Below are 48,220 nucleotides of genomic sequence, written 5' to 3'. Positions count from 1 at the left end.
GCCAAGCAGATCATCTGCGCCGCCATGCGCAGGCTGCTGCGCATCGTCTACGGCGTGCTCAAGTCAGGTCAGCCATTCGATCCTGCAAGAGCCGTTGCCAGGTAGGAGGCAAGACGGTATCTACGGAGGATGCGGGTCGGGCATCGCAACCTGCCGTTCCCTGTTCCCTGTTCCCGCTTCACCACTGCCGCTTCATCCCATCACGGCAATCCCGCCGTCGACTGCTTCTCCAGCTCGGCCAGCCAGGCGTCGTCGGAGCCCTCCTCCATGCCCTCGAACAGGAAGGTCGAGAGGTAGCGCTCGCCGGTGTCGGGCACGGTGGCCAGGATCACGGTGCCCGGGTCGGCCTCCTTCGCGATCTCCAGCGCGGCGGCGACGGTCGCGCCCGAGGAGATGCCGCAGAAGATGCCTTCCTTCTGCGCGAGCGCGCGCGCGGTGTCGCGGGCGACGACGTCGTCGATGGGTACGTTGCGGTCGAAGATGTCGCGGTCGAGCACGTCGGGCAGGAAGTCCGGCGTCCAGCCCTGGATCTTGTGCGGCTTCCACTCGTTGCCCGCGAGCAGGGCCGCGCCGGCGGGCTCGGTCACCGCGATCTTCAGCTCCGGCCGCGCCGCCTTCAGTACGCGGCCGGCGCCGGAGATGGTGCCGCCGGTGCCGTAGCCGGAGACGAACCAGTCCAGCCGGCGCCCGGCGAAGTCGCGCAGGATCTCCGGCCCGGTGGTCGAGGCGTGGTAGGCGGGATTCGCCGGATTGCCGAACTGGTTGGCCAGGAATGCACCGTGCTTCTCGGCGAACGCCCTGGCCGCCTTGACCATGCCGCTGCCGCGCTCGGCGGCGGGGGTCAGGATCACCCGCGCGCCCAGCGCCCGCATCAGCTTGCGGCGCTCTACGGAGAAGGTCTCGGTCATGAAGGCCACGAACGGGTAGCCGCGCGCGGCGGCGATGCCGGCCAGGGCGACGCCGGTGTTGCCGGAGGTCGCCTCGACGATGGTCTGCCCGGGCCTGAGCGCGCCGCGCTTCTCGGCGTCCAGGACGATCGCCAGCGCCAGGCGGTCCTTCACCGAGGACATCGGGTTGAAGTACTCGAGCTTGGCGTAGAGCTCGACGCCCTGCGGCGCGAGGCGGTTGATGCGGACGATCGGCGTGTTGCCGACCGTGCCGAGGATGGAATCGTGGATCATCGGCGGCTCCTTTCGATTCGGTGGGTCGACTCGACCGCGCGCCGCGGTGGCGCCGGGCGGGAGTCTGCGGCCGCGGCGGTAAGACGGCGTGCAGGTGAGCGGAGTCTGCCGCGCCGCCGCGCGGCGGCAACCGTCCGCCTGGAATGCTGTGGATCAGCCGGCGCGGACCGCCGGCGCCTGCGCCGCGGCGCGTTCGAGGCTGCGCCAGCGGTTGTGGATGGTGCAGAACAGCTCGGCGGTGCGTTCGGCGTCGTAGATCGCCGAATGCGCCTCGTCGCCGTTCCAGGGCAGGCCGGCCGCCTGCACCGCGCGGCTGAGCACCGTCTGCCCGTAGGCCAGGCCGGCGAGGCTCACCGTGTCGAACACGCTGAAGGGGTGGAACGGGCTGCGCCTGTGCCCGGTGCGGCGGATCGTCGCGTTGAGCACGGAGATGTCGAAGTGCGCGTTGTGGCCGACCAGGATCGCGCGCTGGCAGCCGTGGCGACGGACCTCGGCGCGGATCGGGGCGAACATCAGGTCGAGGGCGTCCTTCTCCGGCTTGGCGTCGCGGAATGGGTGGGTCGGATCGATGCCGGTGATCTCCAGCGACTTCGGATCCAGCTCGGCGCCGGGGAACGCCTCGACGTGGGTGTGGACGGTGCGACCGAGCACCAGCATGCCCTCGCCGTCGAGGTCGAGCGGGACCGCGGCGATCTCCAGCAGGGCGTGGCGTTCCGGATCGAAGCCCCCGGTCTCGACGTCCACGACCACAGGCAGGAAGCCGCGGAAACGGGCGGCCATGGAGGGTGACGCGGCGGGCTGGGGCATCCCGCGAGGATAGCACCGGGCCTGCCGCGGCCGGCCCGGGATGCGTGCTGCGCGCGCGATCAGCCGGATTCGCCGTCGCCTGGTCCGGCGAGCGTGGTCGAGGTGGCGTCGCGCTTGTCGCGCTCCTTCTGCGGCGTCTCGCCGTGCACCACGTACCAGATGTTCTCGGCGATGTTGGTGGCGTGGTCGCCGATGCGCTCGATGTTCTTGGCCACGAACAGCAGGTGGATCGCCGAGGAAATGGTGCGCGGGTCCTCGGCCATGTAGGTCAGCAGCTCGCGGAACAGCGCGGTATAGAGTGCGTCGAGCTCCGCATCGCGCGCGCGCACCGCGGCCGCGGCCTCGGCATCGCGGTTGCGGTAGGCCTCGAGCACCGCCTCGAGCATCTCGATGGCGATGTCGGCCAGCGCGCCGAGCCCACGCGCCGGCGTCGGCGGTGCGGTGAAGCCCAGCGCCAGCGCGCGCTTGGCGAGGTTGGCGGCGTAGTCGCCGACCCGCTCGATGTCGGAGGCGATGCGCAGCGCGGCCAGGATCTCGCGCAGGTCGCGCGCCATCGGCCCGTGCAGGGCGAGCTGCACGACCTCCTCGCTGACCTGCTGTTCGAGGGCGTCGATCTCGACGTCGCGCGAGATGACCTCGTCGGCGGTGGCGGTATTGCGCGAGGTCAGGGCGACCATCGCCTCGCGCAGCTGGTCCACCGCGATGTCGCCCATCCGCACGATCTCGGCGGTGAGGCGCGCGAGCTCGGCGTCGTGGCTGCTCAGGATGTGGGTGCCAGGCATGTGTCCTCCCGTCAGCCGAAGCGGCCGGTGATGTAGTCCTCGGTCTGCTGCTTGGCAGGCCGGCTGAACAGCTTGTCGGTCGGACCGTGCTCCACCAGCTCGCCGAGGTACATGAAGGCGGTGTAGTCGGAGCAGCGCGCGGCCTGTTGCATGTTGTGGGTCACGATCGCGATCGTGTAGTCGTGCTTGAGCTCGGCGAGCAACTGCTCGATCTTGCCGGTGGCGATGGGATCGAGCGCCGAGGTCGGCTCGTCGAACAGGATCACCTCGGGCTTCAGTGCCACCGCGCGGGCGATGCACAGGCGCTGCTGCTGGCCGCCGGACAGGCCCAGCGCGGAGCGCTTGAGCTTGTCCTTGACCTCGTCCCACAGCGCGGCCTGGGTCAGCGCCTCCTCGACCCGGGCGTCGAGCTCGCCGCGGCGCAGCTTCTCGTGGTGCTTCAGGCCGTAGGCGACGTTGTCGTAGATCGACATCGGGAACGGCACCGGCTTCTGGAACACCATGCCGATCTTGGAGCGCAGGCGGTTGAGCGGGTAGCGCGGGTCGAGGATGTTCTCGCCGTCGAGCAGGATCTCGCCGCGCGCGTGCTGGCCCGGGTAGATCGAGTAGATGCGGTTGAAGATCCGCAGCAGGGTCGACTTGCCGCAGCCCGACGGCCCGATCAGCGCGGTCACGCGCTTCTCCGGGATGGTCAGGTCGAGCGCCTTGAGCGCCTGGAAGTCGCCGTAGTGGAAGGTCAGGCCGCGGGCGACCAGCTTGTCGGCCGCCGCCGGGCGCTCGTCCGTGGAGGCGCCCGGCAGCGCGCCGGTCATGGAGAGTCGGGTGTCCAAGGAGGAGCTCCGTCGGGATTCGGATTCGGTGTGGGCCGGCATCGCGCGGTCAGTCGTTGTGCACGCGGTGGCGGGCCAGGATCAGGCGCGCGCCGAGGCTCAGCAGCAGCACGAACAGGGTGACGACGAAGGCGGCGGCCCAGGCGAGCGAGTTCCAGGTGTCGTAGGGACTCATCGCGTACTGGAAGATCACCATCGGCACGTTGGCCATCGGCGCGAGCAGGTCGCTCGACCAGAACTGGTTGTTGTAGGCGGTGAACAGCAGCGGCGCGGTCTCGCCGGAGATGCGCGCCAGCGCCAGCAGCACGCCGGTGACGATGCCGGAGATCGAGCCGCGGTAGAGCACCTGCACGATCACCTTCCACTGCGGCACGCCGAGCGACAGCGCCGCCTCGCGCATCTGCGCGGGCACCAGGCGCAGCATCTCGTCGGTGGTGCGCACGATCACCGGCAGGGCGATGAAGGCCAGCGCGATCGAGCCGGCCAGCGCCGAGAAGTGGCCCATCTGCACCACCACGATGGTGTAGACGAACAGGCCCAGCACGATCGACGGCGCCGACAGCAGGATGTCGTTGACGAAGCGGATGGTCGCCCCGAGCCTGCTGTGCCGCGCGTATTCGGCGAGGTAGGTGCCGGCGGCGATGCCGATGGGCGTGCCGATCAGGATCGCCAGCGCGCAGATGATCACGCTGCCGTAGAGCGCGTTGAGGATGCCGCCGTCCTCGTTCGGCGGCGGCGTCATCTGGGTGAACAGGGCGAGGTCGAGGTTGCCGATGCCCTTGGTCAGCGTGGTCCAGATGATCCACACCAGCCAGAACAGGCCGAAGATCGCCGCGGCGCCGGACAGCAGCATCGCGATCGCGTTCCTGATCCGGCGCCGCGCGTAGAGGCGCTCGGCGTAGCTGCGCGGGGCGCTCACTTCAGGCCCTCCCGGCGCTCCAGGCGCATCAGCATGAACTTGGCCGCGGCCAGCACCACGAAAGTCAGCGCGAACAGCACGAACCCCAACGCCAGCAGGCTGGAGCGGTGCAGCGGGTCGACCGCCTCGGCGAACTCGTTGGCGATGGTCGATGCGATGGAGGTGCCGGGCTCGAGCAGCGCCGCGGAGATGGTGTAGGCGTTGCCGATGACGAAGGTCACCGCCATGGTCTCGCCCAGGGCGCGGCCGAGGCCGAGGAAGATGCCGCCGATCACCGCCGACTTGGTGTAGGGCAGGACGATGTCCCAGACCACTTCCCAGGTGGTCGAGCCGAGTGCGTAGGAGGATTCCTTGAGCCGCGCCGGCACGGTCAGGAACACCTCGCGCATCACCGAGGCGATGAAGGGGATCACCATCACCGCCAGCACCAGGCCGGCGGTGAGCATGCCGATACCCAGCGGCGGGCCCTGGAACAGGATGCCGACCAGCGGGATCTCGCCGAGGACCTCGCTGACCCAGGGATAGACATGGTCGGCCAGCACCGGCGCCAGCACGAACAGGCCCCACATGCCGTAGATGATCGAGGGGATGCCGGCCAGCAGTTCGATCGCCACGCCCACCGGCGTGCGCATCCACGGCGGCGCGACCTCGGTCAGGAACACGGCGATGCCGAAGCTCACCGGCACCGCGATCAGCATCGCGATCGCCGCGGTCACCAGGGTGCCGAAGATCGGCACCAGCGCGCCGAACTCGCCCGCGCCGACGTCCCACTCCGTGCTGGTCAGGAAGTCGAGGCCGAATTCGGCCAGCGCGGTGCGCCCGCCCCAGCCCATCGACAGCGCCGCCGCGACCAGGGCGACGAGCACGAACACGCCCGCGGCCGCGAACACGAACCGGAACGCGCGGTCGGCGCGCTGGTCGCTGCGGTCGCGGCGTTGGCGCCGGAGAAGAAGGGCGTCTGCGGTGGCGGCCAAGTCTTGGTCCCCTGGGCTTGGGCGACGACGCGCACGCCGGGCGGTGCCGGCGTGCGCGTCGGGTGGTGCGAACGGATTACTTGATGTTCTGCGACCAGTAGGTCTCGATCTGCTCGACGAGGGCGTCGGGCAGCGGCACGTAGTCCAGCGCCTCGGCCTGGGCGTCGCCGTTGGCATAGACCCAGGTGAAGAAGTCCTGCGTCAGCTTGGCGGCCTCGGCGTCCTTGGGCTGCTTGTGCACCAGGATGAAGTTGGTCGCCGCGATCGGCCAGGCCCCGGCGCCGGGCGCATCGGTCATGACCAGGTAGAAGTCCTCGGCCTCGCCCCACTCGGCGCTCTCGGCGGCGGCCTTGAACGACTCGCTGTCGGGCTGCACCCACTGGCCGGCCCGGTTCTTCAGCGAGGCGTAGCTCATGTCGTTCTGCAGTGCGTAGGAGAGCTCGACGTAGCCGATGCCGCCCTTGACCCGCTGCACGTAGGCGGCGACGCCCTCGTTGCCCTTGCCGCCGATGCCGGTCGGCCAGCGGATGCTGGTGCCTTCGCCGGGACCGCTCTTCCAGGCCGGGCTGACCTTGGAGAGGTAGTTGACGAAGTTGAAGGTGGTGCCCGAACCGTCGGCGCGGTGCACGACGGTGATGCGGGTGCCCGGCAGCTCCAGGCCCGGGTTCAGCTGCGCGATCGCTTCGTCGTCCCAGCTCTTGATCTTGCCGAGGAAGATGTCGGCCAGCACCGGCCCGGTCAGGCGCAGCTTGCCCGCGTCGATCCCGGGGAGGTTCACGACCGGGACCACGCCGCCGATGACCGACGGGAACTGGCCGAGGCCGGACTCGGCGAGCTCCTCGGGCTTGAGCGGCGCATCCGACGAGCCGAAGTCGACCGTGCCGGCCTTGATCTGCGCGATGCCGCCGCCGGAGCCGATCGACTGGTAGTTGACGCGGTTTCTGGTCGCCGCCGCGTAATCCGCCGACCACTTCGACATGACCGGATAGATGAAGGAAGCGCCCGCGCCGGTGAGGTCGGCGGCCTGGGCGGCGCCGCCGAAGGCGAGGGCCACGGCGAGGCCGAGCGATGCGAAGCGGGAGGCGGAACGGGACATGGGCTCACTCCTTGACGGGTGTGCGGACGGAGCGGACGCAAGGCGCCGCGCATAGGTCCGGGTATGAGAAACGAGTTGGATGACGGTTCGATGACAGCCTGCTGCCCGCTGTCATGTTTCGTGGCGGCGCGGACTTGGCGCTCACCAGTGGAGCTGGAGGCGTGCCTCGACGACATCGGGATCGTCGTCGATGCCGGCGCGGCGGCTGTGCACGTCGACATAGTTCACCGCGAGCTTGAGGTGCTCGCTGAGGTAGCAGTTGACGCCGGCGGTCACGGTGTCCATCTCGCCGCCGTCGACCGCGCCGTCGTCGAGGTCGATCGCGTCGTAGCGCAGGCCGAGCTGCCACATGGCGTCCCAGGCCTCCGGGCGAGGCGTGCGCGGAACGGCGCCGCGATAGCCCCAGCTCTGGCCGGTCAGTGTCCACAGTGCGCTCAGGTAGCCGCTCGAGGAGCGGAAGTCGGGGAGACCGTCGCGGGCGACCTCCGCCAGCATCAGCTCGGACTGCAGCTTCAGCGCTCCGCGCACGTACATCGCTTCCAGGCCGAACACCCGCTGGTAGTCGGCTGCCACGAGTTCGCCGGTATCGACCAGCCGCGCCGCGGCGAGGTCGGCCTGCGGCCGCGCGCGGACGCGGATGCTGTCGCCGTCGGCGTTGAACTGGAGCAGCGAGGCGCCGACGTGCAGGAGGTGGCCCTCGGTCTGCAGCGGCGCCCAGGTCACGCGCAGGCTGCCGCCGTTGCCGGTCGCGCTGTCCTCGGTGAGTTCGCGGCCGAAGCCGCTGCCGGCGAAGGTCCAGGCACCGGCCGACCCCTGCCAGCCCACGCCCAGGCGACGGGCGATGCCGAAGGTCTCGGTCACGATCGCCTTGGCGATGAAGTCGTTCTCGCGCGTGCTGGAGAGCTCCTCCAGGCTGTTGTAGTGCTTGAACTGGCCGATCCGCAGTTCGCCCGGCCCCGCGTCCACGTCCACGCGCACGTCCAGGAACTGTGGCCGGTCGGGGTCGTAGCCGACGGTCCAGCCCCAGTGCTCGCTCTCGCCCTCGAGCACCAGCTCGGCACGGCGCAGGCGTGTCTCGCGGCTGTCATCTCCAGTGGTCAGAACCGCCACGTCCTCGTCGAACCAGTTGGCATCGCTCTGGATGAAGCCGTTGAACGACACCTCGTGGTCGCCGACGCGGCTGAGCAGGATGTCGGCGCGCGCGGCGAACGGGAAGGCGAGGACGAACAGCCACGGCAGGCACAGGCGGAGCATGGCGATGGCCCGGATGGAATGTCGCTACTGTCCGCCCGGGTCGTGACTGGAATATGACAGTGCGCGGCGATTGTGTCTGGTGGATGAACTAAAAATGACGGGTGCGGGCAGCTGCAATGGCGCCTGCCAGCTGCGATGTCATCGCCCTGCAATGCGGCGGGTCCAGCCTGCGGCTGGCCAGGAGCCAGCACGGGAGGAACGCGATGAAGCAGGACGTGGACGCGCCGGAGCGACCGGCGGAACTCGACGACGCGCTGCGTGGCTGGATCGTGCAGCAGGTGCAGGCGGGCGTCGCGCCGGGCGAGGTGGTCGCGCCGCTGGTGGCGCGCGGCTGGAGCGAGCAGGGCGCGATCGATACGGTCGAGGCGGTGGTGCGCGACTACCTTGCCGACCACGCGCAGGCGAACGCGCTGCCGCCGTCGGTGCGGGTGCCCGCGCCGGTGGAGTCCAACGGCAGCTCGATCATCGACGTCGACGGCCGCCCGGTGCGCGTGCACATGCACCTGCGGCATCCGCAGGTGGTCGTGTTCGGCAACGTCCTCGACGATGCGGAGTGCGATGCGCTGATCGCGCTGGCGCGCACGCGGGTCAGGCGCTGCGAGGTGGTGGATGCCGACACCGGTGCCGACGTGGTGCACGAGGCGCGCACCAGCGAGGGGCTGGCCTTCTCGCGCGGCCAGACAGCTCTGTGCGAGCGCATCGAGCGTCGGATCGCCGCGCTCCTGCAGTGGCCCTACGACCACGGCGAGGGGCTGCAGATCCTGCGCTACGGCCCCGGCGCGCAGTACCGCCCGCACCACGACTACTTCGACCCGGAGCGGCCGGGCAACGCCCACATCCTCAAGCGCGGCGGGCAGCGCGTCGCCTCACTGGTGATGTACCTCAACACGCCCACGCGCGGCGGCGCGACGAGCTTCCCGGAAGCCGGGCTCGAGGTTGCGGCGGTCAAGGGCCATGCGGTGTTCTTCAGCTACGACCGCCCGCATCCCATGACCCGCACCCTGCACGCCGGCGAGCCGGTCCACGAGGGCGAGAAGTGGATCGCGACCAAGTGGCTGCGGGAGGGGGTGCATCATTGAGGTGGAGCGGGAAACGGGAATCGGGAAGGGGGACCTGGGAGGTTGCGGACTTCCTGAAGCGCAGGCTCCGGGCCTTGTAGGAGCGGCTTCAGCCGCGACCGGCGCGTCCATGGTGGCGCTGCGGGGCTGGGGCTGAAGCTCCCCCCAACGGGTCGCGGCTGAAGCCGCTCCTACAGGGGGGCACATGTCCCGGGGGCCTGCGACCCCGAGGTCCCCATTCCCCATTCCCGACTCCCGCTTCACCCGACCCCACGCCCGGCTGCAGCCGCGCCTGCGGGGCGGCCAACGCCTCAGAACAGCCGGCCCTCGCGCACCAGGCTGGCGCCGGCGGGGCCGGGGGTGAACCCGGCGGCGATGAGGGCGGGCGTTTCGATGCCGCTGGTCATGCGCAGGATGGCGCGGCCGTCGGCTGCGACCTCGAGCCGCGCTTCCAGCGGCACGCCACCGTCGCCGGCGAGGACGAGATCGCCGCGTTCGCCGCTGCAGGCGGGCACGCCCTCGAGGCGCTGCGGCGGAAGCGTATCCCCGAGTGCGAGGTCGAGCGCGACCCGGCCGCCGGCGCGGCGGCAGCCGCCGTCGGCGAACACCAGCGCGACGTCCTCCAGGTGCAGCGTCGCGGCGCCGGTGCCGCCCGGCAGATCCAGCGGCAGCGCCCCGTCGGCGTGCTCCACGCCGCGCGCATCGCCGCCGAGCAGGCGCCAGCGCAGGTGGGCCGCGCGCAGGTCGAGGCGGATGCGGCCGAGCGCCAGCGGCAGCGCGGCGAGGTCGGCGTCGACGTCGCCCAGCTCGAAGCTGCCCAGCTGCACCTCCGCGAGCCGGCCGTTCCACAGCGAGCCCTCCGCCGCCACGTAGCGCAGCGACGCGGGAAGCGACGCGGCACGCAGCGCCACGCCCAGCGGCAGCAGCGCCGCGAGCGCCAGGAGGAAGACGCCCGCGAAGAGCAGGGCGAGGCGACGTGCGCTCATGGCGTGGCCACCGGGAAGCTCGCATCGACCACCAGGGCGCCTGCGTCCCGCCGCGCGGCGAGCTCGAGCGGCCCGGTGCCGTGCTCGCGCTGGAGCACGTCGAGCCAGGCGAGCACGGCCGGCGCCGCGGCCTGCTCGATCCGCACCGTGAGGACGCCGGCGTCGGCCTGTTCGCGCGCGATGGCGAGTCCGGCGTCGCGCGCCGCCGCCAGCACCTGCGCGGCGTCGGCGCCCGCACCGGTCGGCGCGGCGGCGACGACGGCGGCATCGGCCTGCGCCGCCCGCCATGTCGCCAGCGCACGCTCGTGGCGCGCGTCCGCGGCCTGCGCGAAGCCGCGCAGCGGCGCGACCAGGCCGTACCAGAGCACGAACAGCGCGACCAGCACCAGCATCGCGCCGACCATCCGCCGCTCGCGCGTGGCGAGGGCGTCCCACCAGGCGCGCAGGCGCTCGGGAACCAGGGTCATGACTGCGGCCTCAGGGTCAGGGTGGTGGTGCCGGCGTCGCCGGGTGCGGCTTCGACCGCCATCGCACCGCTCGCCAGCGCGGCGCGTACCGGCTCCGCCGCGTCCGGATCGGCATGCACCAGGACCGCGCTCAGGCTGCCGTCGGGGGCGTAGTCCAGGCGCTGGATCGCCACGCCGGGCACCGTCTCGAGCGCCGCGAACAGCGGCGCCGTCGCGCGCGCGAAGCCCCTGGCGGCGTCGCGTTCGGCACGTGCGGCGGCCAGATCCGCGACATCGGCCGCCGGCCCCAGCACCTCGGCGGCGAGGGCGTCGCTGCGGGCGGCGAGGCTGCGCGCGGCGGCCTCGTGCCGCACCGCATCGGCGAGCCACAACAGGGCCGGGGACAGCGCCAGCGCCGCGGCGAGCGCCAGGAGTCGTCGCCGTGGTGCCACGGCGTCGTGTTCGGTATGTCGGGCGAAGGCGCCCTGCAGCAGGTCGAGCGGCGGCGCGAGTGCGCCGCGCGCGAGCAGGGCATCACGCTCGGCGGGATCGCGCACAGGCGCAGCCGGGGCATCGCCGAGCACGGCGCGGGCGAGCTTCGCCTCGGCGCTGAAGGCGACCTCCTCGCCGCGGACCAGCCAGCTGCCGTCGAGTTCGACGACCTGCGGACAGGAGTCATCGAGCGGCGGCGGCAGCAGCAGGCAGTCGGGTACCACAAGGTCCGCCGCGACGCCGGCGGCCGCGGCGCGGTCGAGCCATGCCTGCAGGATGTCGCCCTCGACCGCGGCGACCAGGCGTCCGCCCGCGGCGCGGCCGTCGGTGCCCAGCGCCACGTGCAGCGCGCGCGGCCGCAGCGCCAGGCGCTCGGACGCCAGCAGCACCGCCGCGGCGCGCGCCTGCGCACTGCTGCGGGACGGCAGTTCGAGGCGGAGCAGGGCGATGGCGGCGGCCGGCACCGCCAGCACCGTGCGTTCGGCGGGCGCCGGCGCGGCATCGGCGAGGAGGCGCCCGGCGGCGTCGATGCGCAGCACGCGCGGCGGCGCGTCCGCGGCTTCGGGCAGGAGGACGAGGCGGATCGTGTTCATTCGTCGGGGGTCCAGCGGCGGGCGAGCAGGCGGATGGCGCCGCCCGCGTCCTGTTCGAGAAGGGCGCTCAGCACGACCTCGGCGTCGAGGTAGTCGACGTCGGCGCGCAGGTCGAAGTAGCGCGTGCGCAGAGCGACCTGGTTGTAGACGGCGTCGGGCAGGACGAGGCCGGCGAGTTCGGGCTGGGCGAAGAAGGCGTTGACGTCGCGCCAGCCGCTCTGCGGGCGCGCGGCGAGCAGGGCGCGCGCGGCGGCCGGCCGCAGCGCGCCGCCGGTGAGCATGACCAGCACCGGCGCGTCGTCCTCGCCCAAAGTGTTGAGGTTGACCGGCGCGGGTTCGGTCGTCGGCAGCGCGCACAGGTGCGGGCGCAGGCGGGCGTAGAGCGCGGGCGTCATGCCGTCGAGCGCGCGCAGTTCGCTGACTTCGGCCAGCAGGGTGCCGCCGGTGCGGTAGCCGCCGGCGGCGCGCGCGTAGGCGGCGTCCTCGGCACCGAGCGGCTCACGGCTGGCGTCGGTGTCGATCCAGTCGACCAGGCTGTCGGCCACGTGCGCGGCCTCGCGCTGCGGCACGTCGAGCGCGGCGAGCAGGGCGAGGAACTGTGCGACACCGGCCTCGCTGCGGCGGAAGAAGGCGCCGCCGCCCTCGACCGCGCTGTTGAGGTTGAAGCAGGCGGTGCCGTCGCGCAGCGTGGCCGCGATCGCGCCGCCCTCGATCGGGAACACGAACGGCCGTCCGTTCCAGCCGCCGGCGAGCGTGGTGCGGCCGGGATCGCGCTCGGCCATGCGTGCGAGCTGGGCGCGCGCCAGCGTCTCCGCGCCCAGCGCATACCACTGCGCCTGCGCCAGCGCGCGCGCGTTGGCGCTGCGGCGCAGGCCGAAGCGGACGTCGTCGAGGATGCCCATCGCGACCACGGTCATCACCGCGACCAGCAACAGCACGGTCAGCAGCGCGGCCCCGCGCTGGCGCGCGCTCACCACGCGCCCTCCGGCAGCAGGAACAGCTGGCGCACCACGCCGATGTCGGCCAGCTCCAGGTCCAGGCGCACGGCCTCGGGGAGGTCCTCCGGACTGCCCTGCCAGCCGTCCATCCACTGGCCCTGGAAGCGGAACGCCACCGTCGCCGCCTCCACGCCGTCGAGCAGCACCTGCGGCGGCTCGGCCTGGCCGCCGTCGAGCGCGCGGTGCACGCGCCGCTCCAGGCGATCGCCGTCGAGGCGGTACTCGACGTACTGCAGCGAAGCGCGCGCCTCGGCGTCGGGATTGCTCCAGCCGCGGCGGGTCAGGGCCAGCAGCGGTGCGCCCGCGCGGCCGCCGTCGAACACCGTGCGCGCCGGCGCGCCGTGCACGTCGCGCACGCGTCGCGGCGCGGCCTGCGAGAGATCGGCCTTGAGCAGGACCTGGCTGCGCTGCAGCGCGGCCAGGCGCTCCATGCGTCCGTGCAGCACGCCGCGGTTGTCGCTGGCCCAGGCCATGACGCCGACGCCCGCCGCGCAGACCAGCGCGAACACCACGAGCGCCACCAGGGTCTCGATCAGGGTGAAGCCGCGGGCGGTGGCGCGCCGCATCAGCCGCGCTCCCGGAACACGGTGCGCTCGGCGACGGCCTGCCCGTCCGGCGCGAGCACCACCACGTCCACGCGCAGGATGGCACCGTCGGCGGTGTCCTCGACCGTGCGCCGCCAGCGCCATGCGCGGTCGCCGAGGGTCTCGGTGCCGGCATCGGCGGCGCGGAGCGCGGCCTCGTCCTCGAGCACAACCTCGACCGCGCGGTTCTCGGCGACGATCCCGGCCAGCGTGCGCGTCTCCAGCGCCACCGCGGTGCGGGTGTTCTCGCCGGCCAGGTGCAGCAGGGCCACGACGGCGAAGCCGAACACCGCCAGCGCGACCAGCATCTCGACCAGGGTGAAGCCGGCGCGGACGCGGTCAGCGCGCATCGACGACGATCTCCCCGGCGCCATCGACGCGGATCTCCGCGCGCACGCCGTCGCGGACCAGGGTCACTGCGGCGGCGGTGGCCAGCCCGGTCGGGTCGAAGCCGAAGCGCGCGCGTTCGCGGCCGCGCGCGAACTCGGCGCGGGTGCCCTCGGCCAGCGGCACGGTGCGCAGCGGGCCGGCGGCGAGCGGCTGCCACTCGCCGCCGCGGCGGGTGCGGAAGGCGATGCCGCCGGCGTCGACCACCGCCTCGACCTCGCGATTGCCCAGCACCGCCTCGTCGCGCGCGCGCGCGAGCTGCAGGGCCAGGCGCTCGGCCTCGCCGCGCACGCCGCGGCCGCCGCCGGGCAGGGTGAGCAGCACCGTCGCCCCGGCCAGGCCGACGATCACCAGCACCACCATCGTCTCGACCAGGGTGAAGCCGGCCGCGCGGCTACTGGAAGGTGCCGATGTCGGCATCGTTGCCCTCGCCACCGGGCGCGCCGTCGGCGCCGAGCGAGACGATCTCGAACGCCGCGCCGCCGCGGCCCGGCTGCGCGTACTGGTAGGCGTTGCCCCACGGGTCGTCCGGCAGGCGACGGATGTAGCCGCCCTGGCGATAGCGTTCCGGCCGGGCGAGGCCCGCCGGCGGCTTCAGCAGGGCCTGCAGGCCGGCCTCGCGTGGCGGGAACACGAGGTTGTCGAGCCGGTAGCTCTCCACCGCCTGCTCGAGCGTGGCGATGTCGGCGCGCGCCTTCTCGACCATGGCGCGGTCCTGGCTCGGCAGCACGTTGATCGTCACCACGGTGGCCAGCAGGCCGATGATCACGATGACCACCATCAGCTCGACCAGGGTGAAGCCGCGCGGGGCGGCGGGGAATGGCGGGAGTCGTCGCATGGCGGACCTCAGTGCAGGGCCAGGGTGTTGAACTGGAGGATGGGCAGCAGGATGGAGAGCACGATCACCGCCACCACGCCGCCGAGCAGGACGATGATCGCCGGCTCCAGCAGGCTCAGGGCGGCGGCGGTGAAGGTGTTGAACTCGCGCTCGAGGTAGTCGGCGGCGCCGTCGAGCATGGGCGCCAGGCGGCCGCTGTTCTCGCCGCTGGAGGCCATGTAGAGCAGGGTCGGCGGGAACGTCCCGGCGCGACGCATGGCCGCGGACAGGCTGCCGCCCTCGCGGATCGCCACGACCATGGCCTCGGTCGCCTCGCGCAGGACGCGGTTGCCGACCGTGCGCGCGGTGATCGCCAGCCCTTCCACCACCGGCAGGCCGCTGGCCAGCATCACCGAGAGCGTGCGCGCCAGGCGCGCGGCATGGAGGTCGCGCAGCAGGCGGCCCAGCACCGGCAGGCGCAGGACCAGGGCGTCGACCCGGCGCCGGAACGTGGGCCGGCGCAGCGCCTGGGCGAAGCCGAGGCCACCTGCGACCAGCACGACCAGTGCCGGCAACGCGCCGTGGGCGAGCGCGTCGGAGAGTGCGATCACCACCCGGGTCAGGAACGGCAGCTCGCGGCCCATGGTCTCGAACTGCTCCACCACCCGCGGCACCACGAAGATCATCAGCGCGGCGATCACCGCCAGCGCGGTCAGGGCCAGCGCGGCCGGGTAGACCAGGGCGGTGACCAGCTTCCCGCGGACCTCCTGCTGGCGTTCGAGCAGGTCGGCGAGGCGCTCGAGGATGTGGGGCAGGGCGCCCGAGCCTTCGCCGGCGGCCACCATCGCCCGGTACAGCGGCGGGAAGGCGCGCGGCTGCGCAGCCATGGCGTCGGACAGGCGATGACCTTCGACCAGGCGCGCGTGGGTCGCCTGCAGCACTGCGCGGGTGGCGCGGCGCTCGGTCTGCGCGGCGATGGTGCGCAGCGCCTCCTCCAGCGGGGCGACCGCCACCAGCGAGGCGAGCTGGCGGGTGAGCAGGGCGAGGTCGCGGGTGCGCAGGCGCAGCCGTGCATCCGCCTCGCGGCCGGGGCGCGCCTGCGCCGGCGCCAGGCGCACCGGGAACAGGCGCTGTCCTTCCAGCGCGCTGCGCGCCTCCGGTTCGCCGTCGGCCTCGACCGTGCCGCGGCGCTCGCGGCCGCGGGGGTCGAGCGCGAGGTAGTCAAACGCCGCCATGGCCCGACTCCTGGCGAGTGACGCGCAGCGCCTCCTCGACCGTGGTCTCCCCGGCCAGCACGCTGGCGCGGGCGGCATCGGCGAGCGTCGGCCGGCGCGCGAACGCGGCGTCGGCGAGCACGTGTTCCTCGGCGCCTTCGCCGATCAGGCGGCGCAGGGCGTCGTCGACGCGCACCACCTCGTAGACGCCGAGGCGTCCGACGTAGCCGGTGTGCTGGCAGGCCGGGCAGCCGACCGCCCGGTGCGGCGTGCCGCCGGCGCCGGCGAGCAGCGGATGCGCGGCGCGCTCGGCGTCGGTGAGCGGTGCGCGGCAGTCCGGGCACAGCCGGCGCACCAGGCGCTGGGCCAGGATCAGGCGCACGGTCGAGGCGAGCAGGAATGGCTCCAGTCCCATGTCGCGCAGGCGGGTGATCGCGCCGATGGCGTCGTTGGTGTGCACGGTCGACAGCACCAGGTGCCCGGTCAGGCTGGCCTGCACCGCGATCTGCGCGGTCTCCGGGTCGCGCACCTCGCCGACCATGACCACGTCCGGGTCCTGGCGCAGGATCGAGCGCAGCCCGGCGGCGAAGGTCATGCCGACCTTGGCGTTGACCTGGGTCTGGCCGATGCCTTCGATCGCGTACTCGACCGGGTCCTCGACGGTGAGGATGGTGCGGCTGCCGTCGTTGAGCAGGCCCAGCGAGGCGTAGAGCGTGGTGGTCTTTCCCGAGCCGGTCGGCCCGGTGACCAGGATGATCCCGTTCGGCTGGGCGAGCGCCCAGTGCAGGGCGTCGAGCACCTCGCGGCGCATGCCGAGCTGGTCGAGCCCGAGCGCGGTCTGGTCCTTGTCGAGCAGGCGCATCACCACGCGCTCGCCGCCGCGCGAAGGCAGGGTCGACACGCGCACGTCCAGCGCCTTGGCGCCCATCGCCACGGCGATGCGGCCGTCCTGCGGGATGCGCTTTTCGGCGATGTCCAGCCGCGCCATCACCTTGATGCGCGAGACCAGCATCGGTGCGATCCGCGCCGGCAGGCGCAGCGCCTCGCGCATCACCCCGTCGACGCGGAACCGCACCACCAGCGCGGTCTCGAAGGATTCGATGTGGACGTCGGAGGCGCCGGTGCGCGCGGCCTCGGCGATGATGCCGTTGATGAGCCGGATCACCGGCGCATCGTCCTGGGCGTCGAGCAGGTCGGCGGCGGCGGGGATGTCCTCGGCCAGCGCATCGAGGCCGTCGTGGGCGCCGAGCGCGCCGGCGTCGGCGGCGCCGGCGAGGTCGCCGGCGTAGATCTCGGACAGGCGCCGGTCGAAAGCGGGGCGCGGCAGGACCTCGACCTCCAGCGCCCGCGCCAGCGCGCGCCGCACCTCGATCAGCGCCCTTGCGTCCGCGCCCTCGCGCAGGCCCACCCGCGCCGGCGTCGCGGCGTCGAGCAGGAGCACGCCGTGGCGTTTGGCGAAGCCGTAGTCGAGGGCGGCGGCGGTCATCGCGGGGCGTCCGGTACGGGCTGCGGCACGATCCGGTCCGCCGGCAGCGGCGCCGGCGGCACCGCGTTGAGGTACTGGCGCACGAGGACGTCGAGCTCGGCGTTGGGCTGGCTGCGCTGCATGTAGCCGTAGCGCTCGGCGCTGAGCGCGCGCGCGTCGCCGGCGTCGCGGACGATGCGCGGGCGGATGAACACCATCAGGTTGGTCTGCCCGCGCTCGCGCGCCCTGTTGCGGAACAGGGCGCCGATGCCGGGGATGTCGCCCAGGCCCGGCACCTTGTCCACGGTCATGCGCTCGTTCTGGTCGAGCAGGCCGCCGAGCACGACGATCTCGCCGTCGTCGACCAGGGCGGTGGTCTCGATCTCGCGCTTGTTGAGCACGAGCTCGTCGAAGTCCTCGCTGACCGGGCCGGCGACGGCCGACACCTCCTGGCGCAGGAACAGGGTGATCCCGCCGCCGGCGTTGATCTGCGGCTTGACCTCGAGCTGGATGCCGACGTCCTCGCGCTGGATGGTGCGGAAGGGGTTGCTGTTGTTGTTGCCGAGCACCTCGCCGGTGGTGATCGGCACTTCCTGGCCGACGAGGATGCTCGCCTCCTCGTTGTCGAGGGTCAGGATCGAGGGCGTGGACAGCAGGTTGGAGCGGGTGTCGGACTTGACCGCGTTGATGATCGCGCCGAACAGCAGGTCGCCGCTGCTGCCGCCGAAGCCGAGCAGGCCGCCGGTGCTGCCGGCCAGGGACTGGAGCGCGGCCTGCTTGAGCGCGTTGGCGGCGTCCTCGTCGTCGGGGAAGATGTCGTCGGCGCTGGCGCCCGCGGCCAGCCCGAGCAGGCTCGGTGCGCGGCCGGAGAAGTTGGTGCTGCCGAAGGGCACGTCGCCGTCGCGGCCGGCGACCGCGAGCTGGGTGCCGAGCTCCTTCGCTGCCGCATCGGACATCTCGACCACCAGCGCCTCGACCAGCACCTGCTCGCGGCGGGTGTCGAGCTGGCGGATGACGTCGAGCAGGGTGCGCTGCATGTCCGGCGAGGCGTTGATCACCAGCGCATTGGCGCCGGGATAGCGGGCGATGACCGCGCGCCGGTTGGGCGCGGCGGCGGCGATCTGCGCGGCGCCGGCCTCGCCCTCGGCCTGCGGCGCCTGCGCCGACGGCGTGGCCGCAGGCTGGCCGACGATCTCCTGCAGCACCGGCAGCAGGTCCTCGGCGGTGGCGTGCTGCAGGCGGACCACACGGATGTCGCCGCTGGTCTCGGCGCGCACGTCGAGGTCGCTGGCGACCTGCGCCATGCGTGCGACCACGCCGGCGTCGCCGCGCAGGATCAGCGAATTGCTGCTCTCCACGGGCACCACGGTCAGCGCCGGCGTGCGCAGGCTCGGCTGCGTGCCGGCCGGGGCGACAAGGCCGGCGATGACGTTGGCGATCTCGGTCGCGCCGCTGTTGCGCAGGGCGATGGTGCGCACCGCGGCGTCGTCGCGGTCGACCTGCGCGATCAGGCGGCGGATGCGCTCGATGTTGTCGGCGTAGTCGGCGACCAGCAGGCCGTTGGCGCCGGTGGCGACGACCACGCCGCCGCGGCCGATCAGCGGCTTGAGCGATTCGGCCGCGCCGCGCGCGTCGACCTGCGACAGGTTGAAGACCTCGGTGCGGAAGCCGCTGGCGCCGCTGCCGGGCTGCTGCGCCGCGCCTTCCTCGGGAACGACGCGATAGGCGCCGCCGTCGACCGGGACCGCCACCAGGCCGTTGGCACGCAGCGTCGCCAGCAGCACCGCGAGGAGCTCGCGCGGTGGCAGGTCCTGCTGGCTGGTCAGGGTGACCGTGCCCTCCACCCGCGGATCGACGATGAAGGTGGTGCCGGTGGCGCGCGCCACATCCTGGATGAAGGCGCGGATGTCGGCGTTCTGCAGGTTCAGCGCCTGCGGCGCGCTGTCGGTGGCCTGGGCATGGACCAGTGCCGGCGCGGCCAGCACGAGCGCGAGGCACCAGGCGGGGCGGAATGTGTTCAAGGCGTTTCCGTGTTCAGCGTGATGGTCTGCCGCTCGCCACCGCGTTCGATGGTGAGGGTGGCGCTGCTGCGGCCGGCGAGTTCGCGGGGCAGTTCGGCGAGGCGTTCGGCGTCGAGGTCCTGGCCGTTGACGGCCAGCAGGATGTCGCCGGACTGCAGACCGGCGGCGCGCAGGGTGCGGCCGCCGGCGCGCGGGATGAGGGTGTAGCCGGTGACGCGGCCGTCCTGCTCGCGCACGCGCAGGCCGGCCTCGGCGACCAGGCGCTCGGCGTCCACGCGTGGGGCGGCACCGCCCGTGGCGGAGGGTGCGCGCGCTGCCACGGGCCTCGGCAGGACCGCGGCCGCGGCACTGAGGTCGAGGCGGCGATGGCTGCCGCCGGTGTCGACCAGCACGTGGTCGGGGTGGATCTCGGCGAGCACCATGCCGCGAGCGAGCGACTCGCCGGCGCGCACCGACGCCTGACGCCCGGAGCCGTCGGCGAGGATCGCCGAGCCACCGCCGCGGCCGTCGCTGCGGGTGCCGAAGAGCGTCCAGCCGCCGACGTCCGCGACCGGCGTCGCGGCCGTGCCGCCTTCGCGGAAGAACAGGTCGCTGCGCGCCAGCACCGGAACCGCGGTGGCCGGTGCCGGAACGCCCGCGCCCGCAACCAGCGGGGTGGCCAGCATCCACACCAGCCGCGCCGCCTGGACCGCGAGCAGCACCACGACCATGGCTTCGAGCGCGGGCCACCACGCGCGCGCGCCGGGGCGCAGGGCGCGCAGGCGCGCCCTGTCCCGGAGGAGATCCTGTGCGCCCGCGATCAGCCCGGACGCAGCGTGTTTCGGCATGGGTTCCTCGAATCCGTCCCGTGCGGGACGTCAAGCGTTGCGGCGGAGCCGGACCGGCCCCGCCGCGGGTGATGCGATCAGAACTTCGCGGTGAGGCTGAGCTCGAACGACGTACCGAGGTCGTAGCGGTTGAGGTCGACGCGACCGCCGCCGGCTTCCTGGTACTCCTCGAAGTCCTCGCCGAGGATGTTGCGGGCCTCGAAGCCGACGGTGAGGTTCTGACCCCACCAGCCGAGGTTCTGGCGCAGCACGAAATCGAGCGTGGTACCGGGATCGGAGACGATGTCGGGCTGGCCTGGGCGGCCGCGGGCGGCGATGCGCTCGCCGACGTGGGTCACCAGGAAGGTCGCCTGCGTGCCGCGGGCGCCGTCCTCGATGCCGAACTGCAGGTTGGCCAGGTGCTTGGACTGGCCCTGCAGCTGTTCGCCGTCGCTGAAGTACTCGGTGGCCGCGCGCGGCGCGCCCTGGCTCGCGAGCGGATAGATCTCGTCGTCCTCGTCGACGTTGAGCTGCGAGTCGGTGTAGGTGTAGTTGGCACCGACGAAGAACTGGGCGCCGTCCAGGTAGCCGCCGAAGGGCACGTCGACGTACTTCCTGACCTCGAACTCTGCGCCGTAGAGGTCGGCCTCGGGCGCGTTGATGAAGGTCTGCTGCACGATCGAGCCGGACTCGTTGACGGCGGATTCGATCGGCTTGTCGAGCTGCTTGTAGAACAGCCCGGCGGTGAAGAACTGGTTGGTGCCGAAGTACCACTCGTAGCGGGCGTCGAAGTTCAGGATCTCAGTGTCGACCAGGTAGGGGTTGCCGATGAACAGGCGGTCGGTGTCGATGTCCTGGTACTGCTGCGGCGCCAGCTCGCGGAACTGCGGGCGGCCGATGGTCTTGGAGGCGCCGATGCGCAGCTGCTGGTCGGTGGCGAAGTTCCAGGTCAGGGTCGCCGTTGGCAGGAAGTAGTCCTCCCTGATCGGGTCGGCGGTCTGCAGCACCGCGTCGCCGAACAGGTCCTGCGGGGTCACCGACTGCTCGCCCTTCTCGTAGCGCAGGCCGAGCGAGGTGCGCACCAGCGGGATCCATTCGGCGTCGACCTGCGCGTACAACGCGTCGGTCTTCAGCTCCGCGTCGTAGGCCGCCGCGCCCTGGCTGCCGGTGGTCTCGCGAAACTCGAGCAGGCCGTTGTAGAGGTTGTAGTCGGAGAACAGGTAGTCGATGCGCTGCATCTGCTCGAGCAGGTCGAGCGCGCCGTCCACCGCGAGGAAGCGGAACTCGCGCTGCCAGGCGCTGCGCTCGTTGTCCAGCCAGGCGTAGCCGAAGCCGATGGTGGTGTCCTCGCGGCCCGGGTTCGGGATCGCATAGCTGAAGTCGATGCCGGCGCTCTTCATCTCGTCGTCGACTTCGCTGAAGCGGGTGTAGTTCTGCTCCTGCGAGGCGTCGTGGAGGTAGCGGCCGTCGACCAGACGGTAGCGGATGCCTTTCTCGTAGGGCGCCTCGCGCGAGCTGCGCGCGTAGGAGCCGCGCCAGTCGACGGTGAGCGCGCCGCCGATGGCATGGCTGCCGGTGAGCTGGGTGTCGAACAGCTCGCGTTCGAACCACTCGGTGTAGTCGTCGCGCACCTCGGCACCGGTCGATTCGCTGTAGCCGGCGCGGCTGCGCGCTTCCTTGACCGTGTCGTGGACGTAGAAATTGGTCAGGTTGACGGTGTTGCCGCCCCACTCGGCGCCGATGCCGAGCAGGCCGTTGACGGTGCCGTTGTGCTGGGTGGCGTTGAGGTCGTAGTCGGTCCGCGCGCGGATCGTGCCGTCCTCGACGATCGGGTCGTCCTGCTGGGTGCCGTTGCGGGTCTGCCACTCGCTGTCGTAGCCGGCGGAGGCGATGACGCCGATCGAGCCCCACTCCGGCTCGAAGTAGCGGCCGCCGGTGACGTTGGCGCCGAAGTCCGGGTCGATGTGGTCGGTCTGCTGCATCAGGTTGAGCGGTGCGTTGACCAGGCTGGCGCCGATGCGGGCCAGCTCGGCGTCGCTGAAGGCGCCGGGGCCGATGCGTTCGCCGGTGTCCATGGCCTCGCGCAGCTCGCGCGGAATGTCGCGGGTGCCGTCGTCGTAGCCGGTGTAGTCGGAGTCGCCGCCGCCCATGTAGGTCAGGCCGCGCTCGTTGGTGGTCTCGGAGTTGCCGCCGCCGGAGATCGAGATCGTCAGGAAGGGCTCCTGCGGGACGGCGATGGTCTTGAGGTCGATCACGCCGCCGCCGAACTCGCCCGGGTAGCGCGCCGAGTAGGTCTTCTGCACGGTGACGCTGTCGAGCACGCTCGAGGGGAACAGGTCCAGCGGCACCACGCGCTGCAGCGGCTCCGGGCTCGGCAACGGCGAGCCGTTGAGCAGCGCCGAGGAGTAGCGCTCGCCGAGGCCGCGCACGTAGACGTACTTGCCGCGAACCAGGCTCAGGCCGGTTACGCGGGTGAGCGCGGTCGCCGCGTTGCTGTCGCCGGTGCGCTGGAAGTCCTCCGCGCTGATGAAGGACGCGATCTCAGGCGTCTCGAGCATCGGCTCCGGGATGTATTCGCCGAGCACCTGCACCGCGTCGAGCTGGGCGGCGCGCTGGGTCGGCGCTTCCTGGGTCGCGCCCACGGTGGTCGGCGGATCCTGGCGCGTGGTGGCCTGGCGCAGCGGCGGGATCGCCTGCGCGAGGGCGAGCTGCGGCAGGAGCAGCGCGGAGATGGCGAGGGAGAGGGTGGTGCGGACGTGGCCGCGCGGGGAGAGCTTGGACATGGTCGGACCTGGATGCGTGGCGGGTGGGAGAACGGGCGAGACGACGGGGCCCGGAGGGGCCCCGTCGTCCGCATGACGCATCAGCAGGAGGTGTCGGCGTCCAGGCCGCAGGTCCAGCCCTGCCACCAGGTGTCGCCGGCGTTCTGCACCGCGCCGATGTAGCCCGGGTTCTCGAAGAAGTCGCTCACCGACTCCAGGTCCGCATACGGAGTCACGCCGTTCTCGTTGGCGCCGTTGACGAAGGTGTCGGACAGCGTCGAGGTGCCGTCGGCGACGTTGTTGCTGCCGGCCTCGAACAGGGCCTGGGCGACGCCGTCGGCGTCGTCGTCGTACGCGGTCGGGCAGGAGAAGAACACCGACTCGAAGGTGCCCATGGTGGTGGCGTCGTCGACGTCCAGGCAGGCCGCGGCCGCACCGGTACCACCGTCCGGACGGGTCACCACGACGTTGTAGAACTCGCTGTCGGTGCCGGAGTTCAGCACGATGCCGGCGCCGCCGGTGGTGTTGCCGACGTAGGTGAAGTTGGCGATCTTCGGGTTCGACGCCGGGGTGCGGCCGCTGGCGCTGGACATCTCGTTCATGCGGTCGCCGCCGTTGGCGCGCTGGATGACGATGCCGTACTGCATGGCCCCGTTCCAGCCGCTGTCGGTGTCGATGGAGTCGTCGTCGTTGCCGGTGAAGACCATGTGGCTGGCGTTGACCGTGCCGCCGAAGAACTCGATGCCGTCGTCGGAGCTGTTGTGGACCTGCACGTACTCGATGGTGGTGCCGGCGCCGACGCCGGCGAGGGTGATGTTCTGCAGCTCGTTGTCGGCGGAGACGGCGAAGCCGGAGTACTGCACGCGCATGTAGCGCAGGGTGCCGCTGCTGTCGTCCTCGGCGTTGCCGCCGTAGAAGGCGTTGGTGCCCTCGACCTGCGTCTCGCAGCTGGCCGAGCCGTAGGTCACGCCGTCCGGGCAGGTGTTGATGGGCGCGCGGCCGAGGATGACCAGGCCGCCCCACTGGCCGATCGAGTCCTCCCCGGCGGTGCCGAGCAGGTTCTGGCGGCTGGTGAAGACGATCGGCGCGTCGGCCTCGCCGTCGGCCACCAGTTGCGAACCGCGGTTGACGACCAGGAAGTCCGAGCCCGATGCGCCGTAGAGGGTGACGCCCGGTTCGATGGTGAGCGTGCCGGACTCGGTGCCCTCGATCGGGGTCGTGGCGTCGCCACCCTGGTCCTGGCCGACGTCGGTGCGGCCGCGGATGTAGTAGGCCACGCCCTCGACGTAGGGAACCGTCAGCTCGCCGACGACGCGGGTCGGCAGCAGGCAGCTGCGCAGCGAGTCGTCGGCGAAGGTGCCGAGATCGTCGAAGCCCTCGGGACACGCCTCGGCGGCACCGCCGCTCGGCGGGGGCGGGGTCGGCGTGGTCGGCGGCGGCGGGGTCGGGGTGGTGGTCGGCGGAGGCGGATAGCTGCCTTCGCCCGGCGACGCGACGTCGTCGGCACCGCCGCCGCAGGCGGTCAGCGCGGCAACGGCGCCGAACGTCATCAGCAGCGTCTTGAGCGTGTTCTGGGTGGACATCCTGAGGTCTCCGGCGTGTGGGATGAAGAACGCGGGGGAGACACCAGGTCCGAGACGTGGCGATCGATGCGGTGTCGTTGCCTCCCCCGGGACGAGCTTTCTACGGAGGATTTGTGACAGGCAGCCTGTGCGTTTGTGACAGGTGACGGACGCCCACACGCGTCCGGCCGGGACCGGCGCCGGCCCTAGCCCCGCCTCATGTCGGCGTGGCGGCCGTCTTGTGACGGAAGGCGCACAGATCGCGGATGACGCAGGCCGGGCATTCCGGCCGGCGCGCCTTGCACACGTAGCGGCCGTGCAGGATCAGCCAGTGGTGGGCGTCCTGCAGGAAGGGGCGCGGGACCACCTTGAGCAGCCTGTCCTCGACCGCGCGCACGTCCTTGCCCGGCGCCAGGCCGGTGCGGTTGGCGACGCGGAAGATGTGGGTGTCGACCGCGATGGTGGGCTCGCCGAAGGCGGTGTTGAGTACCACGTTGGCGGTCTTGCGGCCGACGCCGGGCAGGGCCTCCAGCGCCTCGCGCGTGCGCGGGACCTCGCCGCCATGGCGCTCGACGAGGATCCGGCAGGTCGCGATCACGTTCCTGGCCTTGGCGTTGAACAGGCCGATGGTCGAGATGTGGCGCTTGAGCCCCTCCTCGCCCAGGTCGAGGATGGCCTGCGGCGTCGAGGCCACCGGGAACAGTCGCCGGGTGGCCTTGTTCACGCCGACATCGGTGGCCTGGGCGGAGAGGATCACGGCCACGAGCAGCTCGAACGGGGTGGAATACTCCAGCTCGGTGGTCGGTTTCGGGTTGAGCTCGGCCAGGCGCTGGAAGAGTTCGGTGCGGTCGGCGGGCTTCATCGGCGGGGCGGGACGGCGGCGCGGGGCGCGGATGATGCCCGATGGCGACGGTGCGTCACCGCGTACCGGACCAGTAGGACTCCCCGCGCCGGACCACCAGGTCGCGGGCGTCGCTGCGACCGGCGCGCTTGCGGTCGCCCTTCATGTGGTCCATGAACTCGCCGAGCTGGCAGTTGACCAGCACGTGGCTGGCCGTCGCCCCGGTGCCCTCGGCGATGTCGTAGGAGCGTGCGCCGCGGGCCTCGGCGCGCTCGCGGGCGACGTCGAACAGCCAGGAGTCGTGCCACTCGCGTTCGGCGCGGAAGCGGTCGTGCAGGTACATGTCGCCGAAATCGGCGAGGAAGCCGGCGCTGGCCGGATGCGCCAGGTTGTAGGCCACGAAGCCGCACTCGGTGTGCATCATCGCCCGCCGCAGGCAGCCGACGAAGCGGTCGGCGGGAACGAAGCTCTCCAGCCGCGCCGCGTCGACGTCGGCGAAGAAGCGGGTATCGGCGTCGATCCACAGCAGCACGTCGACCTCGTCCCGCAGCGCCTGCGCGGCGTGCAGGATGGCGAAGCTCTTGTGGGCGAAGCGGACGGCGTCGAAGCGGTAGTCGTGGCGGCGGCGCCGGCGGAGCGGCAGCTCGACGCGGCGGCCGAACAGCCGCCAGGCCACCGGCGGGCGGACGTGACCGTTCGCCTCGACGTCGTCGCGGTGGCGGGCCTTGAACGCGACCAGCTCCGGCGAGGACGCGTGCAGGTCGCGGGACACGATGCGCGGGCTCGGCACGTCGCAGGCGAAGCCTTCGGTATAGAGGTGCAGCGTCACCGCGGACGGCCAGTGCCGCTCGAAGGTCTCGAGCATCTGCCGTCCGTACTGGGCATAGCCGGCGGCGTGGCAGGTGGTGACGACGGCGAAGCGGCGCATGCGGAAATCCTCTCCGGAAGATGGCCCGTCGCGCCTGCGACGGCCGCTCATGGTGCCAAACCCGCCGGCTCCGGTCGCGGCTCAGGCGTCGCGGCGCGCCCGGGCGCGGGCGATGGCCGCGGCGACCGCGTCCCCGCCGGCCCGGGCCTGCGCCGCGCGCCGGCGTTCGGCCTCCTCGGCCGCGATGCGCGCGAGCCGGATGCGCCGGGCCTCGAAGCGCGCCCGCGCTTCCTGACGCCGCGCCTGCTCGCGACGGGCGTCCTCCAGCACCCCGGACAGCGGGATCCGGCTCGGGCAGACCGCGTCGCAGGCGGGCATCGGCCGCCACTGCGCGAGGCCGAGCGCTTCGGCCTCGGGCAGACGACCGTCGAGCACCAGGCGGTGCATGCGCTGTGGCGAAAGGCCAGGCGGCGCCTCGCGATCGCAGGCGCCGCACGCGATGCAGGGCGCGGCCCGCGCCAGCGCCGCGCCGACCTCGCGCGCGAGCCAGGGCGGCGGAACCCCGTTCACTGCCATTGCTCCTGCAGCAGCGGTGCGTCGGGGTCGAGCAGTGCGGCCGTCCGGCTGCGCACCGCCGGGGTGCGCAGGGCGACGGCGAAGAGGTCGCGCTCGCGGTGCAGGCCGACTTCGTCCGGCTCCGCGTCGCCAAGCGCCACCGCCAGCACTGCGCGCACCGCATGGTCGGGGATGCGCGCCAGGCGCGCGCCGAGCGCGGCCGCCGCAGCGTCGAGCTGCCCTACGGGGACGACCTGCTGCAGCAGGCCCAGCGCATGCGCGCGCGTGGCGTCGACGTGGTCGGCGACCAGGCACAGCTCCAGCGCCGCGGCCCGGCCGAGCAGCCGCGCCAGGCGCTGGATGCCGCCGAAGCCGGGCAGCACGCCCAGCGCGATGTCGGGCAACCCGAGCCGGCAGCGCTCGCTGGCGATCCGCAGCGGGCAGGCCAGCGCCAGTTCCAGGCCGGCGCCGAGGACGTCGTCGTCGAGGACGGCCACGACCGGCTTGCCGAGGGTCTCGATGCGCCGGGCCAGGTCCTGCCCGAGGCGGGCGAAGCGACGCGCCTCCAGGGTGGAACCGCGCGCCGCGTGCAGGAGGTCGACGCCGGCGGCGAGGCTGCCGCCCTCGCCGCGGAATTCGATCACCCGGACCGACGCGTCGCCCGCCGCCCGCGCCAGCGCCTCGTCCAGCGCGGCGAGCACTTGGACATCGACGCTCAGGGCCTCGCGCCGCGCCAGGGTCAGGCGCAGCAGCGGCCCATCGGCATGGACATGGATCGGGACGGACATCGCGGTGGTGCCGGACGGTCCGGCGGTACTCCTCGTCGCGCTGCCGGGGAACTTGTGGCGCGGCGGCGGGTCCATGGCAAGACCGCAGTGGCGGTCCCCGGACGCCACCGCTATGCTAATCCGTCGGCTGCAGGGCAGGCCCCACAGTCTGATCCGAAATCCCCCGAACGGGAATTCCTTCCTCTGGAGGTTGTTAATGAAGTTGCGCTTGATGGCCGCGTCGGTTGCGGCACTCGTCCTCGGCGGCACCGCCATGGCTCAGACGCAGCAGCCCGCCCAGGCCGCCCCGCAGCAGGCGGCGCCGGTGGCGATCGACCGCAACGCGCTCAGCTACGCGATCGGCTACGACCTCGGCCGCAGCCTTGCCGAGAGCGGTGAGCAGGTCGACGTCGCGCAGGTGGTCCAGGCGGTGCAGGACGGGTTCGCGAAGAAGGACCCGACCGTGCAGCCGCAGCAGATGGCCCAGCAGCTCGAGGGCATGCAGCGCCGCATGATGGAGCGCGCGCGCGCCGCCTTCACCAAGGTCGCGACCGAGAACAAGACCAAGTCGGACCAGTTCCTCGCCTCCAACCGCGCCAAGGCCGGCGTCAAGACCACCGCCAGCGGCATCCAGTACAAGGAGCTCGAGGCCGGCAGCGGCACCAAGCCGACCGCCAACAGCGAGGTGCAGGTCCACCTGCGCGGCTCGCTGGCCGCCAGCGGTCAGGAGTTCCTGAGCACCTACGCGCAGAACCAGCCGATCACGCTGAAGGTCAGCGAGGCGCCGCTGCAGGGCCTGCGCGAGGTCCTGCCGATGATGTCGCCGGGCGCGCGCTGGGAAGTGGTGCTGCCGCCGGACCAGGCCTACGGCGCGGGTCCGCAGTCGCCGGTCGGTCCGAACCAGGCGGTGACCATGGACATCAAGCTGGTCAGCGCGAAGTAAGCCGATGGTGCGACGGCCCGACGCGCGCGTCGCGCATGCCGGACACGTCCCGACCGCGCCGGAGCGATCCGGCGCGGTTTTTTGTTGATGCGCGGGAAGGGCCGGCGGTGAGCGTCCGCTCCGACGTCGACCTGCTCGGCGAAAACTGGTCGCGGCTGCGCGCCGCGCTGTACCCGCTGGCGCGGGCGCCCAGCCATGCGGCCTGGAACCAGGCCGAGATCGCCGACCTGCTGGCCGACTGCGACACCCGCATGCCGGCGGCGGTGCTGGTCGGCCTGGTCCCGCGGCCCGAGGGGGTGCGCGTGCTGCTGACCGTGCGCCACGCGGCATTGCGCCACCACGGCGGGCAGATCAGCTTTCCCGGCGGCCGGATCGAGAGCGACGACGCCGATCCGGTCGCCGCCGCCGTGCGCGAGGCGGGCGAGGAGATCGGGCTGGTCCCGCGCGACATCGCCCCGCTCGGCTATCTCGACCCGTTCGTGACCGTCACCGGCTTCCATGTCTGGCCGGTGGTGGCGCGGGTGGCGACCGATCACGTCGCGCGCATCGATCCGAACGAGGTCGACGAGCTGTTCGAGGTCCCGCTCGGCTTCCTGCTCGACGCGGCCAACGCCCGCGCGGTGGCGGCCGAATGGCGCGGGCGCCGGCGCCACCTGATCGAGTTCAACTGGGGGCCGTACCGGATCTGGGGCGCGACCGCCGCCATGCTGGTCAACCTGCGCACGCGCCTGGAGGGGCGCTCCGATGGCGAATGACGTGATGATCGATGCGGAGACGCTGGCCGGGCGGCTGGGCGCCGCCGGCCTGGTCGTGCTGGACTGCCGCTTCGATCTCGCCGATTCCGGGGCCGGAGAGCGGCTGTGGCGGGAGGCGCGCATCCCCGGCGCACGCCATGCGCATCTCGAACGCGATCTGTCCGGGGCGCATGCGCCGGGCGCCGGGCGGCACCCGCTGCCGGAGCCGCGCGACCTGGCCGCGCGGCTCGCGGCCTGGGGCATCGATGCCGGCAGCGAGGTGGTCGTCTACGACGCCGCCGACGGCGCGATGGCCGCGGCACGCGCATGGTGGCTGCTGCGCTGGCTGGGCCGGCGCGGGGTGCGGGTGCTGGACGGCGGTTTCCGCCGCTGGCTGGCGCTGGGCCTGCCGGTCGAGCGCGGCGAGCCCGCCCCGGTTGCGGCCGCCGCGGCGCCCGCGCCGCATGCGGACGTCGCGATGCGCGTCGATGCGCAGGAGCTGCTCGCGCGCCTGGGCGAGCCGCCGGGCTGGCTGCTGGATGCCCGGGCCGCGCCGCGCTTCGCCGGACGCGCGGAACCCATCGACCCCGTCGCCGGCCACGTGCCCGGCGCGGTCAACCGCCCCTACACCGACAACCTCGACGCGGACGGGCGGATGAAGCAACCGGCGCAGCTCGCACGGGAGTTCGCGGCGCTGCTCGCCGGGCGCGCGCCGGAAGAGGTCGTCGCCATGTGCGGGTCGGGCGTGACCGCCTGCCACACGCTGCTGGCGATGGCGCATGCCGGTCTCGACGGTGCGCGGCTGTATCCGGGGTCGTGGAGCGGCTGGATCGAGGATCCGCGGCGCCCGGTGGTCCGCGCCGACTGATCAGCGGCGCAGCCGCGCCACCATCGCCTGCAGTGCGGCCTGGGTCGGCTCCGCGAACCACACGTCCACGAACGGCTCGACCGCGGTGCCGACCGGGTCGGTCATGGTCGCGACCAGGTCCGCACGCGCGACCTCGCGCGTGGCGCGCACCGCGTGCTGCGGCAGCGCGGACAGCGCCTGCAGCCAGGCCTGCGCGCGCGGCTCCACCTCGTCCATCGGCACCGCCTCGTCGACCAGGCCCAGCGCCAGCGCGGCGCCGGTATCGGGCATCGCCCCGATGACGAGCAGTTTCTCGGCCTGGCGCGGGCCCACGGTGCGGCGCATCAGGTGCTGGACCGCGTCCGGCACCGGCACGCCGACCTGCACCTCGTTGAGGCCGATGCGGTACGGGGAGGCGCCCGCGTCGGCCAGCGCCATGACCCGGTAGTCGCAGCACAGCGCGAGCACGCAGCCGCCGGCCGGGCAGTGGCCGCCGATCGCCGCGACCACCGGCACCGGGCAGCGCGCCAGCGCGCGGGCTGCGCCGAAGAAGGCGCTCCATGCGCCGTGCATGCCGGCGCGGTCGAGGGTCAGCAGGTGCGGCACGTCGAGGCCCGCCGAGAAGATGCCGCGCCCGCCGGCGAGCACGATGCCGCGCGCACCGTCGCGTGGCGCGGCCTCGACCGCGTCGATCAGCGCCCGCAGCAGCGCAGGGTCGAGCGCGTTGGCGGGAGGCCGGGCCAGGCGGAGGGTATGGATGCCGTCGTGCGTGCTGACGTCGATCATCGTGAAGCGCCGGATCGGGAACGGGACGCCGAGTCTAGCCCGGCGTCCGTGGCGCGCCGCTCACTGCGTACGCATGTCCGCGGCCCAGCGATAGCGCACGGTGTAGCGCACCGTGGCCTCGCCGCCCGCCGGAACCTCGACCTCGGTCGCGACGCTCTGCGCGTCCTCCGGCTGCCAGTCGCCGCCGCCGGCGTCGACGATTTCCCATTCGCTCCAGCGCGGCAGGCCCTCGACCACGCGCACCGTCGCCGGCGCGGACTTGGCGTTGTGCAGGGTGATCGCGTAGCGCTCGGTCAGGGTGCGGCCGCCGGCGTCGAGCTGGAAGTCCTCGCGCGTGCGCTGCGCGGACAGGTCGAACACGTTGCCGATCGCGAGTTCCACCTCGCGGCCGGCCGGCGTGTGCGCGAGCATGGCTTCGCCGAGGTAGTCGTCGCCGTCGAACATCCGTGCGCGCCCGGCCGGCAGCGGCATGCCGAGGCCGCTGGCCTCGTCGTTGGTGAAGTGCAGGCTGGCGGTGACGGCCGCCTCGGTTTGCGCCGGACCGATCTCGCGGCGCACCAGCGGGCGCGGCGGCACATAGCCGGTGATCCCGTTGCGCGTCTCGTAGACCCGTTGGCAGGCGACGGCATCGGCGGCCTCCAGCAGCGGCACCTGCTGCACGCTGCCGTCCGGCACGTCGGCCGGGCTGGGCAGGGTGTAGGCGTGGTACTCGCCGCTGTCGCGCGGTGTCGGCGCCATGTCGGCCTGCGCGGCGGGTGCCGCGGGCGCGCTCATCATCATCGCCCGCTCCTGCCGCGGCTGGATCTTGCTCGCCGTGTTCGGATCGCCCGCGACCAGGGTCAGCTGTGCCGCCTCGAACCCGGCACCGGAGCGGTTGGCGACCTGCGCACTTCCGGAGAAGCGCATGCGGCAGGCGGCCCCGTCCTGTTCGAGGCCGATGTGGTACTCGGCGCGCCAGGCCAGGCCGCCGGTGGGGTAGTCGAGCTGGAACACGTGCTCGCCCGCATCCGTGGCCGCGACCTGCCAGCGCAGCGTGGGCTCGGCATTGAGCCCGCCGGGCAGGTCGGTCAGGTCGAAGCTGTCGAAGGCGCTGAGCACGCGGATGCGACCGTCGTCCAGGCGCAGGGTGAGGCCACTGCCCGCCGCCAGCAGCACGCCGCGCTCGGTCTGGCGCGCGCCGCCGGTGCTGTAGGCGACCTCGATCGGCCGCCCGATCGAGCGCTGCAGGAGTTCGTCCTGGCCGGCGAGGGCGAACTCGTAGCGCTGACCGCGCACCGTCACGCCCGTGTCGGCGGGCGTCAGTCGCACGCCGCCGGCATCCAGCGCGCGCGGCAGGCCGCCGACGGTGATCTCGCCGTCGCCCTGGCCGACCTCGCGCCGGATCGTCTGCGAGACCAGGGCCAGGCCGGGCATGCCGTTGCCGGGATAGCTGTTGCTCACGGCGTCGAAGTCGCCGCTGTAGACGGTCAGGCGGGTGGCCCCGGCGTCGCTGCGCGGGGCGGACGAGATGCGGTCGGGCATGGCGGCGGCTCCCGGAGTGCGCGCCTCGGGTGTCGCCGGCCCGCCGCTGCAGGCGGCGAGGGCGGCGACGAGCGCGGTGGCGAGGACGGTGCGGTTCGGGCTGGGCATGGGCGATGTTCCGGTGCGATGGACGTGGCGCATGGAAACGCCCGGAGGGCGCGGATCGGGTCGAGCCGCCGTGCGCGCCGGCGGCGTTCCGTTCAGGTCCGCGTGCCGCTCACGCGCCGCAGGCCTGGCGCACCGCCTCCGGCAGGGGCGCCGGGCGGCCGCTGCGGCGGTCGACCCAGACCATGGTCACGTTGCCGTCGGCGTAGACCACGGTGGCGTCCTTCGCCGACAGGATGCGGTGGCCGATGGTGATGCTGGTGGTGCCGATCCGCTCGACGAAGAGTTCCACCACCAGTTCCTCCGGCCACTCGATCGGCCGCTTGTAGTTGACGTTGCAGCCGGCCATCAGCGGCGCGATGTGGTCGTCGAGCCACTCGCCGGGCAGCTGCATCATCCAGCGCAGCCGCGCCTCTTCCAGATAGGTGAGGTAGTTGGAATTGTTGACGTGGTTGAAGGCGTCGAGATCGCGCCAGCGCACGTCCATCGTCGTGCGCAGCAGGCGCTGCGGCTCCCTGGCTTCCGCCGGTGCCGGCGTCGCGGGCGCCGCCTCGCGTTCCGGCTTCGCCGCCGCGTGCGCGGCGGCCCCGGTCGCCTCGGCCACGCCGGCGTTGGTCGCCTGTACCTGCTGCGCGGTGCCGGGCGCGGGAGCGGGCGCCGCGTTCTTGCGTGCGCTGCGCTTGCGTGGTGCGCGCTTGCGCGCGGGCTTGCTGTCTTCGTCGTTGCTCATGCCGCGGATCGTTTCCTCGATGACGGGGTCGGCGCCGGCAGCAGCTTGGCGAGGAAGCGCCCGGTGTGCGAGTGCTCCATCGCCGCCACCTGCTCGGGCGTGCCGGTGGCGATGATCTCACCTCCGCGGTGCCCGCCCTCGGGACCGAGGTCGACGATCCAGTCCGCGGTCTTGATCACGTCGAGGTTGTGCTCGATCACCACGATCGTGTTGCCCTCGTCGCGCAGGCGGTGCAGCACGCTCAGCAGGTGCTCGATGTCGTGGAAGTGCAGGCCGGTGGTGGGCTCGTCGAGGATGTAGAGCGTGCGCCCGGTGTCGCGGCGCGACAGCTCCTTCGACAGCTTGACCCGCTGCGCCTCGCCGCCGGAGAGCGTGGTCGCCGGCTGCCCGAGCTTGATGTAGGACAGGCCGACGTCGATCAGCGTCTCCAGCTTGCGCGCGATGGACGGCACGTTCTCGAACAGGCCGAGCGCGTCCTCGATCGTCATCTCCAGCACGTCGTGGATGGAGTGGCCCTTGTAGAGGATCTCCAGCGTCTCGCGGTTGTAGCGCTTGCCGTGGCAGACGTCGCAGGGCACGTAGACGTCCGGCAGGAAGTGCATCTCGACCTTGATCAGGCCGTCGCCCTGGCAGGCCTCGCAGCGGCCGCCGCGCACGTTGAAGCTGAAGCGACCCGGCGAATAGCCGCGGGCGCGCGCCTCCGGCACCTGCGCGAACAGCTCGCGCAGCGGGGTGAACAGCCCGGTGTAGGTCGCCGGGTTGGAGCGCGGCGTGCGCCCGATCGGCGACTGGTCGATGTCCACGACCTTGTCGAACAGGTCCATGCCGGTCACCGCCTTGTGCGGCGCCGCGCGCTGCGCGGCACCGTTCAGTTCGTTGGCGGCCAGCGGGTAGAGGGTGTTGTTGATGAGCGTCGACTTGCCCGAGCCGGAGACGCCGGTGATGCAGACGAAGAGGCCGGACGGGATCTCCAGGTCCACGTTCTTGAGGTTGTTGCCCGACGCACCCTTGATCTTCAGGGTCATCTTCGGGTCCGGCCGGTGCCGGGTCCCGGGGATCTCGATGCGCCGGCGCCCGGACAGGTACTGCCCGGTCCAGGAGCGCTCGGACTCCATCATGTCCGCGACCGTGCCCTGCGCCACGATCTCGCCGCCGTGCACGCCGGCGCCGGGGCCGATGTCGAGCACGTGGTCGGCCAGGCGGATCGCATCCTCGTCGTGCTCGACCACGATCACGGTGTTGCCGAGGTCGCGCAGCCGCGTCAGCGTGCCGAGCAGGCGCTCGTTGTCGCGCTGGTGCAGGCCGATCGAGGGCTCGTCGAGCACGTACATGACGCCGACCAGGCCGGCACCGATCTGCGAGGCCAGGCGGATGCGCTGCGCCTCGCCGCCGGAGAGGGTGTCGGCCTGGCGTTCGAGGGTGAGGTAGTCCAGGCCGACGTCGACCAGGAAGCGCAGGCGCTCGACGATCTCCTTGACGATCTTGGCCGCGATCTCGCCGCGCCAGCCGGCGAGCGTCAGCTCGCCGAAGAAGGCCAGCGCCGCGTCGACCGGCATGCGGCCGATCTCGGGCAGGGTGGTATCGGCGACGTAGACGCTGCGCGCGGCGGTGTTGAGCCGCGCGCCGTTGCACTCGGGGCAGGGCCGGTTGCTGATGTACTTCGACAGCTCCTCGCGCACCGCGGCCGATTCGGTCTCGCGGTAGCGGCGCTCGAGGTTGGGCAGGATCCCTTCGAAGCGGTGCCCGCGCTTGGCGCGGCCGCCGGCATCGGTGATGTAGGTGAAGCTCACCAGCTCCTCGCCGCTGCCGTGCAGCACCGCCTCGCGCGCATGCTCGGGCAGGTCCTTCCAGGGCACGTCGATGTCGAAGGCATAGTGCTTGGCCAGCGAGGCGATCAGCTGGAAGTAGTACTGGTTGCGCCGGTCCCAGCCGCGCACCGCGCCGGCGGCGAGGCTGAGCTCCGGGTGGCCGACCACGCGGACCGGGTCGAAGAACTGGCTCACGCCCAGGCCGTCGCAGGTCGAGCAGGCGCCGTTGGGCGAGTTGAAGGAGAACAGCCGCGGCTCGAGCTCGGGCAGCGAGTAGTCGCAGACCGGGCAGGAGAACTTCGACGAGAACAGCAGCGGCGCCGCCTTGCCGTCGTCGAGCGACAGCACCTGGGCCATGCCCTCGCCGAGCTTGAGCGCGGTCTCGAAGCTCTCGGCCAGGCGCTGCTTGTGCTCGGGCCTGGGGCGGAAGCGGTCGATCACCGCCTCGATCGTGTGCTTCTGGCGCAGCGCCAGGCGCGGCACCTCGTCGATCTCGTAGAGCTGCCCGTCGACGCGCACGCGCACGTAGCCCTGGGCCCGCAGCTGGTCGAACACCTGCGCGTGCTCGCCCTTGCGCTCGCGCACCACCGGCGCGAGCAGCATCCAGCGCTGCTCGGGGTCGAGCGCGAGCGTGGTATCGACCATCTGGCTGATGGTCTGCGCCTCCAGCGGATAGGCGTGGTCCGGACAGCGCGGCGTGCCCACCCGCGCATACAGCAGGCGCAGGTAGTCGTAGATCTCGGTGATGGTGCCGACGGTCGAGCGCGGGTTGTGCGAGGTCGACTTCTGCTCGATCGAGATCGCCGGCGACAGGCCCTCGATGGTGTCGACGTCGGGCTTCTCCATCACCGACAGGAACTGCCGCGCGTAGGCCGAGAGCGACTCGACGTAGCGGCGCTGTCCTTCGGCATAGATGGTGTCGAAGGCGAGGGAGGACTTGCCGGAGCCCGACAGCCCGGTGATCACGATCAGCTTGTCGCGCGGCAGGTCGAGGTCGAGATTCTTGAGGTTATGGGTACGCGCACCGCGGATGCGGATGGTGTCCATGGTCCGTCCGGTTGAGGGGGAGGCCGACGGCACGGGACGGGCGCGGTTCGCGCGGGGCGAGGCCCGTTACGCCGTGACGGCGTGACGGCTTGAGATGGGGGAGGATAGCAGCGGCCTCAACCCGGCCGGTGCAGGCGGCGTCGAGATCGAGGACCGGGAGTGACCTCGATCCGGGGTTGCCGCGAGGGCCACGGCGTGCGGCGGATTCCGTTTGCGTTCAGTGGCTTCCGGCGGAAGCGCCGCTGCGGAACAACCGCCGGCTGCTTGACCGGGAAACCTCGGTGCCGCTATAGTCCCGCGTCTGTCCGACCCGGCCGTGGTCGGCTGCACCGCAAAAGAACTACTAAAGGAATCAACCGGTCATGTACGCAATCGTAGTCACCGGCGGCAAGCAGTACCGCGTGATGCAGGGCGAGACCCTGCGCGTGGAGAAGCTGGAGGCCGACGCCGGCAGCACCATCACCTTCGACCAGATCCTGATGCTGGGCGACGGCGATGGCATCACCATCGGCGACGCGCTCAAGGGCGCCAGCGTCACCGCGACCATCAAGGGTCACGGCCGCGCCGACAAGGTGCGCATCGTCAAGTTCCGCCGCCGCAAGCACCACCGCAAGCAGCAGGGTCACCGGCAGCACTACACCGAAATCGAGATCACCGGCATCGCCGGTGCCGGCAAGTAAGACAGGAGAGCAGTCATGGCACACAAAAAGGGCGTAGGTTCCAGCCGCAACGGCCGCGACTCCAATCCGAAGTATCTCGGCGTGAAGATCTACGGCGGCCAGGCCATCGAGGCCGGCAACATCATCGTCCGCCAGCGCGGCACCAAGTTCCATCCGGGCATGGGCGTCGGCATCGGCCGCGACCACACCCTGTACGCGCTGGTCGACGGCAAGGTCGACTTCTCGGTCAAGGGCGCGAACAAGCGCCGGACCGTGAGCGTCGTCGCCTGATCGGGCGACGCGCATCGCGACCGCAACGGAAAGCCCCGCTTCGGCGGGGTTTTTCGTTTTCGTGCGGGGAATCGGGAAGGGTCGAGCGGGGGGTGGGGTCCAGGAGCCGGGCCGGCGCCACCTCCGCGTCCTGCCTGATCCGCTCGAGGGATAGACTCCCCCGTTCCTCGCACCGTCCAGTTCCCCGTTCCCCATTCCCTGTTCCCGCTCCACCCAACACGCCATGAAATTCGTCGACGAAGCAGAAATCCTGGTTGCCGCGGGCAACGGCGGCAACGGCTGCGTGAGCTTCCGGCGCGAGAAGTTCATCCCGCTGGGCGGGCCGGACGGCGGCGACGGCGGCAACGGCGGCAGCATCTGGATCGTCGCCGACGAGAACCTCAACACCCTGATCGACTTCCGTCACCAGCGCAGCTTCAAGGCGCAGCGCGGCGAGAACGGCATGGGCAGCCAGATGTACGGCAAGGGCGGCGACGACCTGGAGATCCGCGTGCCGGTCGGCACGGCGGTGACCAACGTCGAGACCGAGGAGGTCATCGGCGACCTGACCGCGCACGGCCAGCGCCTGCTGGTGGCGCAGGGCGGGCGCGGCGGGCTGGGCAACATGCACTTCAAGAGCTCGGTCACGCGCGCGCCGCGCCGGTCGACGCCGGGCACCGAGGGCGACGTGCGCACCCTGCGCCTGGAGCTCAAGCTGCTCGCCGACGTCGGCCTGCTCGGCTTCCCCAACGCCGGCAAGTCGACCTTCATCCGCGCGGTGTCCTCGGCGACGCCGCGGGTAGCGGACTATCCGTTCACCACGCTGTATCCGAACCTGGGCGTGGTCGCGGTCGAGGCCCACCGCAGCTTCGTCATCGCCGACATCCCCGGGCTGATCGAGGGTGCCGCCGAAGGCGCCGGGCTGGGCGCACTGTTCCTGCGCCATCTGCAGCGCACCCGGCTCCTGCTGCACCTGGTCGACATGGCGCCGCTGGACGCCGCCGCCGGCACCGCCGAGGCGGTCGCGGGCCAGGTGCGCGCGATCGAGAAGGAGCTGCGCAAGTACGACGAGGCCCTGCTCGACAAGCCGCGCTGGCTGGTGCTCAACAAGGGCGACCTGATGCTGCCGGAGGAGCGCGACGCGCTCGCCGCGGAGATCGTCGCCGAGCTCGGCTGGAGCGGGCCGTGGTTCGTGGTCTCGGCGCTGTCGCGCGAGGGCACCTGGCCGATCGCGCAGCAGGTGATGGCGGAGTTCGACCGCCAGCGCGAGGCGCGTGCGGACGCCGAGGCCGAGGCCGCCTGGCAGCGCGATCGCCGCGCCTGAGCCGCGCGCCGCGCCGTCCCGCCTCCGGATCGATCCCGCGCCTTGCGTCCCGGCCCGGCTCCTGCATGCGCGGACGCCTTGCGCACGCCCGGCGGCGCAATGGACGCCGCCGTCGGGCAGGCAACAAAAAAGCCGGCGCGATGCGCCGGCTTTTCCGTGTCCCGAACCTGGCCCCGATCAGGCGGCCTTGAGGGCCTTGATGCGGGCCGTGATGCGGCTCTTGTGGCGGGCCGCCTTGTTCTTGTGGATCAGGCCACGGGCGCTGAAGCGATCGAGGATCGGCTCGGCGACCTTGTAGGCGTTCTCGGCGCCGGCGACATCGTTGGCGCCGATGGCCTTGATGACGTTCTTGACGGCGGTGCGCAGGCGCGAGCGCTGGCTGGAGTTGCGCTGGTTGCGCACGACGGCCTGGCGGGCGCGCTTCTTGGCGGACTTGATGTTTGCCACGGTAGATTCCTGGAATGCGGTGGTTCGGGACGAAAGACCGGAAATTATGGTGGTTTCATGGAGTTGAGTCAATTGGACGTGACGGGGAGCCGGCGGACGGCCGGAGTCGGGGCATGAAGGGGAGCGGCCTGCTGCGCTCCACCGCGGTCTTCAGCAGCATGACCTTCCTGTCGCGGGTCTCGGGCCTGGTCCGCGACCAGATCTACGCGATGGTGTTCGGCGCCGGCCCGGCGATGGACGCCTTCGTGGTGGCCTTCCGCATCCCGAACTTCCTGCGCCGGCTCTCGGCGGAGGGCTCGTTCTCGATGGCGTTCGTGCCGGTGCTGGCCGAGTACCGCGAGCGCGGCGACCACGCCGCCGTGCGGGCACTGGTCGACCGCGTCGCCGGCGCGCTCGGCGCCGCGCTGCTGGCGATGTCGGGGCTGGCGATCCTGCTGGCGCCGTGGCTGCTGCGCGTGTTCGCGCCCGGCTTCGAGGCGGGTACGGAGCAGGCGGCGCTGGCTACGACCATGCTGCGCATCACCTTCCCGTACGCGCTGTTCATCTCGCTGGCGGCGCTGGTCGGCGGCACGCTCAATACCTACGGGCGCTTCGCGGTGCCGGCGCTGTCGCCGATCCTGATGAACGTGTCGATGATCGCCGCGGCCCTGGCGTTGGCCCCGGCGCTCGACGATCTCGGCTACGAACCGGTGCTGGCGCTGGCCTGGGGCGTACTCGCCGCGGGCGTGCTGCAGCTCGGCTTCCAGCTGCCGGCGCTGGCGAAGCTCGGCCTGCTGCCGCGGCCGCGCTGGGACCTCGCCCACGCCGGCGTGCGCCGGATCATGCGCCTGATGGTGCCGACCCTGTTCGGCTCCTCGGTGGCGCAGGTCAACCTGCTGTTCAACACCCTGGTCGCCTCGCTGCTGGTCGGCGGCAGCGTGACCTGGCTGTACTACAGCGACCGCCTGCTCGAGTTCCCGCTCGGCATGTTCGGGGTGGCGATCGGCACCGTGATCCTGCCGCACCTTTCGCGCCGGCACGCGGCGACCGACCCCGACGGCTACTCGCAGGCGCTCGACTGGGGCTTCCGGCTGTGCCTGCTGATCGGCGTGCCGTCCTGCCTCGGCCTGGTCCTGTGCGCGCAGCCGCTGATCGCGACCCTGTTCGAGTACCGCAGCTTCACCGCCACCGATACCCGCATGAGCAGCCTGAGCCTGATGGCGCAGGCGCTCGCGGTCCCGGCTTTCCTGCTGGTGAAGGTGCTGGCGCCGGCCTTCTATTCGCGCCAGGACACGCGCACGCCGGTGAAGGCGGCGGTGGTGGCGATCGTCGGCAACGCCGTGTTCACCGTGCTGCTGTTCGCCGCGGCGCTGCTGGCCACCGACGCCGGGCAGGCCGCGCTCGCCGCCGGCGGCGGCCTGCGCGCGGTGCTCGAGCGCGTGCCCGGGCTGCATGCGCTGCTGGCGCTGTCGATCGGCCTGGCCGGCTGGCTCAACACCATCCAGCTGTGGTGGCACCTGCGCCGCGCCGGGGTCTACCGGCCCGCGGCGGGGTGGGGCCGTTTCCTGCGCCAGCTCGCGGTCGCCAGCATCGGCATGACGGCGGTGGTGCTGGCGATGGCCATCGCCTGGCGCGACTGGAGCCTGTGGCCCTGGTGGGAGCGGGCGCTGCGCCTGGCAGCGATGGTCGGCGCCGGCGGCGTGGTCTATGCCGGGCTGCTGCTCGTCCAGGGCATCCGTCCACGCGACCTGCGCCATTGAGGACCGGGGCGGCCGGCTATACTTTCCGGTTCCGCCCATCGCCTCCGCCCGGCGACGCACCTTCCGACGACGAGACCTCCTTGAGCGACTCCGCCGCCACGCCAGAACGCCCCCGGCTGTTCCGCGACATCGCGCGCGTCGAACCGGCGGAGCAGGGCAGCGTGGTCTGCATCGGTGCCTTCGACGGCCTGCACCGCGGCCATCGGGCCCTGGTCGACAGGGCGGTGGCGCAGGCGCGGGGTCTCGGCATCGAGGCGGTGGCGCTGAGCTTCGAGCCGCTGCCGCGGGAGTTCTTCGGCAGGGCCGCGCCGCCGCCGCGGCTGACCCTGCCGCGGGCCAAGTTCGAGGGCCTGGTCGGCCTCGGCTGCGACCGGGTCGGCCTGCTGCGGTTCGACGCCGCCTTCGTCGCCCGCTCGGCGGAGAACTTCGTCGAGGACGTGCTGGTGGCGCACCTGGGCGCGCGCGAGGTCTGGGTCGGGCCGGGGTTCCGCTTCGGCAACGGGCGCGCCGGCGACATCGCGCTGCTGCGGCGGATGGGCGACGCGCACGGGTTCGCGGCGCACGAGATCGAGCCGGTCCTGCGCCACGGCGAGCGGGTGTCGGCCTCCGCGATCCGCCGCCACCTCGCCGCCGGCGAGCTGGAGGCGGCCGCCGACCTGCTCGGTCGCCCGTACGCGATCTCCGGTCGGGTGGTGCGCGGCAGGCAGCTCGGCCGCCAGCTCGGCTATCCGACCGCGAACCTGCGCCTGGCCGGGCGCACCGCGGCGCTCGGCGGCATCTTCGCGGTGCGCGTGCACGGCGTCGCGGCGATGCCGATGCCGGCGGTCGCGAGCCTCGGCACGCGGCCGACGGTGCACGGCGTCGAGCCGCTGCTCGAGGCGCACCTGTTCGACTTCGACGGCGACCTCTACGGCCGCCGCATCGAGGTCGAGTTCGTCGCGCGCCTGCGCGACGAGGAGAAGTTCGACACGCTGGACGCGCTCGTCGTCCAGATGGACGCCGATGCCGCGCTGGCGCGCCGCATCCTCGGCGCAACCCGCACACCGAAGGTCGAGACGTGAGCCAGGACCAGAGCAATCCCTACAAGGGCACGATCCATCTGCCCGCCACCGACTTCCCCATGCGCGGCGACCTGCCCAAGCGCGAGCCGAAGATGCTCGAGCGCTGGGCGCAGGAGGATCTCTACGCGCGCATCCGCGAGAAGGCGAAGGGACGCCCGCGCTTCGTGCTGCACGACGGCCCGCCCTACGCCAACGGCGCGATCCACCTGGGCCACGCGGTCAACAAGATCCTCAAGGACATCGTGGTCAAGTCGCGCACCCTGGCCGGGTTCGACGCGCCCTACGTGCCCGGCTGGGACTGCCACGGCCTGCCGATCGAGATCGCGATCGAGAAGAAGTACGGCAAGGTGGGCGACAAGCTCGATGCCGCCGACTTCCGCCAGAAGTGCCGCGAGTACGCGAACGCGCAGATCGACCTGCAGCGCGCCGACTTCAAGCGCCTGGGCGTGCTCGGCGACTGGGACCATCCCTACCGCACCCTCGACCCGAAGTTCGAGGCCGACGAGATCCGCGCGCTGGCCAAGGTGGTCGAGAACGGCCACCTCGTGCGCGGCGCCAAGCCGGTGCACTGGTGCTTCGACTGCGGCTCGGCGCTGGCCGAAGCCGAGATCGAGTACGCCGACAAGACCTCGCACGCCATCGACGTCGCCTACGACGCGAAGGATCCGGCCGCGCTGGCCGCAAGCTTCGGCGTCGACGCCGGCGATGCCATCGTCGCGGTGCCGATCTGGACGACCACGCCGTGGACGCTGCCGGCGAGCCTGGCCGTGTCGGTGGGCGCGGAGATCGAGTACGTGCTGGTCGAGGGCCCGGTGCGCGACGGGCGCCGCGTGCTGCTGGTCGTCGCCGAGGCGCTGGCCTCCGCGGCGCTGCAGCGCTACGGCGTCGAGGCCGTGCACGTGCTCGGCCGCAGCCGCGGCGCCGCGCTCGACCGCCAGCTGCTGCGGCATCCCTTCTACGACCGCGACGTGCCCCTGCTGCTCGGCGAGCACGTCGGCGAGGACGCCGGTACCGGCGCGGTGCACACCGCGCCCGGCCACGGCCAGGAGGACTTCGCCGTGTCCCGCGCCTACGGCCTGATCGAGCGCTACACCGCGGCGCAGATCAATCCGGTCGACGGGCGCGGCGTGTACCTGCCGAGCACGCCCGCGCTGGGCGGGCACGCGCTCGCCGGAGTGCACATCTGGAAGGCCGAGCCGCTCATCGTCGAGGCGCTGCGCGCGCACGGGCACCTGCTCGCGCACGCGACGATCCGGCACAGCTACCCGCACTGCTGGCGGCACAAGACGCCGGTGATCTTCCGCGCCACGCCGCAGTGGTTCATCTCGATGGAGCAGGCCGGCCTGCGCGCCGATGCGCTGGCCGCGATCGACACCGTCGGCTGGTTCCCGGACTGGGGCAAGGCCCGCATTGCCGGCATGGTCGAGGGCCGCCCGGACTGGTGCATCTCGCGCCAGCGCACCTGGGGCGTGCCGATCGCGCTGTTCGTGCACCGCGAGACCGGCGAGCCGCATCCGCGCTCGGTGGAGCTGATGCGCGCGGTCGCCGACCGCGTCGAGGCCGGCGGCATCGACGCCTGGTACGCGCTCGATCCGGTCGAGCTGCTCGGCGACGAGGCGGCGCACTACGACAAGATCGGCGACATCCTCGATGTCTGGTTCGACTCCGGCGTGACCCACGAGGGCGTGCTCGCCGCGCGCGGCCTGGGCAAGCCGGCCGACCTCTACCTGGAAGGTTCCGACCAGCATCGCGGCTGGTTCCAGTCGTCGCTCCTCACCGGCGTGGCGATCGACCGCGCCGCGCCGTACCGGCAGTGCCTGACCCACGGCTTCACCGTCGACGAGCACGGCCGCAAGATGTCGAAGTCGCTCGGCAACGGCATCGAGCCGCAGGAGATCATGAAGACCCTCGGCGCGGACATCCTGCGCCTGTGGATCGCCTCGGCCGACTACCGCAACGAGATGTCGCTGTCGCAGGAGATCCTCAAGCGCACCGCCGATGCCTACCGCCGCATCCGCAACACGGCGCGCTTCCTGCTCGGCAACCTGGCCGGCTTCGACCCGGCGGCGCACATGGTCGAGCTCGACGACAGCCTGCTGCTCGACCGCTGGGCCGTGCATCGCGCGCACCAGGTGCAGGCGCGGATCGAGGCCGCCTACGCGCGCTACGACTTCGCCGAGGTCGTGCAGCTCCTGGCGAACTTCTGCACGGTCGACCTCGGCTCGATCTACCTCGACGTCACCAAGGACCGGCTCTACACCCTGGGTGAGGACGCGCTGGCGCGGCGTTCGGCGCAGGCGGCGATGTACCGCATCGCCCAGGCCTTCGTGCGCTGGATCGCGCCGATCCTGTCGTTCACCGCGGACGAGCTCTGGAGCCACCTGCCGGGCGAGCGCGAGGACAACGTGCTGTTCTCGACCTGGTACCACGGCCTGGCCGCGCTGCCGGAGACGGACGCGGCCGAGTTCGACCGCCTGCTCGCCCTGCGCGAGGCAGTGGCCAAGGTGCTGGAGCCGATGCGCGCCGGCGGCACGATCGGCGCCTCGCTCGAGGCCGAGATCGACCTCTGGCTCGACGACGCCACCCTCGCGCGCTACGCCGCCTTCGCCGGCGAGCTGCACTTCCTGTTCATCACCTCGGCCGTGCACCTGCATCCGCTGGACGCGAAGCCGCAGGACGCGGTGAAGGGAGAGGGGACCGATGCGTGGATTCGCGCGCGCCGGACCGGGAACGACAAGTGCATCCGCTGCTGGCACTACCGCGACGACATCGGCAGCGATCCCCGGCATCCGGCGATCTGCGGGCGCTGCGCGACGAACGTCGAGGGCCCGGGCGAGACGCGGCTCTGGTTCTGATCGCACACCGTTCCCTCAGCACGCCCCGCGTGGCGGGGCGACGCCTTCCACCCACCGCCGGGCCGCACCCGGCGGCCGCAGGATGCCGGCCATGACCCGTCCCCGCCCCAACGCATTGCCCTGGCTCGGCCTGTCGATGCTGCTGATCGCGCTCGACCAGCTCACGAAATGGATCGTGCTGCGCACGATCGAGCTGCACGAGCGGATCACGGTGATTCCCGGCTTCTTCGACTGGACCCTGACCTTCAATCCCGGCGCGGCCTTCAGCTTCCTGAGCGATGCCGCCGGCTGGCAGCGCTGGTTCTTCAGCGCGCTCGCCGTCGGCATCAGCGCGCTGCTGGCGTACTGGCTCGCACGCACGCCACGCCGCGACTGGCGCACCGCGCTGCCCTTCGCCCTGGTGATCGGCGGCGCGCTGGGCAACCTGGTCGACCGGCTGGTCCACGGCCAGGTGGTCGACTTCGTCCTGGTCTACTGGCGCAGCTACTACTGGCCGGCCTTCAACCTGGCCGATTCGGCGATCGTGGTCGGCGCGGTGCTGATCGTGCTGTTCAGCCTGGTCCCGGGCAAAGCCGCGGCCGACGCGCGATAATCGCGGGCATGGACGTCCTGCTCGCCAACCCCCGCGGCTTCTGCGCCGGCGTCGACCGCGCGATCGAGATCGTCAAGCGCGCGCTGGAGAACTTCGGCGCGCCGATCTACGTGCGCCACGAGGTGGTGCACAACCGCTTCGTCGTCGACGACCTGAAGGCGCGCGGGGCGGTGTTCGTCGAGGAGCTCGACGAGGTGCCGGACGGCGCCACCGTGATCTACAGCGCGCATGGCGTCTCGCAGGCGGTGCGCCGCGAGGGCCGGCGTCGCGGCCTGAAGGTGTTCGACGCCACCTGTCCGCTGGTGACCAAGGTGCACATGGAGGTCTCGCGGCACTGCCGCGCGGGGCGCGACGTGGTGCTCATCGGCCACGCCGGGCATCCGGAGGTCGAGGGCACGATGGGGCAGTGGGATGCCGAGTGCGGCACCGGAGCCATCCATCTGGTCGAGAACGTCGCCGGCGCGCGGACGCTCGAGGTCGGGCAGCCCGAGCGGCTGGCCTACACCAGCCAGACCACGCTGTCGGTGGACGAGACCCGCGACATCATCGCCGTTCTGCGCGCGCGCTTCCCGGCGATCCAGGGGCCGCGCAACGACGACATCTGCTACGCCACCCAGAACCGCCAGGACGCGGTGCGTGCGCTGGCGGGCGGCTGCGACGTGGTGCTGGTGGTCGGCTCGGTCAACAGCTCCAACTCCAACCGCCTGCGCGAGCTGGCCGAGGCCTGCGGCGCGACCGCCTACCTGATCGACGGCGCCCAGGACATCGACCCGGCCTGGGTCGCGGGCCGCGGCCGCGTCGGCGTCACCGCCGGCGCCTCGGCGCCGGAGGTGCTGGTCGAGGGCGTCCTCGCGCGGCTGCGCGAGCTGGGCTCCACCGGCGTGCGCGAGCTCGACGGCGAGCGCGAGACCATGGTGTTCGCCCTGCCCAAGGAACTGCGCATCGCCCTGGTCGACTGACCAGCCGCGGCGTTGCGCCGCCCGGCCCGGCGGCCGTAGAATTGCCGGCTCTGCCGGAATAGCTCAGTTGGTAGAGCGGCGCATTCGTAATGCGTAGGTCGCAGGTTCGACTCCTGTTTCCGGCACCAGATTTAAGCTAACAAGCTGCAAGAAAGTATCTAAAAATCAAGGGGTTGGCCGGGTATCCGTCCAGCCCCTTTTTCTTGCCACCCCGGTCCGCCCCGGGAAAAACAGGGATTTCCAGGGATAGTTTTTCCCAACTTTTTCCCAAGCCCATGACCGGAATGCTGCCCATCCTCCGCGCAATGTTCCCCGACAAGCCGCTCTTGTCGGTCGAAGACGTGGCGCGCGTGCTCAACAGAACGGGTGCCGGCGGCTACGAGCAGACCCGCGAGCAACTGGCGGCCGGCGTCATCGTTCCGGGCCTGCGCAAACTGGGCGGCAGTTGGCTGGTCCCGGTGACCGCGCTCGCCGAAGCGCTCGATGGGCTCACGGACACCGACGCGGCCGGGCAGGCCACCCCCAAGGCACTGCCGACCCGGCACACGGTGACCCGCGCCAACCCGATCTTGCCGCGCAAGGGCGGGCGGATTCCCGACCGGGCCAAACACATGGCGCTGGCCGACATGACGTCCCTGGCATTCGCCATGGCTACCTTTGACGCCTCGGCGTTCTGGGGCGAGGTGCTGGCCCTGCTGGAACAGCCTCTGCCGCGCCCTGCGCTGACCGCCACGCCCGCCGATTGCTTCGCCGAGCCCCAGCCTTGGGTCCGGCAAGACGGACGCTTGGTGGGCCATGGGCAGCTGTTGCCCGTTGAAGAACGCGACAGCGCCTTGGACACGGGCGAGCTCTGGGAAGGCACCCTAGCCGACGCTCTGCTCGAACCCTGGGCAAGCGTAGACGCGCGGGACCCCTACGACGAGGCGCTGGAAGGCGCGCTGGCGGTTTACGAGCGCGCCCGCAGCGACAGGCGCAGCCAAGACCGAGCCCACGCCATGGAACGAGGCTTGCCGCCTGCTACAGGCCCCAGCCCCCCCCGGAAGCCGTTCCGGTTCTGACCGGCTACCATCAAGGCAACGGCTTGAGGGGAAGCAATGAGCTACACGAAAGACAAGTCGCTCGACATGTTGTTCGAGTATTACTGGGAATGGCACGTTGATCCCGCGACCAAGCACGGTCCGCGCAGCCGGAACAAGCGCGAGGGCGCGAGTTGGCGGCAGATCCGCGACGCCATCAAAAACGCGCCGCCCGACCCGACTGGGGAGCGTGATCTCACGCTCGCAGAAGCCTCCGCGCTTTTCAGCGTAGAGCCGCGGAAGTTCAAGGGCCACCTCCGCGACGAGCTGCTTCAGAAGGCGCTGCTGGAAGGCGTTCCCGAGCGCTGGAGTGCCGAGGACGCGGCGGCGCTGCTGGGATTGGAGGGCGAACAGATTGAAGCCCTCAAGAACGAGCCAGTGCGTCAACTGCGACAGTTCTCACTCACGCCCGGGTTCCGGTCGGAGAAGGAAAAAGCCCAGGAAGTCCGGCAAGGAAGAATCGCCGTTCACCCCAACTCAAAACCCAGGGACAGGGCAGCGGCCAAGCGTCGTCTTGCCATCCTTGGCAAGGTTTCCACGGGCGTCGATAGGGGCCTCGAAAGCAGCCCAGCGGGGAAAGGCAAGAAGCAGCGCGTGCCGGCCCAGGACCTCATCGAATGGGCCAACCATCACCCGGTGTTGAACGACTGGGAGAAACGTAGGAAGCCGGGTGAGCGGGTAGGAGACCGAGGGCATGTGGACGGCCTACTGGAATCGGTCCAAGTGCTTCACGATGGAACCATACGGATCCACATCGGCGGTCAGACCGCTGATGTTTCTCTAGTGACGAAGGCAAGCGGTGCGACGAGGAGCCAGCTTGAAGCTGCCGTGCGCCACATCGTGGCCAAGGGAGCACCAAAAGAGCTGGACCAGTTTGGAACCATCATCAAGCTTGAGACGCAGGAGACGCAGCAACACACCATCCACGAAGCCCTCGCCTTCGATTGGCAGAACAAGGAAGCGCGCGAGCGGCTCAAACGGGCTTACACGGAAAGCCTGGGCATGCTGGCTGACGAGCTTCAACATGCCGAAACGCTGGCGGCCAATGCCGTGGTGTACTACGAACGAGAGAAGCAAGGCGAGGGCGTGACGACCCGGCACGCGGCCCGGCTGGACGAGTGGATCCAGCACGCCCGGGACGACGAGAGGCGGGCCCGGGAGGGAAGGGCGCTGGCGCGAGGCTTGGTCACGAGCGTCAACTTGCCGCGAGCGGTGGAGACGACGAAGCGCCGCCGCCCCCGGTTCTAAAGCCTGCTCGCCGGCTGCCCGCCGGCTCGTGTCGTGGAAGAAAAGGCAGGGAGGCCGCGGCTCCCGCCGCAGCCAAGAACAACAACTCCAAGCCCCAGGTCGCCCTGGGGCTTTTTCATGCCCGAACGAAAAAGGGGCAGGTGTTCTACTTCGGCTGATCGGCATGGCGCCAATCCGGATGATTCACACCATCCCAGCACGGACACGCCGATATGCAGCCGCTCATCCTCTCGCTCGACCCCTCGCTCTCGTCTCACTTCTCTCAACTGACCCCGCAGTGAAGCGTCCTCGTTCTTTCGAGTCAGCCAGAACTAGAGGCAGTGGGTGAGTGTGCCATCGCGAAGCGAACCGGCGGAAGGCCGCCGAGGGCGCGATGCGGGCGGGTGTGGTTGTAGCGGTGCCGC

General features: G+C 71.8%; 43 protein-coding genes, 1 tRNA gene and 3 pseudogenes. 16 read left to right on the top strand and 31 right to left on the bottom strand.

The genetic code is table 11. From position 1 onward, the window contains the following. Positions 1 to 200 precede the first annotated feature (200 nt). From cysK to KB893_RS17515, 8 genes are all read right to left on the bottom strand, one after another. On the bottom strand, positions 201 to 1,181 hold the full coding sequence (cysK, locus tag KB893_RS17550) for a cysteine synthase A (protein WP_213173951.1): 981 nt from the start codon (positions 1,179 to 1,181) through the stop codon (positions 201 to 203). A gap of 153 nt (positions 1,182 to 1,334) precedes the next feature. Continuing rightward, a complete protein-coding gene (gene rnt, locus KB893_RS17545) occupies positions 1,335 to 1,988 on the bottom strand; it encodes a ribonuclease T (protein ID WP_246505766.1) in 654 nt (217 codons plus the stop codon). Positions 1,989 to 2,047: 59 nt separating this feature from the next. Further along, positions 2,048 to 2,770 carry a phosphate signaling complex protein PhoU gene (gene phoU / locus KB893_RS17540; protein WP_213173950.1) on the bottom strand — a complete coding sequence of 241 codons (723 nt, stop codon included), beginning with the start codon at positions 2,768 to 2,770 and terminating at the stop codon, positions 2,048 to 2,050. Between the two features lie 11 nt (positions 2,771 to 2,781). Next, positions 2,782 to 3,582, bottom strand: coding sequence for a phosphate ABC transporter ATP-binding protein PstB (pstB, locus tag KB893_RS17535; RefSeq protein WP_211927371.1), 801 nt, complete (start codon positions 3,580 to 3,582; stop codon positions 2,782 to 2,784). Positions 3,583 to 3,649: 67 nt separating this feature from the next. Beyond that, positions 3,650 to 4,453: a phosphate ABC transporter permease PstA gene (gene pstA, locus KB893_RS17530; RefSeq protein WP_211927370.1), complete on the bottom strand. Its 804-nt coding sequence runs from the start codon at positions 4,451 to 4,453 to the stop codon at positions 3,650 to 3,652. A gap of 62 nt (positions 4,454 to 4,515) precedes the next feature. Next, entirely contained in the window at positions 4,516 to 5,493 is a 978-nt protein-coding gene (pstC, locus tag KB893_RS17525; protein ID WP_246505765.1) for a phosphate ABC transporter permease subunit PstC, read from the bottom strand. A 76-nt stretch (positions 5,494 to 5,569) separates the two neighbouring features. Next, a complete protein-coding gene (pstS, locus tag KB893_RS17520) occupies positions 5,570 to 6,589 on the bottom strand; it encodes a phosphate ABC transporter substrate-binding protein PstS (RefSeq protein WP_213173949.1) in 1,020 nt (339 codons plus the stop codon). A 141-nt stretch (positions 6,590 to 6,730) separates the two neighbouring features. Then, a complete protein-coding gene (locus tag KB893_RS17515; RefSeq protein WP_211927365.1) occupies positions 6,731 to 7,843 on the bottom strand; it encodes an OprO/OprP family phosphate-selective porin in 1,113 nt (370 codons plus the stop codon). Between the two features lie 203 nt (positions 7,844 to 8,046). Between KB893_RS17515 and KB893_RS17510 the strand changes: the two genes are divergently transcribed. After that, the gene (locus KB893_RS17510) at positions 8,047 to 8,922 is read left to right on the top strand and encodes a 2OG-Fe(II) oxygenase (protein ID WP_211927364.1); all 876 of its coding nucleotides are present in this window, start codon (positions 8,047 to 8,049) and stop codon (positions 8,920 to 8,922) included. 290 nt (positions 8,923 to 9,212) lie between these two features. Here the strand turns inward: KB893_RS17510 and gspN are convergent, their stop codons facing one another. From gspN to KB893_RS17420, 18 genes are all read right to left on the bottom strand, one after another. Continuing rightward, the gene (gspN, locus tag KB893_RS17505) at positions 9,213 to 9,887 is read right to left on the bottom strand and encodes a type II secretion system protein N (protein ID WP_211927363.1); all 675 of its coding nucleotides are present in this window, start codon (positions 9,885 to 9,887) and stop codon (positions 9,213 to 9,215) included. After that, entirely contained in the window at positions 9,884 to 10,354 is a 471-nt protein-coding gene (gene gspM / locus KB893_RS17500) for a type II secretion system protein GspM (protein ID WP_211927362.1), read from the bottom strand. Before gspM ends, gspN begins: the two co-directional genes overlap by 4 nt. Then, complete coding sequence (gene gspL, locus KB893_RS17495; RefSeq protein WP_213173948.1) at positions 10,351 to 11,418, bottom strand: type II secretion system protein GspL; 1,068 nt, start codon at positions 11,416 to 11,418, stop codon at positions 10,351 to 10,353. Before gspL ends, gspM begins: the two co-directional genes overlap by 4 nt. Further along, on the bottom strand, positions 11,415 to 12,392 hold the full coding sequence (gspK, locus tag KB893_RS17490) for a type II secretion system minor pseudopilin GspK (RefSeq protein ID WP_213173947.1): 978 nt from the start codon (positions 12,390 to 12,392) through the stop codon (positions 11,415 to 11,417). Before gspK ends, gspL begins: the two co-directional genes overlap by 4 nt. Beyond that, positions 12,389 to 12,985, bottom strand: coding sequence for a type II secretion system minor pseudopilin GspJ (gspJ, locus tag KB893_RS17485; protein WP_211927748.1), 597 nt, complete (start codon positions 12,983 to 12,985; stop codon positions 12,389 to 12,391). Before gspJ ends, gspK begins: the two co-directional genes overlap by 4 nt. Next, positions 12,982 to 13,350, bottom strand: coding sequence for a type II secretion system minor pseudopilin GspI (gene gspI / locus KB893_RS17480; RefSeq protein WP_211927746.1), 369 nt, complete (start codon positions 13,348 to 13,350; stop codon positions 12,982 to 12,984). The genes gspJ and gspI overlap by 4 nt, the downstream gene beginning before the upstream one ends. Continuing rightward, positions 13,340 to 13,807, bottom strand: a complete 468-nt coding sequence (locus KB893_RS17475; protein ID WP_211927745.1) for a type II secretion system protein — start codon at positions 13,805 to 13,807, stop codon at positions 13,340 to 13,342. The genes gspI and KB893_RS17475 overlap by 11 nt, the downstream gene beginning before the upstream one ends. Continuing rightward, positions 13,782 to 14,225, bottom strand: a complete 444-nt coding sequence (gene gspG / locus KB893_RS17470) for a type II secretion system major pseudopilin GspG (RefSeq protein WP_211927744.1) — start codon at positions 14,223 to 14,225, stop codon at positions 13,782 to 13,784. Before gspG ends, KB893_RS17475 begins: the two co-directional genes overlap by 26 nt. A gap of 8 nt (positions 14,226 to 14,233) precedes the next feature. Next, positions 14,234 to 15,439, bottom strand: a complete 1,206-nt coding sequence (gene gspF / locus KB893_RS17465) for a type II secretion system inner membrane protein GspF (RefSeq protein ID WP_211927743.1) — start codon at positions 15,437 to 15,439, stop codon at positions 14,234 to 14,236. Then, entirely contained in the window at positions 15,426 to 16,904 is a 1,479-nt protein-coding gene (gene gspE / locus KB893_RS17460; protein ID WP_213173946.1) for a type II secretion system ATPase GspE, read from the bottom strand. The genes gspF and gspE overlap by 14 nt, the downstream gene beginning before the upstream one ends. Then, positions 16,901 to 18,904 carry a type II secretion system secretin GspD gene (gspD, locus tag KB893_RS17455; protein ID WP_213173945.1) on the bottom strand — a complete coding sequence of 668 codons (2,004 nt, stop codon included), beginning with the start codon at positions 18,902 to 18,904 and terminating at the stop codon, positions 16,901 to 16,903. Before gspD ends, gspE begins: the two co-directional genes overlap by 4 nt. Beyond that, positions 18,901 to 19,731 (bottom strand): type II secretion system protein N, encoded by an 831-nt coding sequence (locus KB893_RS17450; protein WP_213173944.1) that lies wholly within the window; start codon positions 19,729 to 19,731, stop codon positions 18,901 to 18,903. Before KB893_RS17450 ends, gspD begins: the two co-directional genes overlap by 4 nt. A 77-nt stretch (positions 19,732 to 19,808) precedes the next feature. Next, positions 19,809 to 22,493, bottom strand: a complete 2,685-nt coding sequence (locus KB893_RS17445; RefSeq protein ID WP_211927392.1) for a TonB-dependent receptor domain-containing protein — start codon at positions 22,491 to 22,493, stop codon at positions 19,809 to 19,811. A gap of 80 nt (positions 22,494 to 22,573) precedes the next feature. Then, complete coding sequence (locus tag KB893_RS17440) at positions 22,574 to 24,055, bottom strand: hypothetical protein (RefSeq protein ID WP_211927391.1); 1,482 nt, start codon at positions 24,053 to 24,055, stop codon at positions 22,574 to 22,576. Between the two features lie 196 nt (positions 24,056 to 24,251). Next, complete coding sequence (gene nth / locus KB893_RS17435) at positions 24,252 to 24,896, bottom strand: endonuclease III (protein ID WP_211927390.1); 645 nt, start codon at positions 24,894 to 24,896, stop codon at positions 24,252 to 24,254. Positions 24,897 to 24,951: 55 nt separating this feature from the next. After that, positions 24,952 to 25,803 (bottom strand): hypothetical protein, encoded by an 852-nt coding sequence (locus tag KB893_RS17430; protein WP_211927389.1) that lies wholly within the window; start codon positions 25,801 to 25,803, stop codon positions 24,952 to 24,954. 81 nt (positions 25,804 to 25,884) lie between these two features. Then, positions 25,885 to 26,313 carry a hypothetical protein gene (locus tag KB893_RS17425; RefSeq protein WP_213173943.1) on the bottom strand — a complete coding sequence of 143 codons (429 nt, stop codon included), beginning with the start codon at positions 26,311 to 26,313 and terminating at the stop codon, positions 25,885 to 25,887. Beyond that, the gene (locus tag KB893_RS17420) at positions 26,310 to 27,086 is read right to left on the bottom strand and encodes an enoyl-CoA hydratase/isomerase family protein (protein ID WP_211927388.1); all 777 of its coding nucleotides are present in this window, start codon (positions 27,084 to 27,086) and stop codon (positions 26,310 to 26,312) included. The genes KB893_RS17425 and KB893_RS17420 overlap by 4 nt, the downstream gene beginning before the upstream one ends. Before the next feature lie 196 nt (positions 27,087 to 27,282). Here KB893_RS17420 and KB893_RS17415 point away from each other — a divergent pair, with 196 nt between their 5' ends. The 3 genes from KB893_RS17415 to KB893_RS17405 all read left to right on the top strand — a co-directional run bounded on the left by KB893_RS17415 (position 27,283) and on the right by KB893_RS17405 (position 29,610). Beyond that, positions 27,283 to 28,008: an FKBP-type peptidyl-prolyl cis-trans isomerase N-terminal domain-containing protein gene (locus KB893_RS17415; protein ID WP_213173942.1), complete on the top strand. Its 726-nt coding sequence runs from the start codon at positions 27,283 to 27,285 to the stop codon at positions 28,006 to 28,008. Between the two features lie 107 nt (positions 28,009 to 28,115). Further along, on the top strand, positions 28,116 to 28,763 hold the full coding sequence (locus tag KB893_RS17410) for an NUDIX hydrolase (protein ID WP_211928040.1): 648 nt from the start codon (positions 28,116 to 28,118) through the stop codon (positions 28,761 to 28,763). After that, the gene (locus KB893_RS17405; protein ID WP_211928037.1) at positions 28,753 to 29,610 is read left to right on the top strand and encodes a sulfurtransferase; all 858 of its coding nucleotides are present in this window, start codon (positions 28,753 to 28,755) and stop codon (positions 29,608 to 29,610) included. The genes KB893_RS17410 and KB893_RS17405 overlap by 11 nt, the downstream gene beginning before the upstream one ends. Here the strand turns inward: KB893_RS17405 and KB893_RS17400 are convergent, their stop codons facing one another. The 4 genes and pseudogenes from KB893_RS17400 to uvrA all read right to left on the bottom strand — a co-directional run. Continuing rightward, entirely contained in the window at positions 29,611 to 30,375 is a 765-nt protein-coding gene (locus KB893_RS17400; protein ID WP_211928038.1) for an enoyl-CoA hydratase/isomerase family protein, read from the bottom strand. 60 nt (positions 30,376 to 30,435) lie between these two features. Next, complete coding sequence (locus KB893_RS17395; RefSeq protein WP_213173940.1) at positions 30,436 to 32,004, bottom strand: DUF4139 domain-containing protein; 1,569 nt, start codon at positions 32,002 to 32,004, stop codon at positions 30,436 to 30,438. A 109-nt stretch (positions 32,005 to 32,113) separates the two neighbouring features. Beyond that, on the bottom strand, positions 32,114 to 32,605 hold the full coding sequence (locus KB893_RS18480) for an acyl-CoA thioesterase (RefSeq protein WP_338027001.1): 492 nt from the start codon (positions 32,603 to 32,605) through the stop codon (positions 32,114 to 32,116). A 75-nt stretch (positions 32,606 to 32,680) separates the two neighbouring features. Continuing rightward, positions 32,681 to 35,586: pseudogene (gene uvrA / locus KB893_RS17385) on the bottom strand (excinuclease ABC subunit UvrA); the annotation flags it as partial. A 362-nt stretch (positions 35,587 to 35,948) separates the two neighbouring features. On the opposite strand from uvrA, the gene rplU reads away from it, so the two are divergent. The 3 genes from rplU to obgE all read left to right on the top strand — a co-directional run bounded on the left by rplU (position 35,949) and on the right by obgE (position 37,839). After that, positions 35,949 to 36,266, top strand: coding sequence for a 50S ribosomal protein L21 (gene rplU, locus KB893_RS17380; protein ID WP_211927797.1), 318 nt, complete (start codon positions 35,949 to 35,951; stop codon positions 36,264 to 36,266). Positions 36,267 to 36,281: 15 nt separating this feature from the next. Further along, positions 36,282 to 36,536: a 50S ribosomal protein L27 gene (gene rpmA / locus KB893_RS17375; protein WP_211927798.1), complete on the top strand. Its 255-nt coding sequence runs from the start codon at positions 36,282 to 36,284 to the stop codon at positions 36,534 to 36,536. 223 nt (positions 36,537 to 36,759) lie between these two features. Further along, entirely contained in the window at positions 36,760 to 37,839 is a 1,080-nt protein-coding gene (gene obgE / locus KB893_RS17370) for a GTPase ObgE (RefSeq protein WP_211927799.1), read from the top strand. 177 nt (positions 37,840 to 38,016) lie between these two features. Here the strand turns inward: obgE and rpsT are convergent, their stop codons facing one another. Beyond that, positions 38,017 to 38,286 (bottom strand): 30S ribosomal protein S20, encoded by a 270-nt coding sequence (rpsT, locus tag KB893_RS17365; protein ID WP_211927800.1) that lies wholly within the window; start codon positions 38,284 to 38,286, stop codon positions 38,017 to 38,019. 113 nt (positions 38,287 to 38,399) lie between these two features. Between rpsT and murJ the strand changes: the two genes are divergently transcribed. From murJ to KB893_RS17325, 9 genes and pseudogenes are all read left to right on the top strand, one after another. Next, the gene (gene murJ, locus KB893_RS17360; RefSeq protein ID WP_211927801.1) at positions 38,400 to 40,025 is read left to right on the top strand and encodes a murein biosynthesis integral membrane protein MurJ; all 1,626 of its coding nucleotides are present in this window, start codon (positions 38,400 to 38,402) and stop codon (positions 40,023 to 40,025) included. An 80-nt stretch (positions 40,026 to 40,105) separates the two neighbouring features. Continuing rightward, positions 40,106 to 41,086 (top strand): bifunctional riboflavin kinase/FAD synthetase, encoded by a 981-nt coding sequence (locus tag KB893_RS17355; RefSeq protein WP_377731030.1) that lies wholly within the window; start codon positions 40,106 to 40,108, stop codon positions 41,084 to 41,086. A 59-nt stretch (positions 41,087 to 41,145) separates the two neighbouring features. Continuing rightward, positions 41,146 to 43,726 (top strand): annotated as a pseudogene (gene ileS, locus KB893_RS17350) (isoleucine--tRNA ligase); the annotation flags it as partial. An 89-nt stretch (positions 43,727 to 43,815) separates the two neighbouring features. Next, a pseudogene (locus KB893_RS18845) lies at positions 43,816 to 43,941 on the top strand (zinc finger domain-containing protein); the annotation flags it as partial. 91 nt (positions 43,942 to 44,032) lie between these two features. Beyond that, complete coding sequence (gene lspA / locus KB893_RS17345) at positions 44,033 to 44,533, top strand: signal peptidase II (RefSeq protein WP_213173937.1); 501 nt, start codon at positions 44,033 to 44,035, stop codon at positions 44,531 to 44,533. An 8-nt stretch (positions 44,534 to 44,541) separates the two neighbouring features. Beyond that, positions 44,542 to 45,492: a 4-hydroxy-3-methylbut-2-enyl diphosphate reductase gene (gene ispH / locus KB893_RS17340; protein WP_211928214.1), complete on the top strand. Its 951-nt coding sequence runs from the start codon at positions 44,542 to 44,544 to the stop codon at positions 45,490 to 45,492. A 52-nt stretch (positions 45,493 to 45,544) separates the two neighbouring features. Beyond that, positions 45,545 to 45,620, top strand: a tRNA-Thr gene (locus tag KB893_RS17335). Between the two features lie 156 nt (positions 45,621 to 45,776). Next, positions 45,777 to 46,550, top strand: coding sequence for a hypothetical protein (locus tag KB893_RS17330; RefSeq protein WP_213173936.1), 774 nt, complete (start codon positions 45,777 to 45,779; stop codon positions 46,548 to 46,550). A 36-nt stretch (positions 46,551 to 46,586) separates the two neighbouring features. Continuing rightward, entirely contained in the window at positions 46,587 to 47,816 is a 1,230-nt protein-coding gene (locus KB893_RS17325; RefSeq protein ID WP_211928273.1) for a hypothetical protein, read from the top strand. Positions 47,817 to 48,220: the final 404 nt, after the last annotated feature.

Origin of the sequence: Coralloluteibacterium stylophorae (assembly GCF_018122625.2) — a bacterium.
In the GTDB taxonomy this organism is placed as follows: Bacteria; Pseudomonadota; Gammaproteobacteria; order Xanthomonadales; family Xanthomonadaceae; genus Coralloluteibacterium; species Coralloluteibacterium stylophorae.
This window is presented reverse-complemented; position numbering and strand designations above follow the sequence as displayed.

Coding starts and splice junctions, on each gene's coding strand:
- phoU (WP_213173950.1), bottom strand. CDS start 2,770: ATGCCTGGCACCCACATCCTGAGCAGCCACGACGCCGAGCTCGCGCGC.
- gspE (WP_213173946.1), bottom strand. CDS start 16,904: ATGACCGCCGCCGCCCTCGACTACGGCTTCGCCAAACGCCACGGCGTG.
- KB893_RS17420 (WP_211927388.1), bottom strand. CDS start 27,086: ATGTCCGTCCCGATCCATGTCCATGCCGATGGGCCGCTGCTGCGCCTG.
- gspL (WP_213173948.1), bottom strand. CDS start 11,418: ATGAACACGATCCGCCTCGTCCTCCTGCCCGAAGCCGCGGACGCGCCG.
- pstB (WP_211927371.1), bottom strand. CDS start 3,582: ATGACCGGCGCGCTGCCGGGCGCCTCCACGGACGAGCGCCCGGCGGCG.
- lspA (WP_213173937.1), top strand. CDS start 44,033: ATGACCCGTCCCCGCCCCAACGCATTGCCCTGGCTCGGCCTGTCGATG.
- KB893_RS17510 (WP_211927364.1), top strand. CDS start 8,047: ATGAAGCAGGACGTGGACGCGCCGGAGCGACCGGCGGAACTCGACGAC.
- KB893_RS17445 (WP_211927392.1), bottom strand. CDS start 22,493: ATGTCCAAGCTCTCCCCGCGCGGCCACGTCCGCACCACCCTCTCCCTC.
- gspI (WP_211927746.1), bottom strand. CDS start 13,350: ATGCGCGCTGACCGCGTCCGCGCCGGCTTCACCCTGGTCGAGATGCTG.
- obgE (WP_211927799.1), top strand. CDS start 36,760: ATGAAATTCGTCGACGAAGCAGAAATCCTGGTTGCCGCGGGCAACGGC.
- ispH (WP_211928214.1), top strand. CDS start 44,542: ATGGACGTCCTGCTCGCCAACCCCCGCGGCTTCTGCGCCGGCGTCGAC.
- KB893_RS17395 (WP_213173940.1), bottom strand. CDS start 32,004: ATGCCCAGCCCGAACCGCACCGTCCTCGCCACCGCGCTCGTCGCCGCC.
- cysK (WP_213173951.1), bottom strand. CDS start 1,181: ATGATCCACGATTCCATCCTCGGCACGGTCGGCAACACGCCGATCGTC.
- KB893_RS17400 (WP_211928038.1), bottom strand. CDS start 30,375: ATGATCGACGTCAGCACGCACGACGGCATCCATACCCTCCGCCTGGCC.
- KB893_RS17325 (WP_211928273.1), top strand. CDS start 46,587: ATGAGCTACACGAAAGACAAGTCGCTCGACATGTTGTTCGAGTATTAC.
- gspF (WP_211927743.1), bottom strand. CDS start 15,439: ATGGCGGCGTTTGACTACCTCGCGCTCGACCCCCGCGGCCGCGAGCGC.
- gspG (WP_211927744.1), bottom strand. CDS start 14,225: ATGCGACGACTCCCGCCATTCCCCGCCGCCCCGCGCGGCTTCACCCTG.
- rpmA (WP_211927798.1), top strand. CDS start 36,282: ATGGCACACAAAAAGGGCGTAGGTTCCAGCCGCAACGGCCGCGACTCC.
- KB893_RS17415 (WP_213173942.1), top strand. CDS start 27,283: ATGAAGTTGCGCTTGATGGCCGCGTCGGTTGCGGCACTCGTCCTCGGC.
- rnt (WP_246505766.1), bottom strand. CDS start 1,988: ATGCCCCAGCCCGCCGCGTCACCCTCCATGGCCGCCCGTTTCCGCGGC.
- KB893_RS17475 (WP_211927745.1), bottom strand. CDS start 13,807: ATGCCGACATCGGCACCTTCCAGTAGCCGCGCGGCCGGCTTCACCCTG.
- KB893_RS17405 (WP_211928037.1), top strand. CDS start 28,753: ATGGCGAATGACGTGATGATCGATGCGGAGACGCTGGCCGGGCGGCTG.
- gspM (WP_211927362.1), bottom strand. CDS start 10,354: ATGACCCTGGTTCCCGAGCGCCTGCGCGCCTGGTGGGACGCCCTCGCC.
- gspN (WP_211927363.1), bottom strand. CDS start 9,887: ATGAGCGCACGTCGCCTCGCCCTGCTCTTCGCGGGCGTCTTCCTCCTG.
- pstS (WP_213173949.1), bottom strand. CDS start 6,589: ATGTCCCGTTCCGCCTCCCGCTTCGCATCGCTCGGCCTCGCCGTGGCC.
- KB893_RS17430 (WP_211927389.1), bottom strand. CDS start 25,803: ATGCGCCGCTTCGCCGTCGTCACCACCTGCCACGCCGCCGGCTATGCC.
- murJ (WP_211927801.1), top strand. CDS start 38,400: ATGAAGGGGAGCGGCCTGCTGCGCTCCACCGCGGTCTTCAGCAGCATG.
- KB893_RS17515 (WP_211927365.1), bottom strand. CDS start 7,843: ATGCTCCGCCTGTGCCTGCCGTGGCTGTTCGTCCTCGCCTTCCCGTTC.
- pstA (WP_211927370.1), bottom strand. CDS start 4,453: ATGCTGCTGTCCGGCGCCGCGGCGATCTTCGGCCTGTTCTGGCTGGTG.
- KB893_RS17440 (WP_211927391.1), bottom strand. CDS start 24,055: ATGTCCACCCAGAACACGCTCAAGACGCTGCTGATGACGTTCGGCGCC.
- nth (WP_211927390.1), bottom strand. CDS start 24,896: ATGAAGCCCGCCGACCGCACCGAACTCTTCCAGCGCCTGGCCGAGCTC.
- KB893_RS17330 (WP_213173936.1), top strand. CDS start 45,777: ATGCTGCCCATCCTCCGCGCAATGTTCCCCGACAAGCCGCTCTTGTCG.
- rplU (WP_211927797.1), top strand. CDS start 35,949: ATGTACGCAATCGTAGTCACCGGCGGCAAGCAGTACCGCGTGATGCAG.
- KB893_RS17450 (WP_213173944.1), bottom strand. CDS start 19,731: ATGCCGAAACACGCTGCGTCCGGGCTGATCGCGGGCGCACAGGATCTC.